The 57671-nt window shown below is 56.0% G+C and carries 42 protein-coding genes and 5 tRNA genes (2 of these 47 cut by a window edge); 14 read left to right on the top strand and 33 right to left on the bottom strand.

What is annotated here, in order from left to right; translation table 11 throughout:
- Window positions 1-349 carry the 3' portion of a hypothetical protein gene (locus Poly51_RS12010; RefSeq protein ID WP_146457772.1) on the top strand. Its footprint begins 116 nt before the window's first position, so only the last 349 of its 465 coding nucleotides appear in the window; the start codon falls outside the window, past its left edge; the stop codon is at window positions 347-349.
- Window positions 350-705: 356 nt separating this feature from the next.
- Here the strand turns inward: Poly51_RS12010 and Poly51_RS12005 are convergent, their stop codons facing one another.
- The 4 genes from Poly51_RS12005 to Poly51_RS11990 form a co-directional block, all read right to left on the bottom strand.
- Window positions 706-1104 carry a hypothetical protein gene (locus Poly51_RS12005; protein ID WP_146457769.1) on the bottom strand — a complete coding sequence of 133 codons (399 nt, stop codon included), beginning with the start codon at window positions 1102-1104 and terminating at the stop codon, window positions 706-708.
- A 112-nt stretch (window positions 1105-1216) separates the two neighbouring features.
- Complete coding sequence (locus tag Poly51_RS12000; RefSeq protein WP_146457767.1) at window positions 1217-1594, bottom strand: hypothetical protein; 378 nt, start codon at window positions 1592-1594, stop codon at window positions 1217-1219.
- A gap of 40 nt (window positions 1595-1634) precedes the next feature.
- On the bottom strand, window positions 1635-2264 hold the full coding sequence (locus Poly51_RS31250) for a hypothetical protein (RefSeq protein WP_246114437.1): 630 nt from the start codon (window positions 2262-2264) through the stop codon (window positions 1635-1637).
- A gap of 74 nt (window positions 2265-2338) precedes the next feature.
- On the bottom strand, window positions 2339-2623 hold the full coding sequence (locus Poly51_RS11990) for a hypothetical protein (protein ID WP_146457765.1): 285 nt from the start codon (window positions 2621-2623) through the stop codon (window positions 2339-2341).
- Window positions 2624-2636: 13 nt separating this feature from the next.
- Between Poly51_RS11990 and Poly51_RS11985 the strand changes: the two genes are divergently transcribed.
- Both Poly51_RS11985 and Poly51_RS11980 read left to right on the top strand, forming a co-directional pair.
- On the top strand, window positions 2637-5069 hold the full coding sequence (locus Poly51_RS11985; protein ID WP_146457763.1) for a DNA gyrase/topoisomerase IV subunit A: 2433 nt from the start codon (window positions 2637-2639) through the stop codon (window positions 5067-5069).
- A gap of 8 nt (window positions 5070-5077) precedes the next feature.
- Window positions 5078-6997, top strand: a complete 1920-nt coding sequence (locus tag Poly51_RS11980; RefSeq protein WP_146457761.1) for a DNA gyrase/topoisomerase IV subunit B — start codon at window positions 5078-5080, stop codon at window positions 6995-6997.
- Between the two features lie 2 nt (window positions 6998-6999).
- Here the strand turns inward: Poly51_RS11980 and Poly51_RS11975 are convergent, their stop codons facing one another.
- Together Poly51_RS11975 and Poly51_RS11970 are read right to left on the bottom strand one after the other, a co-directional pair.
- Window positions 7000-9348 carry a peroxiredoxin family protein gene (locus Poly51_RS11975; RefSeq protein ID WP_246114503.1) on the bottom strand — a complete coding sequence of 783 codons (2349 nt, stop codon included), beginning with the start codon at window positions 9346-9348 and terminating at the stop codon, window positions 7000-7002.
- Between the two features lie 99 nt (window positions 9349-9447).
- Window positions 9448-9741, bottom strand: a complete 294-nt coding sequence (locus Poly51_RS11970) for a hypothetical protein (protein WP_146457757.1) — start codon at window positions 9739-9741, stop codon at window positions 9448-9450.
- A 218-nt stretch (window positions 9742-9959) separates the two neighbouring features.
- On the opposite strand from Poly51_RS11970, the gene Poly51_RS11965 reads away from it, so the two are divergent.
- Window positions 9960-11096: a hypothetical protein gene (locus tag Poly51_RS11965; RefSeq protein WP_146457755.1), complete on the top strand. Its 1137-nt coding sequence runs from the start codon at window positions 9960-9962 to the stop codon at window positions 11094-11096.
- Between the two features lie 55 nt (window positions 11097-11151).
- Here Poly51_RS11965 and Poly51_RS11960 read toward each other — a convergent pair whose 3' ends face one another.
- From Poly51_RS11960 to modA, 3 genes are read right to left on the bottom strand one after another with little or no spacing between them, the layout of a single operon-like run.
- Window positions 11152-11799, bottom strand: coding sequence for an ATP-binding cassette domain-containing protein (locus tag Poly51_RS11960; protein ID WP_146457753.1), 648 nt, complete (start codon window positions 11797-11799; stop codon window positions 11152-11154).
- On the bottom strand, window positions 11796-12605 hold the full coding sequence (locus Poly51_RS11955; RefSeq protein WP_146457751.1) for an ABC transporter permease: 810 nt from the start codon (window positions 12603-12605) through the stop codon (window positions 11796-11798). Before Poly51_RS11955 ends, Poly51_RS11960 begins: the two co-directional genes overlap by 4 nt.
- Entirely contained in the window at window positions 12602-13390 is a 789-nt protein-coding gene (gene modA, locus Poly51_RS11950) for a molybdate ABC transporter substrate-binding protein (RefSeq protein ID WP_186775499.1), read from the bottom strand. The genes Poly51_RS11955 and modA overlap by 4 nt, the downstream gene beginning before the upstream one ends.
- A 211-nt stretch (window positions 13391-13601) precedes the next feature.
- Here modA and Poly51_RS11945 point away from each other — a divergent pair, with 211 nt between their 5' ends.
- The gene (locus Poly51_RS11945; RefSeq protein ID WP_146457747.1) at window positions 13602-15035 is read left to right on the top strand and encodes a DUF389 domain-containing protein; all 1434 of its coding nucleotides are present in this window, start codon (window positions 13602-13604) and stop codon (window positions 15033-15035) included.
- Between the two features lie 14 nt (window positions 15036-15049).
- Here the strand turns inward: Poly51_RS11945 and Poly51_RS11940 are convergent, their stop codons facing one another.
- From Poly51_RS11940 to Poly51_RS11930, 3 genes are all read right to left on the bottom strand, one after another.
- A complete protein-coding gene (locus Poly51_RS11940; protein WP_146457745.1) occupies window positions 15050-16312 on the bottom strand; it encodes an HD domain-containing phosphohydrolase in 1263 nt (420 codons plus the stop codon).
- Between the two features lie 97 nt (window positions 16313-16409).
- Window positions 16410-18911, bottom strand: coding sequence for a response regulator (locus tag Poly51_RS11935; RefSeq protein ID WP_146457743.1), 2502 nt, complete (start codon window positions 18909-18911; stop codon window positions 16410-16412).
- Window positions 18912-18980: 69 nt separating this feature from the next.
- A complete protein-coding gene (locus Poly51_RS11930) occupies window positions 18981-27302 on the bottom strand; it encodes a DUF2341 domain-containing protein (protein ID WP_146457741.1) in 8322 nt (2773 codons plus the stop codon).
- Window positions 27303-27798: 496 nt separating this feature from the next.
- Between Poly51_RS11930 and Poly51_RS11925 the strand changes: the two genes are divergently transcribed.
- The 5 genes from Poly51_RS11925 to Poly51_RS11905 are packed head-to-tail and all read left to right on the top strand — an operon-like array spanning window position 27799 to window position 36121.
- Window positions 27799-29502, top strand: coding sequence for a TolC family protein (locus Poly51_RS11925; protein ID WP_246114436.1), 1704 nt, complete (start codon window positions 27799-27801; stop codon window positions 29500-29502).
- A complete protein-coding gene (locus Poly51_RS11920; protein WP_146457739.1) occupies window positions 29499-31490 on the top strand; it encodes a preprotein translocase subunit SecA in 1992 nt (663 codons plus the stop codon). The genes Poly51_RS11925 and Poly51_RS11920 overlap by 4 nt, the downstream gene beginning before the upstream one ends.
- A gap of 17 nt (window positions 31491-31507) precedes the next feature.
- Window positions 31508-32419: an efflux RND transporter periplasmic adaptor subunit gene (locus Poly51_RS11915; protein WP_246114435.1), complete on the top strand. Its 912-nt coding sequence runs from the start codon at window positions 31508-31510 to the stop codon at window positions 32417-32419.
- A gap of 12 nt (window positions 32420-32431) precedes the next feature.
- Complete coding sequence (locus Poly51_RS11910) at window positions 32432-33931, top strand: efflux RND transporter periplasmic adaptor subunit (protein ID WP_146457737.1); 1500 nt, start codon at window positions 32432-32434, stop codon at window positions 33929-33931.
- Window positions 33932-33934: 3 nt separating this feature from the next.
- Window positions 33935-36121 (top strand): efflux RND transporter periplasmic adaptor subunit, encoded by a 2187-nt coding sequence (locus Poly51_RS11905; protein ID WP_146457735.1) that lies wholly within the window; start codon window positions 33935-33937, stop codon window positions 36119-36121.
- Window positions 36122-36134: 13 nt separating this feature from the next.
- Here Poly51_RS11905 and Poly51_RS11900 read toward each other — a convergent pair whose 3' ends face one another.
- From Poly51_RS11900 to Poly51_RS11810, 20 genes are all read right to left on the bottom strand, one after another.
- Entirely contained in the window at window positions 36135-38294 is a 2160-nt protein-coding gene (locus tag Poly51_RS11900) for a type II secretion system protein GspD (protein ID WP_146457733.1), read from the bottom strand.
- Window positions 38295-38356: 62 nt separating this feature from the next.
- Entirely contained in the window at window positions 38357-39067 is a 711-nt protein-coding gene (locus Poly51_RS11895; RefSeq protein ID WP_146457731.1) for a hypothetical protein, read from the bottom strand.
- The gene (locus Poly51_RS11890) at window positions 39060-40685 is read right to left on the bottom strand and encodes a hypothetical protein (protein WP_146457729.1); all 1626 of its coding nucleotides are present in this window, start codon (window positions 40683-40685) and stop codon (window positions 39060-39062) included. Before Poly51_RS11890 ends, Poly51_RS11895 begins: the two co-directional genes overlap by 8 nt.
- A gap of 114 nt (window positions 40686-40799) precedes the next feature.
- Window positions 40800-41513: a lysophospholipid acyltransferase family protein gene (locus tag Poly51_RS11885; protein ID WP_146457727.1), complete on the bottom strand. Its 714-nt coding sequence runs from the start codon at window positions 41511-41513 to the stop codon at window positions 40800-40802.
- Between the two features lie 266 nt (window positions 41514-41779).
- A complete protein-coding gene (locus tag Poly51_RS11880; RefSeq protein ID WP_146457725.1) occupies window positions 41780-42166 on the bottom strand; it encodes a VOC family protein in 387 nt (128 codons plus the stop codon).
- A gap of 131 nt (window positions 42167-42297) precedes the next feature.
- On the bottom strand, window positions 42298-43623 hold the full coding sequence (locus Poly51_RS11875) for an SAM-dependent methyltransferase (RefSeq protein ID WP_146457723.1): 1326 nt from the start codon (window positions 43621-43623) through the stop codon (window positions 42298-42300).
- Between the two features lie 254 nt (window positions 43624-43877).
- Window positions 43878-44081, bottom strand: coding sequence for a cold-shock protein (locus Poly51_RS11870; RefSeq protein WP_146457721.1), 204 nt, complete (start codon window positions 44079-44081; stop codon window positions 43878-43880).
- A 184-nt stretch (window positions 44082-44265) separates the two neighbouring features.
- The gene (locus tag Poly51_RS30395) at window positions 44266-44421 is read right to left on the bottom strand and encodes a hypothetical protein (protein WP_186775498.1); all 156 of its coding nucleotides are present in this window, start codon (window positions 44419-44421) and stop codon (window positions 44266-44268) included.
- An 86-nt stretch (window positions 44422-44507) separates the two neighbouring features.
- Complete coding sequence (locus Poly51_RS11865) at window positions 44508-45896, bottom strand: DEAD/DEAH box helicase (RefSeq protein WP_246114434.1); 1389 nt, start codon at window positions 45894-45896, stop codon at window positions 44508-44510.
- 582 nt (window positions 45897-46478) lie between these two features.
- The gene (rplK, locus tag Poly51_RS11860) at window positions 46479-46904 is read right to left on the bottom strand and encodes a 50S ribosomal protein L11 (RefSeq protein ID WP_146457717.1); all 426 of its coding nucleotides are present in this window, start codon (window positions 46902-46904) and stop codon (window positions 46479-46481) included.
- A gap of 121 nt (window positions 46905-47025) precedes the next feature.
- Window positions 47026-47685, bottom strand: a complete 660-nt coding sequence (gene nusG / locus Poly51_RS11855) for a transcription termination/antitermination protein NusG (protein ID WP_146458479.1) — start codon at window positions 47683-47685, stop codon at window positions 47026-47028.
- A gap of 130 nt (window positions 47686-47815) precedes the next feature.
- Window positions 47816-48259 carry a preprotein translocase subunit SecE gene (gene secE, locus Poly51_RS11850; protein ID WP_246114433.1) on the bottom strand — a complete coding sequence of 148 codons (444 nt, stop codon included), beginning with the start codon at window positions 48257-48259 and terminating at the stop codon, window positions 47816-47818.
- 87 nt (window positions 48260-48346) lie between these two features.
- Window positions 48347-48419: transfer RNA gene (locus tag Poly51_RS11845), tRNA-Trp, on the bottom strand.
- Between the two features lie 153 nt (window positions 48420-48572).
- The gene (gene tuf, locus Poly51_RS11840) at window positions 48573-49769 is read right to left on the bottom strand and encodes an elongation factor Tu (protein WP_146457713.1); all 1197 of its coding nucleotides are present in this window, start codon (window positions 49767-49769) and stop codon (window positions 48573-48575) included.
- A 354-nt stretch (window positions 49770-50123) separates the two neighbouring features.
- Window positions 50124-50195, bottom strand: a tRNA-Thr gene (locus Poly51_RS11835).
- A gap of 99 nt (window positions 50196-50294) precedes the next feature.
- Window positions 50295-50365 (bottom strand) — tRNA-Gly (locus Poly51_RS11830).
- Window positions 50366-50459: 94 nt separating this feature from the next.
- Window positions 50460-50541: transfer RNA gene (locus tag Poly51_RS11825), tRNA-Tyr, on the bottom strand.
- 73 nt (window positions 50542-50614) lie between these two features.
- Window positions 50615-50687 (bottom strand) — tRNA-Thr (locus tag Poly51_RS11820).
- Window positions 50688-51021: 334 nt separating this feature from the next.
- On the bottom strand, window positions 51022-52053 hold the full coding sequence (locus Poly51_RS11815) for a glutamine synthetase beta-grasp domain-containing protein (RefSeq protein ID WP_146457711.1): 1032 nt from the start codon (window positions 52051-52053) through the stop codon (window positions 51022-51024).
- A 356-nt stretch (window positions 52054-52409) separates the two neighbouring features.
- Window positions 52410-53606, bottom strand: coding sequence for a right-handed parallel beta-helix repeat-containing protein (locus Poly51_RS11810; RefSeq protein WP_186775496.1), 1197 nt, complete (start codon window positions 53604-53606; stop codon window positions 52410-52412).
- Window positions 53607-53839: 233 nt separating this feature from the next.
- Between Poly51_RS11810 and Poly51_RS11805 the strand changes: the two genes are divergently transcribed.
- Genes Poly51_RS11805 through Poly51_RS11790 form a run of 4 tightly spaced genes read left to right on the top strand, consistent with a single transcriptional unit; the run spans window position 53840 to window position 57236 of the window.
- On the top strand, window positions 53840-54373 hold the full coding sequence (locus tag Poly51_RS11805; RefSeq protein WP_186775495.1) for a cytochrome c oxidase assembly factor Coa1 family protein: 534 nt from the start codon (window positions 53840-53842) through the stop codon (window positions 54371-54373).
- A 60-nt stretch (window positions 54374-54433) separates the two neighbouring features.
- Window positions 54434-54865 carry a peptidylprolyl isomerase gene (locus Poly51_RS11800; RefSeq protein ID WP_146457705.1) on the top strand — a complete coding sequence of 144 codons (432 nt, stop codon included), beginning with the start codon at window positions 54434-54436 and terminating at the stop codon, window positions 54863-54865.
- 7 nt (window positions 54866-54872) lie between these two features.
- Window positions 54873-55856, top strand: a complete 984-nt coding sequence (locus Poly51_RS11795) for a hypothetical protein (protein WP_146457703.1) — start codon at window positions 54873-54875, stop codon at window positions 55854-55856.
- A gap of 9 nt (window positions 55857-55865) precedes the next feature.
- On the top strand, window positions 55866-57236 hold the full coding sequence (locus Poly51_RS11790) for an MBOAT family O-acyltransferase (RefSeq protein ID WP_146457700.1): 1371 nt from the start codon (window positions 55866-55868) through the stop codon (window positions 57234-57236).
- Window positions 57237-57257: 21 nt separating this feature from the next.
- Here Poly51_RS11790 and Poly51_RS11785 read toward each other — a convergent pair whose 3' ends face one another.
- Window positions 57258-57671 carry the 3' portion of an ABC transporter permease gene (locus Poly51_RS11785; RefSeq protein ID WP_146457697.1) on the bottom strand. It continues 360 nt past the right edge of the window, so 414 of the gene's 774 nt are visible here — the last part of the coding sequence; its start codon lies beyond the right edge, outside the window — the gene reads right to left on this strand; it ends in the stop codon at window positions 57258-57260.

Genomic DNA, 57671 nt, shown 5'->3' with positions numbered 1-57671 from the left:
GCACGACGAATGGGCGGCCGAACACGCCAAGTGGCGAGCCGACCACATGCGAGCACTTTCGATCATGGCCAAGCTGCAAGCTCGAATTTATGAGCACGAAGCGGAACTGATCGAGCACGACGAAGAAATTCGTGCCCACGACGATCATGCCATGCATCACTCGAACGAGATCGCGACTCACGAAGAACACGGCCATGCTCACGACCATGACGAATTGAAAAAGGAACACGATGACTTCAATTCGAAGCACAAGAAAATGGCGGCCAAGCACGACAAGGTCAAAGCGGGGCACGAGGAATTGCACTCGATGCTGATGAAGTTGTTCGAAGCGATGAAAGAAAAGAAGTAGAACGGCATTTGCCCAGCGAAGATTTCGACGCGTACGGTCATCGTGGCCGTGCGTGTCGTGGTCGTCGTTTCGTGCGTTGATACGTGAAAAGAAAAAGGGCCGACACAAGCCCGAGAGAATAAGTGTAAAAAGGGACGGGTAAGGAGTTCGGCCAGCGCATAGCGTTCAACTCGCTATCGGCGTATACCTGTGAATCTAAGTGATTTAGATCCGCGTCCCGTGTGCTTTTCTCTGTCTCTCTATCTGGAAGAAACGCCGACGCTGATACCAAAAGAGTACATTGCATGAGGTCGCTTGCCGTTCATTGGAGAAACTTGCTTTAGAGAACAGTGCAGGCGTTCGACTTTTGCACGTGTCTATTTCCGGGTGCGGGCGCGGATCATCTGAGCTGCCTCTTTGGATGCAGCCACAATCACGGGCACCTTCGCTTTCTTGGCTTTGGCATTTAGGGCACCCAAAGTGTCAATGTGTTCTTCGGTGCCCTTGGCCCCGAGAATTTGGCAGGCAACCTGCAACACCACTGGGTTGGTCGATTCAAGCAGCCTGACACCTATCGCAACAGGGTCTTCACACTTCGTTGCCAACAGGTCGTACATCGCTTTCTGATGTCGGCGATCGACCAGCGATTCGGCAATCACAACCAACAACTCAGGTGTCACCGATGCACTGACCACCACCGACATGATGTCCAGAAACTCATCATCCGAAAGAGAGTGAAAAAGTGAAAAGGGACAGGCAAAGAGTGCGGTCAGCAATCAGGGTTCATTGCCGACACTTCGACTTCGCAAACGAAAAAAGCCGAGCCATCCTTCGTTGGAAAGATGGCTCGGCTTGCATTCGAGCTACTTGGAGCGTCGCTGGCGATTCTTACCAAGGGCCTCGGACGTAGTACGTACCGAACTGGTCGGTGTGGCTTGGCCAGTTCGGCGTTCCCATGAACTGTCCTTGGCTGGCAGCACCCGGCGAGTTCGCGCTGCGACCGAATTGGTGGTAGATCGGATACGTTTTGTTCTGGCTAACGCCCCACGAATACGTTTGACGCATGTGGGCCGTCGGAGGAACAACCAATGCCAACGGTTGCCCGTAGTTCTGGTTGTAGTAGTTGCCGTGCCAGGGGCGATTCATCGAGTAGTTGTAGTTCCAAACTTGGGCTACTGCTAATGGATCGCTGGCGCTGGCGGTCGAGCCGTCCACGACGATCGCCGAGGCAACCAAGCCGGCGGCAAGAATGATTCGGTTGATCATAGTTTCAGTTCTCGAGGGCTAAGGGGGGGAATGGTTTGTCTTAGCGAGGGATTCGCAAGAAATTCCAATAGATATTACTGGCCGTTTGACGAACCGGCGGGCTGAAATAAGTCGCACGGGTGCGGTTCATGCCTCGGCCGTTGTCATAGTAGTTATGGAACTTGTTCTTGTGCCAATATAGCATTTCTTCGGGATAGAAAGGCTGATAGGTAAAGTGCGTGTGCCCGACGTTCGGTGGCACCGGTAATGGCGACAAGTACATTTGAGCGTTCGCCGCGCTGGCGTTGCCCTGGGTGTAGTAGTTGTAGAACAGGTCGGGCTGGCCATAGGCGCGGCCGATGACTCCGGCCGACATGTCGCCGACGAATGAACCATCTTCGTACACGGTGCCGCCGTCGACCGTTTCGGTCGGGTAAGAGTCGCCGGAGTAAGATTCCGCGGGATACGACTCAGTCGGGTACGAATTGCCCGAGTAGACGTCGCCACCGATATAGCCGCTGTCGACGGGCGACCCCAGAATTGGCGTGCCTTCGATCGGGCTGCCCAGGATCTGTTCGCCAAGGATGTGTTCTTGAGCGTGCAACGCGGTGGTTCCAACCGAGACGCCACAAAGGGTGCTCAGCGCAACCGCCAAAGCGGGAACCACGTTAGGGAAAGATTGGTACTTCATGGCTGGGGTTCCTCCGTGAACCTCATTCCGGGCCGGATCCCATTCGGGGCGGCGCGGTTGGGCTGGACTTGTTTTCAGATGTCGGCCCACGGTCGGGCGACCCTAGGCTTTATTGGTTTCGGCTGTTCGTCCCCGTCGGGATGACGTCCGGCTTCGCCACCGGGCTCCACCAGCACAATCGGCGAGTGTGCGAGAACCCCCAATGCGGTCTCAATCGACTCGTCTGGCGTGATCGGCACAAACTGCCTAACTTCTCTCGTGCGAGGCGCAGGCACGAAGCAAACGCGTTTGATCGCGTCGGCCACGCCCCCGAGTTGGCCCACCGCCGTCTCGCGAAAACCCGTTTCATTCACAGACAAGGAAGAGTTTGGCGTGGCAAAGCGTCGTTCGCGAAATTCAAAAGGCTCCAAAAAGTCCAACGATTCACTCTTCGACGCCGTCGGCGAGAATTTGGTCGGTGTACCCCTGCGCCAAGCGGCCCAGGAGAAGTATCTCAACTATTCGTTGTCGGTCATCACCAGCCGTGCGTTGCCGGACGTGCGGGACGGGCTGAAACCCGTCCAGCGACGGATTCTGTACACGATGGACGGCCAGAATCTGTCCGCGACCAGCAAGCACGTCAAATGTGCCAAGGTCGTCGGTGACGTCATGGGTCGCTTTCACCCGCACGGTGACAGTTCGATCTATGAAGCGATGGTCCGGATGGCCCAGTCGTTCAGTTTGCGAATGCCCCTGGTCGACGGCAGCGGCAACTTCGGCAGCGTCGACGGTGACAACGCCGCCGCGATGCGATACACCGAATGCCGGATGTCACCGATCGCCGCCGAAGTGCTGGCCGACTTGGCAACCCGCACGGTCGCATTCAAACCCAACTACGACGGCAGCCGCGAAGAACCGGTCGTCTTACCCAGTCGGATGCCCAACCTGCTGGTCAACGGTTCCACCGGGATCGCCGTCGGTATGGCGACGAACATCCCGCCGCACAACTTGCGCGAGGTCTGCAACGCGCTGTTGAAGTTGTTGCGAGATCCGGAAGTCAAAGACTATCAATTGGTCGCCAATGATGCGGTCCAGGGTCCGGACTTTCCCACCGGCGGCCAAATCACAAACACCAAAGACGAACTTCGCGAGATCTACGCGACCGGCACGGGCACGGTCAAACTGCGCGGCACCGTCAAGTTGGTCAAGATCGACGGCAATCGAGTCCTGCAAATCGATTCCATCCCGTTTGGCGTCAACAAAGCGTTGATGGTCGAACGGATCGCCGAAATCATCTACAGCGGAAAGCTGCCGTTGGTAACGGAAGTTCGTGACCTTTCGACCGAAGACATTCGCGTCGACTTGGTGCTAAGAAAAGACGCCGACGAAAACAAAGTACTCGCCTATCTGTACAAGCACACGCAACTGCAGAACAATTTCAACGTCAACTTGACGTGTTTGGTGCCGACGGAAAATCCCGAAGTCGGCGCGCCCAACCGTTTGAGTTTGAAAGAGATCCTCTGGCACTTCTTGCACTTCCGATTGGACGTCGTCACCAAGCGATTGGAAAATGAACTGCGAGCGCTGGAACGCCGCATTCATATCCTGAACGGCTTTGCGTTGATTTTCGATGCGCTTGATGAGATCATTCGCATCATTCGCAAAAGCGACGGAAAGGCCGACGCGGCAGCCAAAATCATGAAACGCTTCCCCGCCGATGCCAAAGGCGGCGGACTGGACGAAGAACAAACCGACGCGATCTTGGAATTGCGGCTGTACCGTTTGGCCCGTCTAGAGATCAATATGATCTTGGACGAGCTGAAGAACAAGAACAAACGGGCAAGCGAAATTCGCAAGCTGCTGGCCGAAGATACTGCCGACACAAATGCATCGGGGCGTTGGCAAATCGTTCGTGGTGAGATCGAAAAACTGATCGAAGACTTCGGGAAATCGGAAGCCGGCAAACGTCGATCAACGATCGACACGGTCGAAGAAGAAGAATACACCGCCGAAGACTTCATCGTCGCCGAAGAATGTCACATTCTGGTCACGACCGATGGCTGGGTGAAGCGTCAAAAACAAATCGCCGACCCGTCCAAAAGTCGGCTTCGACAAGGCGACACGGTGTTGGGATGTGTCGCCGGCAGCACGCGAGAAACGATCGGGTTCTTTTCATCGTTGGGCGTTTGCTACACGGCACGAATGATTGACATTCCCGCATCGACCGGGTTTGGCGAACCGATCCAAAAATTGTTCAAGTTGAAGGACGGCGAAAAAATCGTTGCCACAATGTCGTTCGATCCTCGTGTGATCGGTGACATTTCCGAAGATCCCAAGAAGCCCGACTTGTGCCCCGTGACTCACGCCTTGGCGGCAACATCGAACGGATTTGCGTTGCGGTTCGGACTGCAATCGTTTGCCGAACCTTCCACCCGCAGCGGACGCCGCTATGCCCGCGTTGCCGGCGCCGCCAAAGTGATCGACGTCGCCGCGATCCACGGCAGCGAAACGATCTTGGCGGTGTCGCGTGAATGTCGCGCGATGGTTTGCCCGGCCGAAGAAATCAACTATCTGTCGGGGCCCGGAAAAGGGGTCACGCTGATCCGCTTGGCGGCCGATGACCAACTGCTGGGGTTCAAGGCGTCCACGGGTGATCGCGATCTGATGACCGTCGTTACCAACCGTGGCGCAAAGAAAACCATCTCGACGGCCAAGTACCGAATCACGTCACGAGGCGGTCGAGGAAACGAAATCCAGAAGAACGGAAAGATCGACCTGATCCTGTCGCTGCCGCCCGGCGCACCACCCATCCTAGAAGAAGAATAGGTCTGGCCATGTCCACTACCGCAGCGAAACGATACGACGCCGACGATATCACCGTCCTCGAAGGACTCGAGCCCGTTCGCAAACGCCCGGGTATGTACATCGGGGGCGTCGGGATGCAGGGGCTGCATCACTTGATTTGGGAAGTCGTCGACAACAGCGTCGACGAAGCGATGAACGGTCATGCGACCGAGATCACCGTGACGCTTCACAATGACGGACGGACCGTCACGGTCTCGGACAATGGTCGCGGCATTCCGGTCGACCGAAACACCAAGACAAAAAAATCGGCGCTCGAAACCGTGCTGACGGTCCTGCACGCGGGCGGAAAGTTCGACGAAGGCAACTACAAAACGGCCGGCGGTTTGCACGGCGTCGGTGCGTCGGTGGTCAATGCGCTATCCAAAGAGTTGGTCGCGGTCATCAAACGCGACGGTGCTCAGTACCGGATGGCGTTTGCCAAAGGTCAACCGACAAGCAAACTACAAAAACTCAAGGGTGCCGTTCGTGGTACCGGCACCACCATCACGTTCACACCCGACCCGACGATCTTCCCGAAAACCGATTTCGACACCGCTCTAATACGATTGCGATTGGAAACGGCAAGCTTTCTGCACCGTGGCGTGAAAGTCACTTACGTGGACGAGTCCGCCAAGACCAAAAACACGTTCCATCACGAAAACGGCATCGTTGACTATTTGGGCAAAGTGTTGAAGGAACGAAACGCCCGACCGATCCACGAACTGCCCTTCACCCTTCGCAAAGACGATTCCGAAGCACGCGTCGAAGTCGCCGTGCAGTGGACCGAGTCGACGGACGAACACCTGCGCAGCTATGTCAACGGGATTCCCACCGGAAGCGGCGGGACGCACGAAAACGGCTTTCGAAGCGGACTCAATAAAGCCGTTCGCAACTACATCGACACGCATTCGTTGACGCCGCGCGGTGTCAAAATCGCAACCGAGGACATTCGCGAAGGCATGGTCGGCATCTTGTCGGTGTTCATTTCGGAACCCCAATTTCAAGGGCAAACGAAAGACAAACTGAACAACCCCGAAACGCAAACAACCGTCGAAAACACGGTTCGTCCCGCGATGGAACAGTGGATGAACAACAACCGCAGCGTCGCCGATTCGGTGATCGCACGGATCATCGCCGCGGCACGAGCCCGTGAAGCATCGCGAGCGGCATCCAATGCGATCTCTCGCAAAGGCGGCAGCAAGCGAACGATGTTGCCGGGCAAGTTGTCGGACTGTGTCTCGGGCGGTAAAGGCGATTCAGAGCTATTCATCGTCGAAGGTGACTCGGCCGGTGGCAGCGCCAAACAAGGCCGTGATCGGAACCATCAAGCGATCCTGCCTCTGCGCGGGAAAGTGCTCAATACCGAGAGCGCGACGCTGAAGAAAATTCTTGAAAACAAAGAAATTCAAGACCTTGTTGCCGCACTTGGGTGTGGCATCGGTCCCAACATGGATTTGTCGCAGTTGCGATACGATCGAGTCGTCCTGTTGGCCGATGCCGATAGCGACGGACACCACATCACGACGTTGCTGTTGACTTTCTTTTATCGCCACATGCCGTCGTTGATCGCGGCCGGTCGTTTATACATCGCCGTCCCGCCGCTGTACCGAATCGACATCGGCAAAGAAACCTATTGGGCGGCCGACGAACCCGACCGCGAACGGATCATTGCCGACCACGGCGGCCGATCGAAGCCCGAAATCACACGATTCAAAGGTCTCGGCGAGATGATGCCCAAGACGTTGTGGGAAACGACGCTCAATCCAAAGACTCGGCGAATGGTCAAGGTCGAAATCGATGACCACTTGGAAACGGACCGCGTGATCAGCGATCTGATGGGACGCGACGCATCCGCTCGTTTCCGTTTCATCATGGAACGCGCCGAAGACGCCGAAGCGATCGACGTGTAGCGTTATCGTTCCAGCAAACGTTTGGATTCGTTGATCAAAAATTCGATATCCATGAACGGTTCATAACCGATGTCTTGCCAGCGTACGTTGCCGGCCGGATCAATCAAGAACGTGCCGTGCAGTGGTTGCTTCTCGAAATCGTCGTAGCAGCCGAACGACCGAAAAACATGTTGCTTTTCGTCTGATAGCAGTGGGAACGGGATTTCTTTCTCGAAGTTTTCGAGTCCCGTTTTCAGTTCGTCGACCGATTCGGTGCTGATCGCGACGACTTCGATTCCCATGTCTTCGAATTCTTTCATTTTCGGCGTCATTGCGTGCAGTTGTTCCATGCAGTGCAAGCATCCGAAACCGAGATAGAACACGATGATGCGAGGTTTGCCGTCGTACTCATCGCCCGCGACCAAGGTCCCGTCGCTCGCTTTGGCTCCCCACGGTTCGGCGCGATAGGGTTGCCAGCGGAACGGACCCAACTGATCCAGTGGCGGTCGCTCGCCCAAATCCTTGGCCGGTTCACCGACGATCCGCCAGTCTCCCTGAACGTCCGCTGCTCGAGCGACCGGACGAAGCCGGGCCAGCATCGGTGTGTCGATGTCCGCAACGGCGGCAACGCTTCGAAGGTTGGTAAACGACTTCTTCGCGTCCTCGCGATTGCCCTTTTCCCACAACAGATCGACCAGCGCCGCCAAGGGACGCACTTCGCCCGGATGATCTTTGACGGCTTTGCGAGTTCGACCGATCGCTTCGTCCAGATTTCCCGCTCGCGCAAGCCACTGGGACTCCATGACCGGATCCAGCTTTGCAACTTTCGCGTGTTTCTTGAACGCATCCACGTCCTTGCGCCGACTCGCTGCGGCAGCCGAGACACGGGCAATCAGCTTGCGCAGTTCGTCGATGTGCTTCCGGATTTTGTCTCGCGAAGGCGGCGACTTTGTTTCGGTGTCGCTCGCGTCCTTGTCCAATGCCGGTTCGGGTTCCGCCAAGTCGATCAGTTGCCCTTGAAGGGCGAGTCGCCGTCGCTGTAACGATCGTAGCGTCCGAGCACCCTCGGCTGGCTTTCCGAGTCGGGCTTTGAAGTGAGCGACCGCCAACCAGCTCATCCATTCCTCCTGAGCCGCAGCGTCATCGCCCGGTGTCAAAAAGTCGCCGCCTGCTTCCCGCAACAGCTCGTCCCACAAACCATATTGGGTCAGCGTCTGGATCAATCGTTGTCGGCCGAACTTATGACTGCCACCTTTCTCGAGCGTGTTGTACTTAGGGTGTCTCGGTAGCGAAATCAAGTTGCGAGACAGGTCCAAGGCATCGTTGACTCGGCCCACGAACAGGAGATTCCGAACCAGCCACTCGTTGTTGTGAGCAAAGTTATGGATTTGATCGGGCATCAAACGCTTATCAATCATGTGAGCATGATCGACTCGTGCCGAAGCTTCTTGTTGCCAAGCCGCATCGTTGTACCGTTTCAACTTGGAATAGATGTGTCCGGGCATGTGCCACATATGGGCGATGCCGGGGCCGGACGACCCGCACTTGGCCGCCGAAACCAATGCGTTCTGTGGGCGTTTTGAGTCCCACAAATGGATGCGGTAGTGATGCGCGGGATGCATCGGATCGACTTCAAAGATCTGCTCCAGCAAAGCTTCGACGGCGTATCGGCTGTGCAGTTTGACGCCGTCTCGATCGCCCAACCAAAGGGCCAAAACCAAAAAGGCTTTCGCTTCGATGTCGTCGGGATGCTCGTGCAGGATGTCTTCCAAGTCGGCCAAGTATCGCTCGGTGCGTTTACGCTTGGCATCCTTTTTCGCGTCTTTGGAAAGCGTCTCGCCCTCGTTGGCGTTCGGTTCGATCCATCGGTCGAGGGCTTCGATATACATTTTTTCACGCCGCGTCGTTTTCTTACCGCGAAGCTTCACTGCTTCGTCAATCATGCCGCGGGCACGCGATGGATTGTTGACGTTTGCCATTGCCATGCCCCAGTAAGCGATTGCCATCGTTGGATCTTCGGCGACGGCTTGGCGAAAAGAACGTTCCGCTTCTAGGTACCAAAACCCGTGCAGTTGGCCGACGCCTTGTTCGAAGAACGATTGTGCCGTGCCTGACGGGGTAGATGTCGAAAACTGAATTTTGGGGATGCCGGCGATGATCGTTGCGGCTTGCCGGGGGCCTTCGTTGAACGCGTCGCCGTGGAAACTGTGGCCTGGATCGACTTCGTCTTTGTCTTCGTGGTTGGGCGACGACGGATCGACAGAAACGTGGCCTTCGGCGGCGACCGAGGTTTGTAAATGGACAAAGCAAAGGAACGTCAGAAACAGGACGAACAGGTATCGAATCGGCATCGGTGGAACCAAGGCGGGCACGTTCAAGGTGGGAAACCGGCGTGCGGTCCGTAGACCGCCGGCCAATGATTCCGATTGTAGTCTCGAACCCGGATTCTGTTCAGCGATCCCGCGCCGGGATCAAAACCGGCGGTGGATCACGCAAGCGTCACGCCCGACGATACGTCCGAACTCCCAAGCATAGAATTCCGCCGTCGATCGCTTGGGAAAGACGGTCGCAAACCGGGCGTCGCACCATTGTCCGGTACCGATTTGCAGAAAAAATGGCCCCGTCGCACAGAACTGTTCGTCCTTGCCTCGGTCGAGTCGCTGGATCAGAAACCCGCCATCGACGGATTTCCAAGGCCGTTGATCGAAACAAGCGGCATCGTCTTCAGGGCACTCGTCCCAACTCTCTTCGTCAAACTGGTACATCGTGTACTCGCATTTTCGGGGGAAAGGAAAGCTGCGACAACAATGACGAACCGTTTTGACACGTCTGGTCAAAGCGTCGATCGGGCTTGGACGCTCCTGCCGCGGGTGGGTGGCGACAAGTTCGCAAAGGCACGCAACAAATGCAGGGACAGCCGATGAAATAGAATGTGGGCCGCCCCTCGCTCCCCTTATTCCTGTACCAGAAAGTTCGGTCGTCCATGAATCCACCACCGCAGAATGGTTCACCCTTGCTGGTTCGGTTTCTGGCGGCTTTGCTGTTGTTTGGTGTTGCCGACGCAGCGGCGGATGATGTTCCCGTTGATCTGCCTCAGATCCAGTTGGTGCTATTGACACCGGCCGACGTGGAACCGCCACCGGGGTATCGAGAACGCTTGACGCAGATCGCTAACTACACGGACAAGTTCTTTCAGAACTGGATGGCACGACAGGGCTATCCACCGAATCGAAAGAGTCTTTTCACTCACGACGATGATGGCGACGCGAGAGTATTGGTGCTCCGTGGAAAGCAGAACGCGGCAAGCGGAATCTATGATCGCCCGAGTTTGGTTAACGAAGTATTTCAAACGGCCATTCCTCAATACTCGATTCCAAGGCACCTGCATGTTTGGTGGATTCACGTTTACCTGGGGCCGGATCGTGAGTACACCGACTACCGCGGTTCGGGCGACGCGGCCGGTGGTGGCAGCAGCGTCGCGCGCTATTCAACCATGCCCGGCAAAATTGACTTGGCCAAGCCAATGATGGAGGGATTTCACGAAACCTATACGCTCAAAGGTATCATTCACGAACTCGGCCACGCTCTCGGTCTGCCGCACATGGGGCCACGCAAGCAGGACGCCGCCGGTAACACGTTGATGGGGCCGAACCAATTCGAGTGGAAGCGAATTGTTGGGCGACCAGAACCGCGTACGTACCTCAGCCAAGCTTCCGCCGCGATGTTGTGGAGACATCCGCTGTTCAGCGGGTCTACCGAGCAACGTCAACGACGGCCGATGATCGTCGTTGAGAATTTGGAATGCGAATACGATCAAGCGAAGGACAGTGTCTTTGTCCGAGGTCGGCTAAGCAGTGACGTCACCGCTCACTCCGTTGTCGTGATCGATCATTCAGCGAAAACGCCAAGTGAGTATTGGCAACAGCATTACACCGCTCGGTTGCAGCCCGATGGGGCGTTTTCAGTCGAGGTGACCCATCCGATGCCGGCTCCCGGAACGCTCAAGATTATTTTCTGTTTTGACAACGGTGCGGTGTCTGGGACCACAGGAGAGTTAGGGTTCAGTGGCGCAATTGAACGCCCCTATGAGTTTGAGAAAAGCAGAATCGTGTTTCGCTAGAGCAGCGGTAGCGGGACTCCGATCGATCAGCGGGTCTGCTCGTCGCCGTCGTGCACTATGAAGTCGGTTTCGTGTGCAAGTTTCCGTCGTGCAAACGGACGACGAGATCGGCAAGCGTTGTTGCTTCGGCACTGTCGTGGGTGACATGTAGCACCGTTACGCCGGTGTCGCGATTGATGTTTCGCAGCAACGTTTGCAAACTCTTTCGTGTGGTTTCATCCAGAGCACTTAGCGGTTCGTCTAGCAACAACGCCTCCGGCCGAAATGATAAGGCGCGGCCCAAGGCGACTCGTTGTGATTCGCCGCCGCTCAGGTTTACCGGCTTTCGATCCAGCAGGTGCGTGATGTCCAGTTGTTGGGCGATGGCTTCTACTTCGGCGGTAGTCAAAGCGGTGCGGGGACGGCGCATGCGAGGTGCGAAGGTGAGATGTTCTCGGACCGTCATGGTTGGAAACAGTGCCAAGTCCTGCGGTACGTAGCCCGTATTTCTTTCGGCCGGTCGTAGATTCGTGACATCTCGATCCCCGACAATGATGCAGCCTGAGGAAATTTTGCGCAAGCCACAGATCGTTTCCACCAACGTCGTCTTTCCAGCGCCCGTTTGACCCATCATCACCGCGTACTGGCCGGTCGCAATCTGCAAATCAATATGCGAAAGTTGAAATTCGCCTGCCGAAATGGATACATCCCTAAGTTCGATCATCGGGCGATACCCGTGCCGATCCAACGCAGCGTGACCAAAACGACGATGGCGATTCCCACCATCAACAACGACACCGCGACGGCCGATCCGAGTTCGCCGATGCTGAGTTCCAAATAGACGCTGGTGGAGAGCACTTCCGTCTTCATTCGCGTTGCACCGGCGAAGACCAGGATCGGTCCAAACTCGCCGAGCGATCGGGCCCAGGCGATCGTCGTCGCGGCAACCATTCCCGGGCCAGCCTGTGGCAGCGCGACGTGAAAGAATGCTTGGCCGTGATTGCATCCCAGCGTACGGGCGACGTCTTCGGCGCGTCGATCCATTTGTTGGAATGTCCCTCGCATCATCCGAACTGCAAATGCGCAGGCGACACAAAATTGTGCCATCACAATCGCCGGCCAATGGTGGGTCACCGCAATGCCTGTGGTGTCGCGTAGCCACGATTCCAGCGTCCAATCACCAACCGGCAAATGAAATAAGATCAACAAGCTTAGGCCGAGTACCAATGGGGGAAGGACCAGCGGCACATCCACGATCAGATCGACAATCGCTCGTCCCGGAAATCGAAACCGTGTTAGCAAGTAAGCCAGTGGTGTGGCGACCCAGATGGACGATATGGCCGACACCGTACACGTTAGCAACGTCAATCGAATCGACGCTCGGATTTCGGGCTTCGATATTGCGTGGCGAAACTCATGGAACGACGTGAAAGAAATATCGGCCGCGATCAGCATTGCGATCAGGACAACGAAACACGATGACAACCCTGCCATCACGATAAAGAACGGTACGTCCGAGCGAGGTTTCATGTCCCGTTCGCCTCGGCCGGATGAAAACCAAACTGGCGATAGATTGCTTGCCCACCGTCGTCATTCAACAGAAAGCCGACGAACTTGATTGCCCGTTCCCGTTGGTCGCTGGATGATAGGATGCCGATCCCCAACTCCGCCGTCGTGTCAACGAGTTGCTCGATTTGTATCGCATGCAGATCGGGGTAGCTTTTCAGCATCGCATCGAAGATGAATCCCACGTCGGCCGATCCCAACACGACATCGTTGGCGACTTCGGTCACCGAAGTGTGGTAGGTGTCCGTGGCCCGGTCGATTTTTTCCCAATAGCCGATCGACGCGAGTCGGTCGCGAGTCAATCGACCAACGGCTGCAGTATCGGGGTTGGCTTGTGACAATCGAATGTCGCGGCGATCCAGGTCGTCTAACGTGGCGATCGACTTGTGGTTGTCACGCCGCACGACGGCGACAACGTTCATCGACGCGAGGGCGAACGAATCGCTTATCCTGCCTTGGGCTGCGGCGTGCGACAGATAACTGTCGTCGGCTGGTAAAAATAGATCGCCGGCGTTTGTGATTTCGATCGACGAAAGCAGCGTTTGAGATGCGCCGTATTGAACAACGACTTCGTCACCGCATCGTCGATGATATTCGCGACAGCACGCGTCGATGACACCACGGTTGCTGGAGGCACACAAAACCACTAACGGTCTTTGATCCGACACGGATGATGCATTTCGTTGAACACGGTCGGCGCCGCACAACAATCCCAACGCACAACCCCAGATCAGGATGGAGCCGGTCATAGCAGCGATCAATTTCGATCTGCCGGTCATGATGTTGCGTGCTCCTGGTAGGGTGAGGATTCGTCACAGGTCAGCTTGGAAATACCGTATGATCCAGCTTTCAAACATATCTTAGCAACGGGCACACGAAACGGGCACCGACGGTCTCATTTGCGATCTTCGATCTGGAAACCCGTTGAGAACTCGCAAACGATATTGAAAGCTGGACCGGATGAGCGTTGTATTGGTGATCGGTTGCGAGGACGAATTTCGGTTGGCGTTGCCCTGGTGCCAACGACTGGCGCGGCAAAACGAACTGCCCATTCAGATCGTAATTCGCGGCCTTGATCGAAAAGTTCTGACCGAGCAACTTCGGCGATCAGCAGCCGAGCGATTGGAGACCCCGTCGGATCGCGTGACGGTGAGTAATGTCGATGAATCGGTCGACGCGGTGCTAGAAGTCCTTGTCCAATCGAATTGCAAGAAGCTGTTGATTTGTTATCAAACGAACGACCACAGTTGGCAGCAGAATTTGTTCGAGCGCGCTACATGCGACGTGATGTGGATCCATGTTGGAACCGATGATAATTCGAACTCGCTGGGTCGCCTATTCGCAGTCGACGTTGATGCCGGCAGAGACTCGATTCGACTCGGGCGATCGATGTTGGGAATCGTGTCGGACGAGTCTGTCAACTTTATGGGCGATGAATCGAGTGATATTGCGAACGAGGCTGTGGACGGCGATTTAGTCTTGGTGGGTGTTGATCCGCTGAGTGATTCAGATTCGCTTTATCAGTGGGCGCGGAAGCAGATATCGCAACCTTCGGCGTCCCATTTCGCGATTCTGCGAGATGGCGACACGCTGATCGACAATGCAGCCGCTCGAATTCGGAAGTGGTTCGGGACCATCGCTCCGCCAATGGATCGCGAGCAGCGGATGGCGTTGGCACAAGACGTTGAAATCGGATCGAGACCCAATTTGGAATTCTTTGCGTTGATTTCCGCAGCCGCAATGTTGGCGGCCTTCGGATTGGTACAAGACTCGGCCGCGGTCATCATCGGAGCGATGTTGATTGCACCGCTGATGACTCCGATCATGGGCGCCGGTTTGGCACTCGCTCATGGAAATCGACCGTTGTTCGAATCGTCATTGCTGACGATCGTGCTTGGGTTCGTCGGCGCGCTACTCTCGAGCATTCTGATGGGATGGATGGTCGGTCTGTTTCAAGAGTTGGTTGCAACAGACGAGATGTGGGCCCGATGTCGACCGTCGCCACTCGATTTTGGCGTCGGAATGATCGGCGGACTCGCTGCGTCGTACGCCCGTACGCGTTCCCACTTGTCATCGGCGCTGGCCGGTGCTGCGATTGCGGCGGCTCTGGTGCCACCGATCTCCACAGCCGGTTTACAGATTGCGATGGGAAACTGGCATCCAACAGAGAAAGGATTTCCGATCGCCGGGCCGCTGCTTTTGGTCTCGGTCAACGTGCTAACGATCATGATCGGATCGTCGTTTATCTTGTGGGCGCGCGGGATGCGAAGCGAGACGAAGATTGATTCGCGATCGAGGTGGTCGTTGCGAATTCTGGCCAGCTTGTTGGGGATTGTGCTGTTGGCACTGATTTGGCTGCTTCGCTGGTCCGCCGCCGAAGTGTCAATCGGTTAGGGATCCGTCGCAGTTTACTCAGGTAGCGAAACATCGCTGGCATCGACGAAACTTTGACGAATGGAGATGGCATCCTCTTTGCGTTTCAAAAACGCATCAAGAACCGTCGGATCGAAGTGCGTTCCACGACCATCGATAAGGATTTCAAAGCACTTGTCGATTGGAAAAGCTGCTTTGTAGGGTCGTTGTGATCCCAACGCGTCAAACACGTCGGCGACGGCGACGATGCGACCTTCGATAGGAATGTTCTTGCCCGCCAGCCCGTTGGGGTATCCTGAACCGTCCCACTTTTCGTGGTGCGTCGCGGCAATCACCGACGCTAGTTTCAGAACCGGTGACGTCGTCGAACTCATGATCTGCATGCCTACCGAGGTGTGCTGTTTTAGCCGGATTGATTCTTCGTGGCTAAGCGGGTTGATGATCCTACGTCCGATTCCACAGTGGCCGCGCATGATATCGAATTCGTGTGGATCCAATTTTCCCGGTTTGTGCAGAACCGAATCGGGAACGCCGATCTTGCCGACGTCGTGCAGTTGAGCCGCTTGCTCGATCAAGTCAATCGCGGCACGCGGAAAGCCCAATTCAATCGCGATCAACGCGGCGTAGCGACCCACACGCAAGACGTGTTGCCCGGTGTCGTCGTCGCGGTATTCGCCGGCTCTCGCTAAGCAGTGAATCGCCTCTTGTCGTGAACGAATCAGTTCGCGAGTCCGCAGGCGGACCTGTTTTTCAAGTTGCTCGGAATACTGAGCCAAGTGATCCTGGTACGCCTTGACTGCCAATACGTTTTCGACGCGAAGGATCAGCTCACTCGGGTCGACCGGTTTCGCCAAAAAGTCGGCCGCACCCAAACGAAGGGCTTGCAGCTTGATGTCGGACGAAGTGCTGGCGGTCAGCACGACGGTCGGAATCAGCTTCAGTTCCGGATCGGCTTTCAACGCTTCCAGAATCTGCAAACCAGACACCTTAGGCATGTTGATATCTAGCAGGACGATTTCCGGGCGATGATTCTGAATCAACTCCATCGCGCTGGTCGAATCCGTCGTGGTGATGAACTTCGAAAACCCGTCTTCTTCCAAGTACGCACGAACGATTTCGATGTTGGTGTCTTCGTCATCGACGATCAGTACCTGCGATTCGCGCACCGCTGCGCCGTCACGTTCTAACGACATCGGCGAGAACGTCGTCTCCGATAAGAGAGCGCTTTTCGTTGGGTCGTCGGCAGCAACGCTGAACACGTTGCTCGATGGACCGGCGATGGCGGATGTGTCGTTCATGATCGGTAGCGGTGAGGCCTGTTTACGAAGCTATCTTCGAAAGCGTAGGTTGAAGTCGCGTCTTGCTTGATTCGGGAAAGAAAGCTGGATGCGTATTTTATGACAGCGAATCGGTTGTAACGGATGTTTCGGTTTTCTCGGCTTGGATTGCCTCGGGAACCACAATGCGGCTTCGCATCCGTCTTAGTTCGGACAACGTTTCAATGATCGCATTCCATTCACCGTCCCTTCCAAGCACTTCCAGTTGAGCCGCTTGTTCGGACAAATCAGCGAAACCACAATTGCCGCTCGAGCCTTTCAGGGAGTGACCCATCTCGGTCAGCGCGCTGCGGTCTTCGCTTGCGATCGCTTCTTCGATCGCGTCAAACCGTTGATCCAGTCGATCGACGAATTGCGACACAATCTCGCGAAACCGTTCTTTGTGGATTGGCAGCGTGGAACGAATCGGAGCATCGGTGATCACGGGCGCCGTCAAAGCGAGTAAGTCGTCGCCATCGTGCGCGGTCGGGGTCGTCGCCGGTTCGACTTCGGCAGAAACCTGAATGCCCGCGATCGCGGCTAGCATCGAGATCAGCCTGTCAAAGTCGACGGGCTTCGTCAGAAAACCCGTACATCCGGCGTCTCGGCATTCTTGTTCGGCGTGTTGCATCGCGTGGGCGGTCAAGGCAATGATGGGGACGCTGTAACCCTCGGCACGAAGGTTCCGTGTCGCGGTGTAGCCGTCCATGACCGGCATTTGCATATCCATCAGAATGACGTCCCACTCGGCACTGTGGGCTAATTCCATCGCTTCCAGCCCGTTCTCGGCCGTCGCGTACGTGGCACCCGCTTCTTCCAAGATCACGCTCATCAAGTCCCGGTTTTCTTGGCCGTCGTCGACCAACAGGACTCGCAAGTTTGGCAATCGAATCGCCAAACGGGTTTCGATCTCGGATGCAGATTCCAATTCGTCGATGTTGGGTTGGCGAAGCGTCGCGCCGTCCGCGCATTTTCCGTCGATCGTGACCGTAAAAACGCTACCGTGCCCTGCTCGACTGGCCACCGTGATTCCACCGCCAAGAGCTTCGGCGAACCGCTTGCTGATCGAAAGTCCAAGTCCCGTGCCGCCAAAACGTCGCGTCACACTCGCATCGGCTTGCGAGAACGGATCGAAGATTTTCTTTGCTGCTTCGGGCGACATGCCAATGCCGGAGTCGACAACGTCGAAGATCATTCTCGGTTGCGTGGGATCGTCATCCCAACGTACAACGACTTTAACGCCGCCTTGTTCGGTGAACTTGATGGCGTTACCAACAAGGTTGGTTAATATTTGTCGAATGCGTGCCGGATCGCTCAATACTGCGGTTGGAATGAGACCATCGAATTCGTATTCCAGCGGAATTGATTTCTCTTCGGCGCGAATTCGCATGACCGTGACAACTTCAGCAACGATTCGATCTGCCTCGACCGGAATCGATTCGACTTCCAAGCGATCGGCCTCGATTTTCGACAAGTCCAGGATGTCGTTGATCAGATTGAGGAGGTGAGTGCCGCTGGAGTGAATCGTATTGAGATGTTTGCGACGTTTGCTTTCGTCGTGTTCGATGTTTCGTCGCAAGACTTCGGTGAACCCGAGGATCGCATTCATGGGTGTGCGTATCTCGTGACTCATGTTGGCCAGGAATGCGCTCTTGGATTGGTTCGCCGCTTCCGCAGCGTCACGAGCCTTCGCCAACTCAACTTTGTTCTCCTCTAGCACTGTGATGTCTTCGAGCGTCACCATCGTGCCGCAGCCGATGATGGGCGTGCTGTTCACGTTGAGCGTCCGATGGTGGCCGTCGACTTCGATTCGCATCAGTCGGCCGTTCACCATCGTGCCAGTGCGAAGCGATTCGTCCCAGGGTAATTCGCCCTCGCACACCCAGGGAATCGACGACGTCTTTTTGCCTTCGGTGGCTTTGACATCACGCCGCAGGCATTCCCCAAGCATTTGGTTCATCAAGATGATTCGGTCACGGTCGTCGATCAGCAGCACGCCGACGCCGAGGCGATCAAAGGTGTCGCGGACATGTTTTGGAGCCGCCCCGTGCGGATCGAGGCTCTCGAGCGTCTTCCGAAGAAAGAACGAAAACTGAAGCAAACAGCCCGGGATCAAAACGACTAACAACCAAGCGGGCGCCCAATGGTTGAGGCCCAGAAATCCGCCGCTGGGTTCAAACGAGACCTCGAGCTGGCCGAATCGTTTTCCACTCCGAAAGACGGGCACGGACATGCGGTTGATATCGGCCTCTTGATTGAACGTCCACGTCGAACCGTGTGTTCCCGTTGCCACCAGCATTTCACCCGTTTCGGCTCGAAAGCCAATGCTGATGATCTGTTCGTCACGCGCCACGATCGATTGCAAAATTATGTCCAGCGATTCAATTTTTTCCTCGGCGACCATCGCTGTCGCGCTGATCGCTAAGGTCTCACACAGTTTTGCGCGGCCGCGCAGCAGTTCGCGTTGCTCGTTGGGGAAGAATCCGAATGCGCTTGCGCAAAGGAGCGTGCCAACCATCAACGCGACGAGTCCGATTGAAATTCGAACGCGGACTGGGATGCGAGAGTAAAGACGTTTCATAGTGCGTTAGTAGCGGTGGGACGTAAGCGGTCGTATCAGACGCAAACAGAGGTGGGTGGATGGGGCGGACTAAGTTGGTTCTGCGCTGTCGACGTCTTGTTGGTCGAGCGCCTCGCTTCGACGTGACATCAGTTCTTCGAGAGACTCGTCGTCAGAGTTTTCGCCGCCGCCTTGCATGATCAGCAAGGGGTCAACGGCTCGCCAAGCTGGCATCTGGGCCAACAATCCCGATGCAAGAACGCCGCTGCGAATCGCCCATGCGACGATACCGACGGTCACGCTGGATGCGGCGGCGCCGGTCGCGCCAACGACGATCAGGTCGCCTTGGATTTGCGATTCAATCTTGCCTCGCTGCTCATCCAATTGATCCCACATTGCGCCAGGTTTGGTCATGACCATGTAGTTCAACTGCGCGGCCGTAAAGGATGATGCCACGTTCAGTGCCGAGCCCCGGTTGCCTTGATTGGTGTTTTCGTTGGTTACGGATCGAGAACTCGCGTCGTTGCCATCGCTCGACCCGTCCGCCTCATTCGCCAACAAGGCCACAGCTTCGTCAGCATCTCGCGATTCGAATTCCGCTTCGAGAACATTCGTAGGTGCAACGAACGAACTCAGTACATCATCGCCAGCGTCGTCGTCATCAGATTGTTGGTTTGCCGGGTTGACGCCCCCGACTACGTTAGGCGTCTTTGCCGTATCTGCTTTGGATGATTCGGAACTGGAGTCTTCGTCGCGATCGGAATCTTTCTCGGTGGCGGTTGACGTCGTTGGATCGTCCGTCGACGGTTGGAATGACGGTATGATTACTGTCACCGGGGGAGTCGGTGGATTTGTTGTCGAAGCCGCTGGAGGTTCAACTTGGTCGACGACCTGGACAGTGAACGAAGACTGAGTCGTTTGGCCGCCGTCGTCGGTTGCTGTCACGATGACATCGATGCTTGGTTCGGTTTCGAAGTCGAGCGCAAAGGTCGGTTTCAACCTCAGAACTCCCGACACGACGGTAAACCGAGCGTCATCAACGGAGTACGTGTGGTTGTCACCCAAGTCGGGGTCCGTTGCCAATAGGTTGCCGACGATGGCACCGTTGCTTTCTTCATCGACGAAGACGTCGTCGAGCGTTACCGACGTCGGTGCATCATTGACGGAAACGATCGACAGATTCATGGATTGTGATGTTGGTGAGACCGAGTCGTCGGATGTCACAGTCATGGTGGCGACGGTCGAACTTCCGGGCGCTGACTGGTTCTCGATGGGAACGAACGCCAGTTGTCGGATCGCCGCGGTTGCAGCCGTTTCGGTCGTGCTGAGAAGTCGATATTGGCCGGCCGCGATCTTTGTGAATCCCGATGACGCAAGAGACGTGGATGTGAACTGGCCGTAGATGTCACCGCCTGCCACGGTGATGGTAACGGTCACGTCTTCGCCATCCAGTTCAGAGAAAGTCACCGTCGAGAATGGTTGTACGGTGACTTTGTCCTGAGTCGTTCGGTCAGCGATACCGGTGATCACCGGAGTGTCATTGATTGCGGTAACGTTCAAGCTGACGGTGACGGTATTGGAGGTCGAAAAACCGTCGGTCGTGCTGTAGGTGAACGAATCCCCGCCGACAAAGTTGACGATGGGCGTATAGGTGAACGTGCCGTCGGCATTGAGCGAGAACGAACTGGCAAAACTTGGTCCACTGACCAACGTTGCGACCAACGTATTGTCAGAATCGGCAATGTCGTTTCCGAGCACGCCAGCGGCATCCTGTTCGTATCCGAATCGGACAAACGCACTGTTCGTGGATCGATGGTCGGCAGCGATTCGGTCGGGCGATTGAATGCCGTCTTGAATTCGTACTTCGTCGATGCGTCCTTCGAACGTGCGATTGTTCGCAGCCTGATTTCCGACCAGAAGATTGAACGCGGCATCGTTACCGCTGGTTCCGACGGGCGCCACGTTCTCCGTTACGGTTTGTTGGATACCATTGATATAGATGATCGGATTGTTGGCACTGGACGAACTATCGAACGTTACCGAAACGGACTGCCATTGGTTCAGTTGGATGGAGTTCGGTGTGACTCTCCATCGGCCGATGCCACCAGAGAACCCGTGTTCAAAGATCAGCGACTGATTGGCTGAGTCCAGTGAAAGGTCCCAACCGGACGTCGTCGGTGAGACGGTATTGCTCTTATCGAAAATGCGACCGTAGCCATTTTCACCCCAACCGCTCGGGTTGATCCACGCCGATACGGTGGCCCCGCCCGCGAAAAGGTTGTCAAACGCGGCGGAAGATCCCAAGTTTACGACGTCGTTAACGCCATCAAACGATCGCGATCCCCCAACGATGCCCGTCGCATTCGTCGTGCCCGAATCGACGCCGTGTCGACCGACCGCCGTAGCGTCGTTCGTCGTTGAATCAAAGTGATAGACGCCGGTATAACCGTCGGACCAAACGGTCGCGGTATTTTGGCCGTCGGCGGCGCCTGCGTTTCCGTAGTACATCCAAACAAAGTCTGTGTTTGAACTCTGGTTGACGGTCGGAACTTTCACCCAAACGTACGAACTGCCTGCTTCGTTCCAGGATTCGATTTGGTGGGCTAGCAGTACACCGTCGCCGTCAACAAATCGAAGGTCTTGGCCTGCGTTTTGTGTCTTGGAATAGTCGATCCGCGTCGCGTCGATGCGGATCAAGACCGGCATGTCGGTCAAGTTGCTTGCTTGATTCAGGTTGTCAAACGAAAGCGTCCGTCGATTGGACCAGTTCGCGTCGAACCACTGCGTCGACGAATCAAATGTCGTATCTTCGTCGAAAGTGTATGTATCACTGGTTGCAACGACCGGGTCGGTTTCAATCGTGTCGCCGACGGTCATCGAGTGCAAAGCAGAGTTGTCGGGATTGCCGGGGATGGTCGCGTCGTCGATATTGACGGATACGTCAAGCGAAGCGTTTGTTTCGAAGTCCAAGGATGCCCCGGCGATAAGTCGAAGCTGATTGCCTGCGATTTCGAACATGGCCGCGTCATCGCCCGACAGCGACAGTGTTTCGGTTCCTAGGGCATCGTCGGTTACCGAGATGGTGGCTACGACAATCGCGGACGTGGTGTCGCTGTCCTCGTCAATGTTCGTGATCACTGGCGTCAACGAGACTGATGGAGCTTCGTTTTGGTCGGTAATGCTGACCGTAAGCGTTTCATCATAGATATTGTTTGCCGAGTCGATCACGCGGACGACAACGGAATACGAACCTTGTCGTTCGAAGTCCAACATCCCATCACTTAAGATAAGTTCATTGGACGCGTTGATCGTAAACTTCGTTTCATCAGTGCCGCCGACAATTGCCCAAGTGAACGTCTCGCCGGCGTCCGAATCCGTGGCGGTTAAAGTGCCAAGGTTGACGCCAAGAGTCGAGTCGGTATTCTCGGCAACCGAGAGCGTATTGGGTGCGATGTCGGTTGGTGCTGCGTTAGTGACGGTATAGAAAAGTTGTAGTTCAGGCGGCGATCCGCCGTCGCGACTGGAATACGTATATGAATTTCCGCCACCAGCTTCGCTTCCAATGATTACGCCGTTGTTTACGGTGGATCCCGTGATCCAACTTTGGACGAGCGAGGTGACGTTCCAGGCGTGTTGTCCAGTTGTCGTTGCATCAAAGGTTGCCACGGCGGTCGAATTGAATGTTCCGCCGTTCCACGCGTTCGTGCTCGTGCGATCATCCCAGCTTGGGAAGCCAACTGACCCGTTTTGGTTGCCTTCGACCCAGGCCTCGGTGACTTCATAGACGCCGATTCGGAAAGTTCCCGCACCGGCGTTTGCCTGCATCGTCAACGTGGCGCCGGTGATGGTGGCACCCACCGGGATGCTGCTGAAATCGAATTTCAGCAAGATTCGCGAATCGCCGATGCTGCCGCCCGAGTGATCAACGATCAGCGTTGTGGAAACTCCATAGTTGAAGTCCGGATTGTCTTTATCCAGATAGGTATCGTCCGACGGATTCAGGGTTGTCGTCGGAATCTCAACCACGTCGGTGGTTGTCACGCTATGGCTGGCCGAGTCGTCGGGGAATCCAGCGATCGTGGCGTCGTCGACTTGTACGGTTACGTTAAGCGTCGGATTCGTCTCATAATCCAGGCTCGCGCCAGCCCTCAAACGCAGGTCACTGCCAACGATCTCGAAAAAGGCCGCGTCCAATCCGGCCAGCGAAAGTGTCGCGCTGCCGAGAGCATCATCACTGACTACGATCGTCGCAACCACGATCGCGGAAGTCGTGTCGGTGTCTTCGCTCAACGTCACGACGACGGGCGTCAACGCTACGCTGGGCGCCTCGTTCACGTCAGAGATCGTGATCGTATGTGAGGCAGTGTCATCTGGGGTACCGCCAATGGTCGAGTCATTGACGTTCACGGTGACATCAAGTGCACTGTTCGTTTCGAAGTCTAGCCAGGTTCCCGCGACTAGCCTTAGTTCATAGCCAACAATTTCGAACAGCGACGCATCATCGCCCGAAAGAGTCAGTGTATTGGTACCCAAGGCATCATCCGTCACGGTGATCGACGAAACGACGATGGCGGAAGTTGTATCGGTATCCTCGGCCAAAAGTGTCGTGGCCACGCTTAGCGAAACGGTGGGTGCTTCATTGATGTCGATGACCGAAATGGTTAGCGTTTCGACGAAGGGATTTCCGCTGGAATCGGTGACGCGAACGTCCACTTCATAGGAAGCTTTTGCTTCGTAGTCCAGAACGCCGTCGGTTAGCATCAATTGGTTGTTGGATGCCCCGCCAATTGAGAAGCGAGCTTGATCGGCACCACCGACGACTGCCCAGGTGAATGGAGTACTTGAGTCTGCGTCCGTCGCCGAGAGTACGCCGACACTGAATCCGCTTGCTGTGTTTGTGTTTTCGTTGACCGTCGAATTGGATATCGCAATGTCGGTGGGAGCCTGGTTGACCGGCATGGAAATGGCCAGTGTGGTCGTTGCGATTTCGCTTACCGAAACCCCGTCGCTGGCAACGAACGTGATGGTGCGACTGGTGCCAGTCGCCGGATTATTACTGTTGTTGTAGGTGACCGTGCGAAGCACTTGTTGGTAGTTCGCGGTCGTGTCTGAACCGGATAACGTGAGCGTTCCGGCGGTATAGTTTGCCGTGATCGAAGTACCCGACGTGATGGCCGCAAGCACTTCGCTGGCACCGTTTTGGCGATCCGTGATCCTTATCGTTAGCGATTGCAGATGCGTACTGTCAGAGTCGATGATCGTGGCGTCTGTATCGGCCACCGAGACTGCTCCGCCACCATTGAAGAAGGTTCTCGAAAAATTGATACCGGTGGCGCCCGAACTGTTATTCGAGTCAAGGTCCAAGGTCGGTGCTTCGAGATGGAATTGACGTGCGAATACTCCGCTGGTGTCTGTGTTCCCAGACTGTGTGCCGTTGCCGCTCCATGTCACAACAAAGTTGTCCATGTCTAGCATGGCAACGGATGAAAACTGTTGGTCGCCTGTGGTGCTGATGTTGACCTGCGAAGCAGTGGCGATTGCGCCGGTGTCGGCATCGTATCGACGGAACTTCACCGAGCTTCCGTTTCCGTCTCCGTTATCGTCGCCGTGGTATACGACGATGAAGTCGCCGTTGTCTGCCATCGCAATCGAAGGTTGCGTGTTGTCCGAACTGAACGATTGATTGCTGACTTGGAAGAGTCCCAATCGCTCGGTCCCATCGGCGTGAAAAGCCCGCCCCCAGACACCAGCGCCAAGTCCAGCGAATCCGTTGGTTCGATACAGGACCACGGTGCGACCGAGCGAGTCAATCTCTACGGTTGACCCCATTGCTGCGGCAGCGGTACTGTCAACCAAGATGTCACTGGTCGGTGGAATCGGAGTTCCACCAGCGGTAAATTGACGTAGATAAATTTCGCCTGCGGATTCCCACGTGATTGCGAATTGTCCGCTATCGTTGATAGCGACGCTCGCTTCGTTTTCGTCACCAATATTGTCAAAGTTGGCGCGTACTTCGGTGCCGTCGATCGCTGTTCCGTTCGCATTGAATCGACGGTAGAAAATTCCATCATTGTCACCTACGCCGTTGCCTTCCCAAGCGACGATGAACGTGCCGCTACCGTTGACCGCAATGCTTGAGTTGGATTGGATGCCGCCTGTCGTGGTGTTCACCACAAAATTAGTGCCAATCGCGTCTCCGTTGGCATCAAATCGCCGAGCGTACACGTCTTGCGGCACATCGAGGGCATTGGTCAGCGTCCAAGTCACAACGAAGCTGCCGTCATCAGCCGTCCCGACACGCGCCCATTTTTGATTGTTTGCTGGTAGATCGGCGACGGTGATGTCGCCTGTTAACGCCGTTCCGGATGAATCAAAACGTTTTGCGAAGACGCCCCAACCGTCGCCGTCCTGATTCAAACTTGACCAAACGACGACATAGCTGCCGTCGTCTGCCACCGCGACCGATTGTTGGCTTCCGCGATCTTGGCCGCTTGTCTCTTGGACCGATCCGGTTGTCGTGTTGACGCGAAATTCAGAGGTTGCACTCATTTCGCGTCGTTCGAATGCACCGATATCGACAAGAGAGGTGCGTTCGACGCCGCGTTGGTCGGTGGCAGGTGCGCCCGTTGCGGTTCCCGCGTTATAGGCAAGGCTGGAAGTCGTGATCGCGTGAGTTTTCCCGAAACCACCGTTGTCGGCGAGCAGGCCCAAATTCGCACTCGAGCCCACCACGTCGGTCCCACCGAATCCGCTGCCTCCGGTAACGTCCAGGATTAAGTTGTTCCCAAGGCTGCTAAAAGATCCCTGAACGTCGGCGTTTGCCGAAGTCACAGTGTTGTCTGAGATGATCGTGTTGACGATGCTGACGGATCCAGCTTGCCGGCGAATGCCGCCGGCATTACCAGCGTTGTTGAAGGCGAGCGTCGAATTTGTGATCGTTGTCGTACCGGTGCTGTAGACACCGCCACCCGACGAGCTGGCACTGTTGTTGCTGAGCGTCGCGTTGGTCAGATCCAGCGTTCCGGTCGTGTAGATCCCTCCGCCCGAACCGGCTTGGTTTCCGCTGAATGTCACTCTCAGCAAATTCGCTGTTCCGGCCGATTCAATTCCACCGCCTCGCGTGGTTCCGCCGTCGCCATTGTTTTGGATGATGACGTCGGTAAGGTTCAGTGTCGCACTGCTGTTGACATAAATTCCGGCGCCGAAAGCACCACGATTGCCCTGGATGACCACACGATCCAGCGTCGCAGTGCCGCCCTCGATGTAAACGCCGCCACCGTTGCCGGTTGTGAATCCGTTTTGGATTGTTACGTCCGAGAACGCAACGATCGCGGAGGCGTTATCGATATGGAAAACCCGATCGAGGGCACCGCCATCGATGATCGTATTGCCAGCCCCGTTTCCGGAAATAGTGAGACTCTTGTTGATGTCGAAGTCGCCGGTTAACGAGTTGTTCTCGCCGGTGCCTAAAATTGAAACGGTATACGTTCCGGTCCCCAGGATGATCGTATCGCCGCTGCTTGCTGCAATGATCGCCTCTCGAAGCGACGTTAATCCGTCACCCGCATTGATGATGTCGTTGTAGGTTGTGACCGTAATCGTACTGAGTTTTCCGAGCCACTCTTGTTGAAGTTGGGCACTGGTCGCGATCTCTGTCTCGATGGATCCGGTTGTGAATTCGAGGTTCCAATTACCGCCAAAGGACGAATGACCCGTGTCGTCATCGCTGGCGGCGACGTCGGCTTCGGTCAACGAACCGATCGCTTCAATCAAATATCGCCCGTTATCGGTTGCTGCCAAATCGCAACCGTAAATCAGAATGTCGGCGCCCGTGTTCAGCGAGGATTGCCATGAAGCAATTTGCGACGCATAACCCGAGAGATTCGTCGCACCCAGGTTGGCGGACCCGAGACGTACGTTTCCATTTTCGGCGTGCGAAAATAAATGCACCGCGGCGACTTCGCTTCGCGAATCAAGTATTTCCGTGATCTGGTCAATCCCGTCGCGATCGGCGCCCAAGACGAAAACTTCAAAGTTTCGATCGGAGGCGGCAAAGTCGTCGAGTACTTGGTTGAGGTCGGTGACGCTGGAATCCACGAAAATCAATTCGTAGGGCTTTGCCGTTTGGGGCGAGGCCAATTGGTCGATCGTTGTTGATTGCGACTGAGATACTTCGGCGTCGATCGACTGCGGTTGAAGCTCCATCACCATGGCGGTGTCGGCGCCGATTCCCATGGATGCCACATCGATCGGCGTAGCGCTGAAGAGAATACGCGGTTCCAAGCGTCCTAGATTTGTTGATGGACGTGCGTTCCGCCCGGCGTCACCCGATCCGATCAGACGACGCGCCTGGGTGATCCATCGGTCGATGGTCATCCGGCGTCGCTGCCAGTCGTTTCGGTTGTTTGACATGTCGGTCTGGTGGGCAGCGGATACTTGAAACGAAGTTGGCCCCCCGCGAGCCAGACTTGATCGTCCGAAGGAAATCTAGGAGACGCAAAGCCACACGACGGAATGTTTCACGCAAAAGTGGAGGAATGAACGTCGCCAACGGCGATGGCTAGTGACTTTTTCGATTGAACCGGTCGTGATGGCAAGTTTTGCGGATATTCGGATTGAAGACGCTGAGGTGAGTTTGCCGATTGAAACGACTGTGCACTCGGCGACTCAACACTTGTGCGCAGTGTTGACCGCTACTTTCGATTGGGAAACGTACGTGAAACCGCGGCTTCATCATCAGTTGATTCTCGGACTGACCGCTATTGCATCCATCTCGGGTGCAACGAATGCAGCTGCGCAAACACTCGATAGTTCCGGACGACTTTCGACTTCAACACCGTCGGCGATTTCCGAACAAGTCTGGCAGCACGCGCTTCCGAATGCCCCGCTGACGGATGTTCAAAATAGGATGCCACCTTCCGGTTTGGCGGTTTCTGGCGTTCCGCTCGCCGATATTCCACCCGCCGTTTCGCCGGGGCCCTTTCGAGGGCAATTGAATTCATACCTTGCCCGAGCGGACGGATTGCCCGATGCGCCCGACGCAACGATACCGTTTGAGTCCATCGCCCCATCGGAATTCGTGCATCTGGATGCATGGTGGGATGCGTTACTGACACAGCCCCTTGGCTTTTCGCCGGAATGCCTTGCCGTGGACGTGGCGACACTGGCACAAACCGCAATCTCTTCGTCACCCTATGTGCGAGGCATCTTGACCGATCCAGGGATCCGACGAAGAGATCTGGTGATTGCGGACGCCAACTTCGACTCGCTCGCATTCGTGGAAGGAAAATTCGCGGATACGAACGAACCGATCGGAAGTCTGTTGACCACGGGGTCGGCGTTCGGACGTTTTCGAGACGAGAAGTTCTCGTCGTCGGCCGGTTTGCGAAAGAAGAATCGGTCCGGCGCAGAATGGGAACTTGTTCAGCGTGGCGGCTTTCAAGACAACAACTCGACGTTCCTTGTCCCAAATCCACAAGGGACGACGCGGATGGAGTTGAACGTAACTCAGCCGTTGATGAAAGATCGCGGCCGCGCGGTCAACAACATTCGCGTGCTGTTGGCGGACATTGATGTCAAGTTGGCTACCACCGAAACACGCAGCGATCTAGAAGACCACCTGGTCGATGTCGCGCGGGCCTATTGGAACTTGTATCAAGCGCGTGCGAATTGGTTGCAACGTAGTCGGTTGCTCGATAGCGCGGCCGAGTTGGCGACGATTCTTCGTGCTCGTGGCGAAGTGGACTCCTTTCAACGCCAGATTCTAAGGGCGGAAGCCGCAGTGGCGTCACGTCGATCGGATCTGGTTCGAAGCGAAACTGCGATTCGAAATGCGCAGGCCGAATTAAGATTGCTGACCGGTGATCCGCGACTGATTCAATCGGCGCGATGGGAAGTTCTGCCCGCCGAACGACCGTTGGCCGAAGCCGTTGCTTTGTCGACACGCCAGGCCACACTGACGGCCCTCGACAACCGTTCGGACATTGCCGGCGCGATTCGGAAGGTCCAGGCGACGTCGGCTGGGGTGGGTGTCGCGAAGAATCAAGTTTTGCCGCGACTCGATTTGATCCTTAGCACCTATGTTGCCGGGTTGGATACCAACAACGACGCTTTCGGGGCTTTCGTCAATCAGTTCTCCGACGGCAGACCAAGCTATGCGGCTGGTCTGTTGTTTGAACGACCGGTCGGGAATCGAGCCGCGGAAGCAAGGCTCGATCGCAATCGACTGGAACTGACTCGATCGGTATTCGAGTTTCAACAGGTTGCCGAAGAAGCGTTCACCGAAGTGGAAGTCGCCGTTCGCGAAACACGAACTTCATTTCAAGAAATGATTGCTAAGAAGCAAGCGATCGACGCGGCTGGACGGGAGGTGGCGTACCTGAAAGAACGTTGGAAGTGGTTGCCCGATCCGAACGAGTCGGCGGTTTTGTTGATCGAGGATTTGTTGGACGCACAGCAGCGTCTTGCAAATGAAGAAGGTGGATTCGTCGCAGCGCAGACTTCGTATGCGATGTCGTGGGTCCAGTTGCGGCACACGATGGGAGTCCTGCTTCGAGTCGAAGACTCGTTGCCTGTGGCTAGCACAAAATCCGATCAGGGGCCGCTACCATGATCGGGTTCTTGCAGAACTTCGTTGAAACAAAATCCGTGAAGGATCACTTGGTTGCTGCGCATCAGAAACAACGTCAATTGGATTCGCCCGATCGTATCGCGTCCTTGCTGAGTCAAGTCAAGGATGTATCGCGAACGCTTCGCGGTGTGTCGGCGGCCGATCTGTTGGACCACGGCCACCGGTTGCGCCGCATGTCGGTGACGGCCGAGCGGACATCGAAGCAAGCATCGGCAAACGATCAACGCGATGCATTGTTGGTGTTGGCGTTGGCCGGGATGGTGGAATCCGTTCGTCAGCATCTTTCGTTGGAGATGTTCGATACGCAAGTTTCTGGCGCAATCTGCGTCGCCCAAGGTGCCGTTGTCGAAATGCAAACGGGCGAGGGAAAGACGTTGTCGGCCGCGGCCGCCGCGTTCGCAAAGTCGATTGACGGACAGGGGGTCCACGTTGCAACGCCGAGCGCCTACCTGGCGAACCGCGACCAGAGCCGAATGGAAAGAGTCTTCGCCGCTTTGGGCGCGACGGTATCGGTGATCAACGATGCTGATGCCGCCGCGGATCGTCGCGACGCGTACGCCGCGGATATCACCTATGCGGCCGGACACGTGTTCGGTTTCGACTATCTGCGTGACCAAGTGGCGTTGGGAGATGCGGTGCATCTTGAACTGGGTGACCGCACACTGGCTCGATTGAGCGGACACGACGGAAGCGAAAGCCGGTTGCAAAGGGGATTGAGTGTTGCCATCGTCGACGAGATCGACCAAGTGTTGATTGATGACGCGGTGTCACCGCTCTTACTTAGCAGTAGCGAAACGGGCGAGGCTTCGGACGCGTGCATTCATGCCGAAGCGATGCGCTGGTCCGATCGGCTCTTGAACGGGCGTGATTTCACCGTTTCCAACGGGAATGCGATCGACCTTACCGATGTGGGCTATCACGATGCCTACGAAAATACCGCGGCGGTGGTCCATCCGAAGTTGAAGCGACCATGGCACGACTATGTGGTCCTCGCGCTGCGGGCAAAATATTGTTACCGATCCAATGTCCATTACATTGTTCGTGACGGCCAGTTGCACCTTTTGGATTCGTCAACGGGGCGGATTCATCCCGATCGTTCTTGGTCGGGAGGTTTGCATCAAGCGATTCAGATGCGTGAGGGGTTAACGGTCGAGCCCGAGTCGCAACCCATTGCCAGAATCACACGTCAGCGATTCTTCCGAAACTATGCATTCGTGGGTGGAATGACGGGCACGGCGGATGGGTGCCGGCACGAGCTTGGTTCCGTCTACGGTTTGCCCGTCGTTTGCTTGCCCACGCGAACCGCGACGAAGCGGACGATACTTCCGACGCACCTGTCGAAGACTCGATCGGAGAAGTGCAACGCGATTGCCCACGACGCGATCAAGTTGGCCGATCAAGGACGCGCCGTTTTGATCGGGACGCTCAGTATTTCCGCAAGTTGGGAAGTCGCCGCCGCGATCGTCGAGCGAGGGTCCGTGTGTCAGGTTCTTAACGGCGTTCAAGACGAGGACGAAGCCTCGGTCATAGCGAAGGCCGGTCGCCGCGGATGCATCACGGTTGCAACGAACATGGCAGGCCGTGGAACGGACATCCTGGTGGATCCTGCCGTCGTCGCAATCGGTGGTTTGCACGTCATCGTCGTCGAACACCATTCGCTGGCTCGGGTCGACCGCCAACTGATTGGACGCGGGGCACGGTGCGGAGACCCGGGGACGGCAAGATTCTATGTTTCGGCCGACGATGACTTGATCGTCAATGACGCTCCCTGGATCGCGCGATCGATCCAGCGATACGCTCACCGTGAACGACAAGATCGACAAGCCATTGACGAAGCGATTCGCCAGGCTCAACACCAATTCCAACGACGTCAAACGAGTCAGCGAATGCGTCTGCTGCGCGCCGACCACGACGACGAAAAGCTATGGAATGTCGATGCGAGCTCACCTCGCGGATGCATCCAACTTTGACCTTCAGGATTTCTAGAATGAGAATCACGACGAAAAACGAATTCAAGCCAACCTTTGCAACCGAAATGCAGTTGGTCGGTCTGGGCTTCGTTGCCGCCCTGCTCTTGACGGTTGGGAACGCTTCAGGATCCGAAATCGAAGCGTTCACGGAACCCCTTCGTGTTGTCGACGTGCCTGCGGCAGAAGTAGGTGTGATCGAGAAAATTCACGTTCGCGAGGGAGACGACGTTTCGCAGCGACAATGGCTGGCCCAATTGGAAGACCATGTCTTGCAAGCGTCGTTGGAACTCGCCCGCGCCGCGAAAGACGCCACCGGTTCAAAAATGGCGGCCGAAACGGACTTGGCTGTCCGTCGAAAGCAACTCGAAAGCTATCGTGAACTTAATTCGCAGGGAAACGCATCGCAGCGAGAGCTCGATCGATCGGAAGGCGACTTCAATCAAGCCGCCGCTCGAATGCAAAACGTGCAAGAAGAGTTGGAGGTTCGGCGGTTGGAGTTTGAACGCGTCAAAACGCAAATCAATCAACGACGGATCGAATCTCCCATCGACGGTGTCGTGGTCGAGATCAACAAAGAAATCGGTGAATTCGTTTCGCCGCATGATCCCGTCGTGATGCGGATCGTCGAACTCGATTCACTGAAAGCAACCTTTTCCGTGCCCATGGCCAACATTGGCGGCATTCGCGCAGGTCAAGAAGTATCGCTTCGCTTTTCTAGTGATGAACAAACATGCGATGGAATCATCGAATTTGTTTCGCCGGTGGCTGATCCCGAAAGTGCGTCCGTACCGGTGAAGGTGCGAATCCCCAACCGAGACCGAAAGGTCCCCAGCGGTGTCGTTTGTCGTTGGGATTTGACGGTTCGCGAGCCCGCCAACCGATCGGCGCGTTCGATGCCGGTCGTTTCGCCTGAACCATCGACTCGATAATTCGGGTATTTCATGTCAGTTCCTGCGGCATCTCGTGACGGTATGTCAGATCCGAATCACGCGACCTTTCCGACGACGTCCGTCGGTGATCGTGTCCCGGGTGCCGCACGCCGTGATAGCGATTCCACGATCGATTCGATTCAGAGGCGGTTGCAAACGCTAGCAGCGGCCGTTGAGATTCAGTCCGAATTGGATCGCGCGGACGACTTTGATACGGCAACGGTAGGACTCGCCACGCAGATCGCCGTCCACTTGAAGTTGGATCACGTTTGGATCGCCTGGACGAATCAACCCGGCAGCGAGGCGTTTCGTGTGGTGGGTCAGTCCGCCAATGACGACGGTGTAACGATCGCCGATCTTCGGCGCAGTGATCGCGGTCGTATGTTGGAGGCAGTCGCCGAAGAAGTTGCGACTCGAGAAAGCATCGCGAATTGGCCGGCGCAGCGGACGGAAGATCGGCACGCATTGTTGACCCTCCGTCAACTAGCATCGTCGGAGGCGTTTGCTTCGGTCATTGCGGTTCCGCTGACCAATTTCGACGGACTCGTCTGCGGGGTTCTGGTCGCGTCAAAACAAGACGTCGACAGCATCGCCCAAAATCGTTCTTTCTTTCATACGATCGGTCCTCTCGTTGGTGCAAAGTTATCGGCTCTGCATCGATGCATGCCCTCGCCCGTCGAGCGACGGGTGCGGACATTGATCGATACGTTCAGGCGGTCACGCAAGACGGTAGTCGTTTGTGCGATCGCTGCGTTATTGATGATAATGTTGTTTCCGACGCACTATCGCATCCACGTCGGCCTCGAGTTGCAACCGGTGCTTCGGCGGTTCGTTGCGGTGGGTTTTGACGGACTCCTGAAATCGTCGAGTGTTCGACCGGGTGATCAGGTCAACGAAGGCGATTTGCTTGCCACCATTGACCCGCGCGAGATTGATTATGAGCTCGCAAGTGTTCAAGCCGAACTGCACCAAGCGGCTCAGGAGCGAAAAGGATTGATGGTCGAACATGACTTTGCAGGCAGCAAGATCGCAGCGTTGGAAGTCGAGCGACTTCAACTGCAAAAAGATCTTCTAGAACACAAGCGGTCACACTTGGAAGTGCGGAGCCCGACGACGGGAATCGTTGTGACCGGCGATTGGAAAGAGTCGGAAGGCATGCCCATGACGCGAGGAGAAACGTTGTTCGAGATCGCGCCACTGGGCAAGATGCGAGTTGAGCTGGCGGTACCCGAATCCGACTACTCGTTGGTTCGCCGTGAGATGCCGGTGCAGTTTTATGTTCACTCGCTTCCGAATCGACGGTTTGATGGATCGATCGCAATGGTTCATCCGCGAGCGGAACTTCGCGATCAAGACAATGTCTTTGTCGCCGAAGTGATGGTCGACGACCCGGAACACTTGCTGCGTCCGGGGATGCGAGGGCGTGCTGTAATCCTGAGTGATCGGCATGCGTTGGGGTGGAATCTATTTCACAAGTCGTTCTTCGCCATTCGCCGCGCGACGGGGTGGTGATCGTTGGAAATTCGAGACCCCAACACGATCGATTTGGCTGAGCAAAAAGTGCGGCTGGCGGACGATATTCGGTTCTGGCCGGTGCGTGAACGCGGGCAACGTGTCTATCGAATCGAGATTCCGTCGCTACACCGGTTCTTTCGGATCGGCCACGAAGAGTACGTTTTCGTATCGTTGATCGATGGCGATACGACGATCGCACAAGCGTGCGGACTGGCGGCGTCAATGCTTGGCAAACAAGCGTTGTCGTTAGAACAATCGACGGCAATCGTTCGATGGTTGATCGCGAACGAATTGGCCCGTTTGCCATCTCAATCGCACGTCACCACTCGCGATTTTTCTCCGCGGCGCAAGACGACCGAGGCTTCGTCGTGGGCACGGTGGAACCCGTTCTGGATCAAAGTCCCCATTCGACACAGCGAACGCGTATTGACGTGGATCGCATCCGTGCTTGGTCCGCTTGCGTCACCCGCATGGGTGGTGTCATCCATCTTATTCATCGCACTCGCATGGGTTGTCTTATTCACTCGGTGGAGTGAGTTCGTCCAAACATCGTCCGAAGTGTTTTCGCCATCGAGTTGGCTTTGGATGCTGATCGTATGGGTCGCGTTAAAAGTGATCCACGAAGTCGCCCATGCGGTAGCTTGCCATCGCCAAGGTGGCGAAGTCGGCGAATCGGGATTGGTGTTCGTCCTGTTCGCTCCGTTGGCTTACGTGGATGTATCGAGTTGTTGGCGTATGAACTCGCGACGCAGTCGTATTCTGGTCGCCGCCGCGGGGATGTACGTCGAGTGGGTGGTCGCGGCGTTGGCAGTGATGGTATGGGCATTTGTTTCCGATTCGATACAGACACGATCGATGATGTCGCAGATCGTCGTCATGGCAGGCGTCTCGACTATCGTTTTCAACGCAAACGTTTTGATGCGTTTCGATGGTTACTTCATTTTCGCTGATTTGATCGACGTACCGAATCTTGCGATGGAGGGTTCGGAGTCGCTCGCTCGCGTGGCCAACCGATTGATTTGGGGTGAACGAACGGTTCAGGGCGGTCTTCGCGGATGGCGCCGCGGGGTCGTTTTTGTGTACGGCGCATTGGCGATGGTCTGGCGCGTGGTCGTTTGTGTGTCGCTTTCGATCGTCGCCTCATCGATGTTCGCCGGCGCGGGTGTTGTGTTGGCGGTCATCGCCGTTTTGTTGGCCATCCTGACGCCGCTGAAGCGATGGTGGAATCACGCGGCGCGGTGGCAGCGAGTCGATCCGATTCGATGTGTGCGGGGATGCGTGATCGGATCACTCCTGGGCATCACCCTATTGGCGACCGTTCTTGTGGTGCCGATTCCTACATCGAATTTCGCCGCCGCCGTTGTGCGGTATCGACCCGAAACAATGATTCGGACGCGAAGCGAAGGCTTGGTCGCAAAGATTCACGTCAGGGACGGAGAGGATGTTCGTCGAGGCGACATCATGATCGAGCTAGAGAACCGTGATTTAGTTCATCGTTGGTCGGCACTGAAGCTGACGATGGAGCAGAACGCGATTCGTATTCGCCAGGCCATTGAATCGCGAGACGACGGGGCTCGCATCATCCTGGAACAACGGAACCATTCCCTGGCGGATCAAGTCGCCAATTTCAAGACACAGGTCGACGCGTTGACGATCGTGGCGAGTCGATCGGGTCGCGTTGTTGCGCCCCATTTAGATGAACGTGTTGGCACGCATGTGAAGTCCGGCGATCTGGTGGCCGTCATCGCCGGTGGCGACGACAAAGAAGTCATTGCGATGGTCCCCCAACAGATGGTTGACGATGTTCGGCCGCTGATCGCCACACACGTATCGTTGATCGCGGCTGACAACCAGCAGATCGGCGCCACGCTGGATCGCATCGAGCCGCGGGCAAGCGATCAGTTGGCTGACCCCGCGTTAGCGGCAACGATGGGCGGCCCGATGGCCGTTCATCGCGATCGTTTTTCCGATAAGGACGAAGACCGCAACTCTGCGAGACTGCTTGAACCCTACTTTCGTGCGCGTCTTGGCGTCGACGTTGGCCCGACCCGTTCCAACGAATCGCTTGCCGTGGGTTCACGGGTATGGGCATCATTCGGCTATCGAGATGACACCGCCTACGAACGTCTTAGCCTCATGATTCGATCGCTCTGGAATCAGGTGACCGACAACAGTCAGCCGAACTGATCGTCCGCTCGTTTTAGTTCATCATTCGCGGATCGACGATCACAGGCGGGTAAAAGTCCTCAGTCGATACGGCGTGCGGAGTTACCGGGGACGGAAGCACTTCGGCCGGCGTTTCGATGTGAAGTGTGTTGGACGTTTCGAGCGTCGTGTCTTGGAAGACCTCTTCATTGAATCCGCTGCCTCCAATCATCATTGGTAGACCCATGCTACCCCCATTGATGCGTGGGCGTGGGTGGTGATTGGGGCAATGAGGATCCTTACAGCACGGCGTTTGCGGACAAACATCGGCGTGCGGAATGAGGTCGAGTTGTGTATTGGCGACGCACGCTGCCATCTGTTGACGGGGCGATCCTTTGTCGTACGGTGTGATGATCTCTGGTTTTAGAAAGACGATCAGTTCGCTTTCGCGGACTTCGGTATCGTGGCTCCGGAATAGGCCGCCGATGTACTTGATATCGCGAAGGTACGGGACACCTCGTTGTGATTCGACGATTGACTTTTGACGAAGTCCGCCGAGCACGAACGTTTGACCGTCGCCAACGCGTACATAGGTTTCTGCTGTGCGGCTGTCGATCACCGGACCGGTGCTGGTGATTTCCGCAACGACGCTGTATTCCGGCTGAACCTTCAGCTCGATCGTTCCGTCGCGGCTGATTCGTGGCTCGACATTCAAAATCACGCCGGCCTCTTCGAACTCCGTCTGCGTGAATACCGCGTTGGAACCATTAACGGGGTTGGCGCCGACAATCGGAATTTTTCGGACGATACGAATCGACGCCTGTCGTCGATCGCCGACGGTGATCGATGGGTCGGCCAGCAGTTTGGCTTCGGAACTGCTATCCAAAGCCTCCAGAAAAACGTTCGCTTCGAGGTTCCCGGTAATGGTACGGATACCCAGACTGGTCGCACCCGTCGTCGTCAGATCCGACGTGAACTTGTAGAACTCGTTGACGGGAGTCGTCACGCCTTCGAGCAACTCGTTCGCACCATTGGCCAACGCACGAACATCACGCGACCAGTTAACGCCTAGTTTTTCAAGTTCGGTCAAACCGACGTCATAGATCATCGCTGTGATGCGGACCTGTTGCCTCGGTTTGTCAAGCTGAGCGATGATTTCTGAAGCCATTTGCAGTTCGGAGGGCGAACCCTTCACCATGATCCGGTTTTCTTGCGGATACACGGACACATTCACGGATGTCCCAAGAGTGATCTGAAGCGGTACCGCCATTTCGGACGCTTCGGTGAACTGTGGCGTGAAGTACGCGATGCCGGCCAGATTGACCGCTGATTGTGGGGCACTGGTCGAAATACGTGTGGTGTCTGGATTCGTCGCCGCGTTACCCAGCGGGTTACCACTGGAAAGGCTAAGAAACAAATCACGGATCCGCTGGATTCGTTCGGGACGGTCGATCACAAGGATCAGATCCGCGCCGATTTTCTTCAATTGTCCTCGCTCGCTGAGCATCAACTGTGCCGCTTCGATGGTCGACTCGTCGTCGCGCAGCGACGGTGGCAACGAAAGAGTTTCCGATACGAAGGACGGGTCGTTCACGCCGATTTGGTCGGCCGGCAATACAACCAAACTGCTGCCGGTTTTTCGGTAGCTATAGCCCGATGATGTCAGCGCCGCGGCGAGTACTTCGGAAAGCGGGGCGTCGTGGAATGAACCGCTGACTTCGCCGCTGACGTCAGCGCCGGCAACGATATTGATGCGCCAAAGATCGCTTAACAGAAAAACCACTTCCGATAGCGGTGTTTTTCGGAACGTGATCGAACCGCGGGTCTGCAGCGCGTCTTCCACGGTGCGAAGTGATGTCGCGTCTGATGTCGTGTTTTGCGTCGACGCGCTTTCAGTCGTCTCATCAACGGGGTTCCACGCTCCCGGTTGTGGATCCGATTGGCGAGCCGAATCCGTACTGGCTCCGGTTAGGGTTGCCGTGAACGGAGAATCCTTTCCCGACACCAAACGAGCCGGCGGACGCACGAGTTTCGTCGTCGCGGGGACGGGCCATTCGGCCTGGTAGATCGGTCGCGCTGAAGGCGTCGGGTCCATCGGCAATGGCGATTGTGCGAACGTGATCGTCGCGAACGAAGACGCAGCGACAAGGTGCGCGCACCATGCGGCAACGTTGCGGAACCGTTTCGATGAATTTTGGTTGTCGTTGCCGTCCATGGCAAGTCTTCTTTCAAACGTCGAGCGTGAATGGGGCGAGGCGTTGTTTCCAGCGTGTCAGGTCAGCGCACGACGCCCCCAACGGGCAGGCGAGCGAACTCATTGGGAACCTGCGAATCCCCGGAATCGGGGTCCACGGCGATCGGCTTCAATCCATAGATCACAAAGCGAATTTCCAATTTCATGGGCGATTCACGAGCCCCAGTGGGCGCTATGGACAAATTTTTTGTTGTCATCATCCATCCGTTGTTCGCGACTTCGGTCAAGATTTTTTCAACGCCTTTCAGGGGGCCGTCCGCCTGAAGTTCGATGGTGTGCATATGCAATGCGAATTGCGAATCCTCGGCGTAGATGGGTTTCGCTTCCAACCGTGCGTCATCCGACTCGATCGCCCAAGGGCGAGAATCGCCCGGCGAAATTTCGAGTCGCCGGATTCGGGCTTCTGCCGAACGGACAATTTGGATCAGTCTTTCCCGTACCGTTTCAATGTTCGTTGGCGAGATGTTGACGTCGACGAAGTGGCTTAGATCGGATGTGAGTTGCTCTTCGACGCGCTCAAGCAAGTCTTGTCGTTCGCGGGTTTGGGCGAGCTTTGTTTCCAAGTCGATCATTTCCGCCGCATCACGCTGCAGGTCGAAGTACTCGTTGGTCCACGGAATCGCAAAAGTGACAACCGTGATCAAACTGACCGCTGCGACCAACGCACGTACGACGCGATCATGATGAGTGGCGCGCCGCACACGTGGTGAGTGGCGCGTTTTCGAACTACTCATCGCCGGCTCCCGTCGTTGTCGATTTTGGGGCGGATTTTGTTGTCAAGCTGATGGAGAAGCGAGTCGATTGACTGTCGCGTTCCGGTGTGGTTCCACGCAGAGCAACCTGCGTCACCGATGGCAGACGTCGAAGCGTGTTGACGACTTCGTAGACCACGGTTTCCTCCATCACGGTTCCATCCATTGAAATTTGGTCGCTGGACTCGACGCGAAACTCGTTTAACTTTGCCGAGCTGGGAAGGCTCTTGGTGATGTGCGTCAGCATTTCGGACCAATTCGGTTCCCACGTTTGTTGACGGATGGCCCGAAAGTGATTGAACAATTCGCGCTGGCTGGCCAGGTGGGTGAACTTGATGTTGCTGGCAACGATTTCGGATTCCAGCGATGCGCGTCCGTCGGTTGAACCTGCGTGACGACGCCGTTCTTTGGTCACCAGGCCGTAGGGCACAATCAGAACCAAAGCCGCGATGGCGACGGGCCAGAATTGTCGGATGATTTGTTGAGGCCACGAAAGGTCGGGAGCCCGCCGGACCTGAACTAGCAAGTCGGGAACGTCCGCCGCTGACACGCCCGTTAGCAACGGGTAAACTGTCGCCACAGCGGGCACACATTGTGATCGTCGATCATGATCGGCGATCTCGTACAGTTCGGGCAGCAGGGGAACCTGAAGTACGTTGGGCTTCAAACCCAAGTTGTCGCCGATCGCAGCTAGTGCTCGGGCAGGTTTGTTTCCGTTTCCACAAATCAGCATCGAATCAAGTTCGCTGGAATTTCCACGCAGTTGCTTGTGGCAAAACCGTTTCAGTCGCGCGATGTGTCCGTCGAGTGCTCTGGTTAGGCCCTGTTCGCTATCGGCGTTGGCGGGACGATAGTCCAGCAGCAGACGACCGGAACATGCGATGCCCACGTCCCATCGTTTTCCGGTACCGTCTGCGATCATGATCGGTTGATCGCCCCATAGCGTCGGCTGTCCGATCAAGCGAGCCAGACCAACTAACGACGGTTCGACCCATGTGACTTCGATGTCGGCCAAGCGTAACGAGTCGTAGATCAATTGAATGAGCGATCGGTTGACGACACCTGTGACGGCATAGTCCGTCGTCGCATCGATTTTACGACGCGTACTTCCGGTGACTTTTTCGCCGGGACCGAGTTGCAGGTATCGTGGGATCCGTTGGGCCAGCGTCGACAATTCGCGATTGACATCGTCAACCGTGCCGGTCGTGATTCGCGTGACACAGAAGTCGCCGTCTAACGAAACCGCGACCGGATGTCGGTGCATATTGTGGCGGTCGACCAAGTCGATCAAGGCCTCAACGAAGTTCTCTTGCTCGCCCGTTTCGAGCCAGCCCGTCGTTGACTTACTCTCAATTTCGTCGATCTCGATTTGGAAACGCTGATCGTCGATCGGCGTCGCAATTGCAACCTGCAAGAGATGGCTTTCGATCCGCAATCCAAAACAACGCGAATGCGGCGCATCAGCTGGACGCGCCGGTCGGTTGTGCGGAGTACGAATCGGGTCGATCATGGTCACAAGTGTTCCGGCTGATCCCTTCAAGTCGTGATCGTTGATCACGTCGGTTGATGAGGGTGCAGCCAACGCCGCAAAACCCTTCAAGGGTCAAGTCGGTTGGAACAGTTGTTCGGATCGACGCAATTTCGCCGCGCACGACAAGCAAGGGCCGTTCGGGGGGCGGGCCGTTCCAGACGTAACGGTTGTGCCGAATGGCCGCTACGCAGCGCGACGTGGGAACGTATCCGATTTGATAGCATTCAGATCGATTTGCGTCGTGAACTCCGGGGTGGGAGCAACGGGGCGTTCCGCGGAATCGTGCGTGAACTCCAATTCATGAAGCGAGGTGCCCACCCGGGTAGCGATCGCTTCGGTGTCGTCATCTTGGCCAACGAAGATCGGTTCGCCGAAATAGATGTCGACGGTCGAGAAGGGTTTGGGAATCTGCATGCGATCCCATGTTCGGTTGAGGACCCATCGGCGGGTGGGGATTGCGATCACCGGCAGCACCGGAGCCGTTGTTTTCTGGGCCAAGAATCCAGCGCCGGGCCGGGCCAACCCGCGAGGGCCACGGGGTCCGTCGACCGCAATCACGGCGGGGAATCCCTTTTCGATGTGACGGACCAACGCGTGCAACGCAGTGGCTCCGCCCTTCTGTGATTTGCCGCTGCTGCCGCGGACGGGCGTTTTTCCGAGCAACCGAAGCGCCGGGACGATCATTTCGGCATCGGCAGATCGCGAAACCATCGCACCGGTGCCGACATCGCCAAACATGCCCGCCGCGACTTGGTGGGCATGCAGTTGAGCGAAGACGTAGCAGAGTCCCGATTGGCGACGGATTCGACCGCGAGGGTCATTGTGAATCCGAACCCGGCAAGTCATCCGAATACCGTAGATCGCAAATCCGACCAACCAAGGAATGAGCCGTTTCATCGAGGTGAAAATTCCGAAGGTGGGTCGCGGAAACAAAAGGTTGTCTTGGGATATACAAACTTTCCGCGGATCGGCAAACGCCAACCCCTGCGGATTCGGCGATTGGGTGCTTGGGAGGGATTGCAAGTTGCTCCCCAAATATCCCCGAGAGGCGTCCGTTTCACACGCCCGACGGATCGCCCCGTTCCGCTAGAACTGGAAGAAACTTAAGGACAGCTCCTGAGCTTCGGTTTCTAAGGGTATGCAACCCATGCGGTGAGAATTGGTTAGCCAGAAACGGGTTCGTTGAAGTAATAGCAAAGCCCGTCCGGCGCCACGACAAAAAACACATTGAAACGCTCGCCGTCACGTTCATCGACACGTGTGTTCGCGACACCGATACCATTGGCTTCAAGCTCAGCCTTGATGCCGTTGATGTCATGAACTCGAATGGCCGCGCCGTCCTGTGACGGGTCACCGCCGTTGATCGCGAAACCAATTCGGACGCCATCGCGTTCAAGAATAACCGCGGAATTTGGCGCGTCCGCGCGTTCGATTTCCGTCATGCCGAAGTGTTTGCAGTACCAATCCGATGCGGAATCGAGGTCCGTGACTGGCAGTGCGAGAACATCGGCGTTAAAGGGTGCCGCTGATTGGAAGACTGGTTTAGACATTTTGATGATTGCTATGCGAGAGTGCATCGCCCGCTGGCTGTCGGATCCAGGCCTGCAGCCGCGCTGGGAAAACCGGAGGGCTTGTACCCTGCCGCTAGAATCTTAATTCGGAATCGGTTTTGGGTCAGACCCTACGCGGCGCGGTACAGATGCTCGCGTGTTGGTGGCATCCCCGACAAACCTTTGCCGGCACGCTTGGTCGCGACGACTTGGTACAACTTGATCGAACCGTTGGTGAAACCGCCCGAGGCACCTGCCAAATACGCTACCCACAAGCGATACCGTTCGGCACCGACCAATCGAATCGCTTCGTCTTGATTCGCGGATAAGCGTTGGCACCAAAATTTGGTGGTCAGCGCGTAGTGTTCTCGCCATGATTCGACGTCGTGAATCTCGAAGCCGCTGTTTTCCAAAAAATCGGTAGTCATTCCGACTGGCGTCAGCTCGGAACCCGGGAAGATGTATTTCAACAGGAACTTTCGTTCCGGCCGAATGCGACTGGCGGCTCGCTTGGAACTCTTTGCCCGACGTGCGATCGCATGGTTCAACATGACGCCACGATCTCGCAACATCGAGTTGATCTTGTTGAAGTATCGCGGGTAGTTTGCGACGCCGATGTGTTCCGACATGCCGATGCTTGAAATCTTATCGTACGTTCCTACGTGATCGGCATAGTCACAAATTTCGACGCTGACTTGGTCGCCCAATCCGAGTCGTTCGATTTTCGCTTTCGCGAAATCATGTTGTGCTTGCGACAGGGTGATGCCGTGCGACTTGACGCCATAGTGACGCGCCGCGTGACAGATCAGTCCGCCCCAACCGCAACCGATGTCCAACATCCGCTCGCCCGGTTCAAGCCGCAGCTTGCGGCAAATCATATCCAACTTGTCTTGCTGGGCCTGTTCAAGCGAGTTGTTCCAGTTCGTGAAGTAGCCGCAGGTGTATTGCATCTCGGGATCGAGAAACAGCTGATAGAACTCGTTGCCAACGTCGTAGTGGAACTGAATGTATTCGGTGTTGTCGCGTTTGGTTTCGTTGCGGCCGATGATGTCTTCGTTGTAACCATGTTGTAGGTCCGTGTCCGAAGTTTTCGCGAACATGAACGGAAGGGTACGCGAAATCAACATCCGCTTGCTGATTTCTTTCAGCCGTTTTCGGTTAGATCGCTTGGTGCGAAGAGCTTCCGAAAACTCGATCAAGTCGCCGCCTTCGAACGAGACGTGACCGGTGGCGTAAAGGCGAACCAGTGTTTCGAGAGTCGGCTTGCGCATCAGTGAACCGACCACGCCGGGGCCCGAGAGGCCAATGATGTGTTTGCCGTCTGCTTCACTTCCTAGCGGCACGACTTCGCCGTTCCACAATCGAACCGAGACGTTCAGGTCCAATGGGTCTGCAACCGTTGTGAGAATTTGTTTGATCGAATTGATTTGCGTCTGAGCAGAAAAAGGCAGTCCCATCCGTGGATTCCTCGGCGTGTGGTTGGCTCGTATCGGGCTGACCATAGCAATCTAGGCCGTCGAGAATCAGATCAATTTTCGAGCAAGTTTCAAATGCATCGCCGTCGGCGCATAAAAAAACGCCGCCGAATCGAAATGAATCGATACGGCGGCGTTTGTGGTTCAAAGAGATGGCAAGCATCGGCTTTGATTTGTTTATCTTGGTGTGGTCGCGACGGGCACGTTGTCCATCAACCGATCACAGAAGGTTATTTCTAACCTTCAATCAAACGTACGTTCTCAGCGCGGGGACCCTTGGGGCCTTGTCCGACACTGTATTCAACGCGTTGTCCTTCGCGGAGGTCGTCATAAGCGACGCCCTCAAGCGAGGAACTGTGGAAAAACATATCCGTCCCAGATTCGTTCTCGATGAATCCAAAACCTTTGTCAGTGATACGTTTGATTTTACCTTCAGCCATCTCTTCTCTTCCAATACTCTTCAAAACAGTTGCACAATCAACGCCGAACGAAACGTTCGTACGACACTCAATTGCACAGGGTCTACGGTTATCAGCGGGCGGGAGGGTCGAAATCGAACCTCCTTAATTACGCCGCTTTCTTAGTTTAGCTAGTTGGGACGACATCATCGTACCACAATTCTTGTTATCTGTCGTCATCCATCGGATCATCCTCATTCGTTTCATCGTCCATCATCGAGGGATCGGTCGATCGACCCGCCTCGAAGGTTCCGTTCTCGACCGCTATTTTACGCTCTGCCCGCTTGGCAAGCTTGTCTTTGGCCTTGAACTTCTTCTCCATCTCGCGCTGTCGTTTGGCGAATGTATTTTGATTTTTTGCGATGGGATGTCTCCGTCAGAGGAATGAACTGAGCGTTTTTCTCGGAATCAGATTTGGCGGGCACGCGGTTTTCGCCCTGAACCTTTGGGCCTTGGTCCGCGAGCAGGTTTCGAATCGGCTTCCAAAATCCCGGCACCAAATCCAGATTTTTGCTTCGATTGGTATACCGAATTGGTCGCTGGAGCGGTCGAAACGGTGTTTCCCTTGGATTTCGGCTTGCCGGTGCGGGTTTGGCGTCCGCGGGGCTGAGATCTTGGGGTCTGGGATCGTGGGGGCCGTGGTTCTTCGGGTGATCCGGCTGGCGATGGTTTGGGTTGGTTGGGGGCCAGTGGCACCTTTTTCCCGATCAATTGCTCGATCGCACGCAAATCATCTCGCTCGGCGGACGTACAGAACGAAATCGCGATCCCGGTGGCTTCGGCGCGGCCGGTTCGTCCGATTCGATGCACATAGCTTTCCGGTTCGTTCGGCAGATCGTAATTGATGACGTGTGTCACGCCGTCGATATCGATACCACGTGCTGCCACGTCGGTGGCAACCAGGACGTGGATTTTGCTTTTACGGAAGGCGTCGAGCGTACGTTGACGAGCGTTTTGGGATTTGTTGCCGTGAATCGCTGCCGAAGAAATGCCGGCCTTTTCCAGTTTGTCGGCAACCGTATTGGCTCCGCGTTTGGTGCGGGTGAAGACGATCACGCGCTGGGCGTCGTCGCCACGAACAATGTCTTTCAACAGATTCGGCTTGTCGGCTCGTTCGCAAAAGACGATTTGCTGTTCGATCAGTTGTGCCGTCGAACGCTTGGGCTTGACCGTCACCGTGACGGGGTTTAGCAGCAATCGTTGTGAAAGCTCGACAATCTTGGGCGGCATCGTTGCCGAAAAGAACAGTGATTGGCGTGCATCGGGCAGTTCTTTGATGATCCTTTTCAGGTCGGGCAAGAATCCCATGTCCAGCATGCGGTCAGCCTCGTCCAAGACGAAGACTTCCAATCGGCTGAGGTCGATATGTCCTTGGTTCATCAAATCCAACAGACGGCCTGGCGTCGCAACCAGGACGTGGACGCCTCGGTCCATCGCTCGGATTTGGTTGTTTTGGTTGACACCGCCGTAGACCAGCGCGGTCTTCAATCGTAGGTGCCGGCCATAGGTGTCAAAACTATCACCAATTTGTACGGCTAGTTCTCGCGTGGGAGCCAGAATCAATGCGGCCGGGCGGTTGGGGATGGGTTTGCGGTCTTGCTTGCCCAATCGGTTCAAGATTGGCAATGCAAAGGCGGCCGTCTTGCCCGTTCCGGTCTGGGCGCAACCCAGAACGTCGCAACCGGTCAGTGCCGCTGGGATGGTTTGTGCTTGGATGGGGGTCGGTGTTTCGTAATTCTCTTCGGCCAAAGCCCGTTTGATGGGTTTGATCAGATCGAGTTCTTCAAAGTTGTTCAACAGCGTGTTCCTGAAAGGATGTATTTGGTCCCCGGTGGATCGATACCGATCGGGCGTCATCGGAATCCAATTGACACTGGTGGTACTGAAACAACTTCAGCCACTCGACTGCAAAGGTGGATTCGCGCGACGCGGGGATTGGCGTTTGATACGCCGAAAGTTCTTTTAGCTCTGGACAAACAAGAAAGTCACAGAATCCGGGGCGCCACTCAGGGGACGCGGGCAACTTTTCCAGAGCGGTTTACACAACCGGTGGTCAGCAGCTTGGGTGTGGCGAACGTGCCAGCACCGTTGGAACCAAGTTTTGAGAGAATCCAAACTCGTTTGACAACTTGGTTCGATCAGAAAACGCGACTCAAAACCTCAAGTCACGCTACTCGCTTATTTCCGATCATACTTTCGATTCAACGGCTCGCCGCTGAATACCCCCGCAGTTTAGTCGTGGACCGACAATATGCCAAGAGCCAATCGTCGGCCGAGACCGCGGATTGCAATTAGGGTGGCTCAGTTACCCTAAAGGGTTCGCCAACGTTGACGGTTGGCGAATCCAGAGTTCCAAGGGGCGAAGTTCTTCGACCCGAATCAGCCTTCGACGTCGATGCCCATGCTGCGGGCGGTGCCCTCGATCATCAACACAGCGTGACTGATGTCGCGTGCGTTCAGGTCGGCCATTTTCGTTTCTGCGATGGCTTCACACTGGGCGCGGGTGACTTTGGCGACCTTCGTCTTGTTCGGAACACCACTGCCCTTTGCGATCCCGGCGGCTTGCTTCAAAAGCGATGCTGCAGGTGGGGTCTTGGTGACAAACTCGAAACTACGGTCGTTGTAAACGGTCACGATGACCGGAATGGGCGTGCCGTTGTATTCCTTCGTCCGGTCATTGAACGCTTGGACGAATTGTCCAAGGTTGACGCCGAACTTACCGAGCGATGTACCAACCGGCGGTGCCGGAGTGGCTTGACCACCAGGAACTTGGAACTTTGCGACGCCAGAAACTTGCTTTGCCATGGGAGGACAGGTGTTAGGTAGAAGGGTTTAGGTGTTAGGAAAATGGATACGTGGGAGTGGTGCTTCGACCTTGGTTTTGTCTGTGAAATAAAACCCTTTCGCTAACACCTAATCCCTATCCCTACAGTGGTTCAACTTGCCAGTGATCGAGTTCCATCGGCACACTGCGCCCGAAGATATTGATGATCACGGTAATTCGACCATTGGCTTCGTCGACCGTGTCGACATCGCCTTCTTGGTTTTCGAAATTGCCTTCCTTGACGCGAACACGATCGCCGACTTTGAACGGGATGCCAATCTTGATTGGTGCTTCTTCTTCGTCATCGATCTCGGGCTTGTTGATGAAGCGTTCGATGTCGGTGGCTTCCATGGGCATCGGCTTGCCTGCGGCACCGGTGAAGTCGCTGATGCCACCGGTTTCGCGAACCAAGAACCAGGTGTCGTCGTTGATTCGCATGTAGACCATGATGTAACCGGGCAGCAGCTTTCGCTTGGTGACCCGGCGTTTGCCATCACGATTGAACGTTGCCACATCTTCGCTGGGGACGACGATTTCACCGAAGTGCTCGCTCATATCCTCCATCTTGACGCGTTTTCGCAGCGCATCGGCAATGGAGTCTTCACGGTTGAACGCGACCTTCAAGATGTACCAATTCATCGGCACATCGCCGTCGGCTTCGACGGCCGGCGGCGCATTGGGATCAACCGGAGCAGGCGGCGGCGGAGCGGGCTTGGAAGCATCGGCCGATTCGGACCCGTCGTTGGCGGAGTCAATCACCAACGCCTCATCGGGCTCGGGAATTTGGGAATCGTCAGATGTGTCGGCTTGGTTCACGAAAACACCGCTTAAGGGCAATGGTATCAGTAATGATTGGGTTAAAGATGGATGGCGGCGAACCGCTCGGTCATCTCTAGCTGGTCACGCCCAGGAAATTGAAAATAGCTTGCCACAACACGTCGAATAGGAACAGGGCGACAGCAAGCAGGAAAATGGTCAGGATGACGACGATCGAAGCGCGGATCAGTTCATCCTTGCTGGGCCAAGTCACCTTGTTCATCTCGGCCTCGACGGCGATCAAGAAGTCGGCGAACTTCGGCCAATTGACAACGCGGTAACCGAACCAAAGTCCAGCCGCCAGCAGGATCGATGGGATCGCCGGAATCAAGTACGACCCGGAATCCAGGCCGCCTCGCAGCGATCCATAAAGCGACCAGCATCCAAGGCTGACGACGACCCAAATCGCCAACGCCGTCAATTGGCGAACGATTCGGCCTTGGTTCGGCTTGTAAACGGAGTTCTTGAACAGTTCGCTCGTCAGAGGAACACTGTTCGTTCCAGCTATGTCTCGGGACACCCGTCGGCTCCTACAGTAGGTAGTTTGTTTCGCATCGACCATCGATCCATCATGGTCGCTGGCAACTTCTTTGCATATTCATCAAAACAGGAGTGGAGGGACTCGAACCCCCAGCCGCTGGTTTTGGAAACCAGAGCTCTGCCAATTGAGCTACACTCCTAAAAAAAGAGACAACCGAATCGGGGCACCAGGTAACTGCGTTAATGGCTGAAACCTCAGGCGAACGCAGGTGCGTCGCCTGAGGCTCCAGATTTTTCTGCAGGTTCAGCAATCCGCCAAACCTAATGCCTAAATCCTATTCTCTCTTCTCGATTTACTCGAGAATCTTGGTAACAACGCCTGAACCAACGGTGCGTCCGCCTTCGCGAATTGCGAAGCGAACACCGTCATCGATTGCGATCGGCTTGTGCAGTTCGACGGTCACTTTGACGTTGTCGCCGGGCATGCACATTTCAGCACCGACCAAGTTCGCGGTTCCGGTCACGTCGGTGGTGCGGAAGTAGAACTGGGGACGGTATCCGCTGAAGAACGGCGTGTGACGGCCGCCTTCGTCCTTGCTCAAGCAATAAACTTCGGCTTCGAACTTGGTGTGCGGCATGATGCTCTTTGGTTTCGCCAAAACTTGGCCACGCTGGATATCTTCACGCTTTACACCGCGAAGCAGGCAGCCCACGTTGTCACCAGCACGACCTTCGGTCATTTCCTTGCGGAACATTTCGACGCCGGTGCAGATCGTCTTAACGGGAGCTTCCGACAGTCCGATGATTTCGACTTCTTCGCCGACCTTCACAACGCCACGCTCGATACGTCCGGTTGCCACGGTTCCGCGACCTTCGATCGAGAACACATCTTCGATCGCCATCAGGAATGGCTTGTCGTCTTCACGAGTGGGCTCAGGAATAGCCGAGTCCAGCGCTTCCATCAGGTCAGTGATGCACTGGCTGGCGGCAGGGTCGGCGGGGTTGTTGTAGGCCGGCAGCGACGAACCACGGACGACAGGCACATCGTCACCGGGGAAGTCGTACTTGGAAAGCAATTCACGAGCTTCCAATTCGACCAATTCCAGCAACTCTTCGTCGTCGACGAGGTCACACTTGTTCAAGTAAACCACGATGTAAGGCACGCCGACCTGGCGAGCCAAAAGCACGTGTTCTTTGGTTTGTGGCATCGGGCCGTCGGCGGCCGATACAACCAAAATCGCACCGTCCATCTGGGCGGCACCGGTGATCATGTTCTTGATAAAGTCAGCGTGGCCCGGGCAATCGATGTGGGCGTAGTGACGGTTCGCGGTTTCGTATTCAACGTGAGCCACCGAGATGGTCACCGTCTTGGTCGCGTCACGGACGGTACCGCCCTTCGCGATATCGGCGTAGCCCTTTGTCTTCGCCAAGCCCTTGGCGGCTTGAACCGCAAGAATCGCTGCTGTGGTGGTGGTTTTGCCGTGATCGATGTGGCCGATGGTCCCAACGTTGACGTGGGGCTTGGTCCGATTGAAAGCTTCTTTAGCCATTTTTCTAATTCACCTGCACCCGGCTTTGCCACTACTGGACGGAGATACGCCCCGACCAGCCCAAATTCATGACGACCGCGTTCACACCCACGGGGCTTCGTCATCAACTCGGCCGCATTCGCCAAGCTCGTTCAACAAGGTATCAAAACGAATTTCAAACAATTCGCGGCCCACCATGGACCGCGTTCAAACATATATGGGATCCCAGCCCATTCACCGAATGGCCAACACGTTCGGATCCATGAATCCGGGCTGGCCGGTTCCGCGAGACCGGGCTGGGTCAGTCTCTCGGCACCATTTGCTCAATCACTGTTGTCGCGGAATCCGCCGCTTTTTGCAATCGCCTGTCCGGCAAGCTGCTGATGGGACTTGAACCCATGACCTCTTCCTTACCAAGGAAGTGCTCTACCACTGAGCTACAGCAGCGGGGAGTAGGCGACAGGGAACAGGTGGCAGGGAGCAAGGAAACGTTACGTCAGCCTTTTTCCTGCTCCCTGTCACCTGTTCCCTGCTACCTACTCAAAAAGCGGGTGAAGGGAATCGAACCCTCGTATTCAGCTTGGAAGGCTGCTGCACTACCATTGTGCTACACCCGCAGGGGGGAAGGCGATAGGTGCTAGGGATCAGGTTTTGGGAGCAAATCGCTTTGACTTCCTAAAACCTGATCCCTAACGCCTAAAACCTTCTTCATGGGGGCTACAGGATTCGAACCTGTGTAAGCAAAGCTAGCGGATTTACAGTCCGCCCCCTTTAACCACTCGGGCAAACCCCCTCGATTCGGTCGTCGATTGTCTTTGTTTCTTTCTTTTTTGCCTTTGACGTTCTTGGCGTTATCAAATCAATGAAGCCAGCGGAGGGATTCGAACCCGCGACCGGCTGATTACAAATCAGCTGCTCTACCAACTGAGCTACGCTGGCCGTTGAAAGCTCGCTGGTTTCGGTTTCCCGTTACCTGCGACCCGTCATTCCTGACACTCCAAACGCGACGATGGGTTCGCCCCGACTGGAAGGGCAGAGTGTACCGATCCGACCATTTCGGGCAAGACGGAATCAGCCGGTTTCCGCGTCAAAGTGCCAGGATTTTGAATTTTTGCGACCAAATGCTGCCTCGAGCCACCATTGAAAGTTCTTTCGCAACGGCGTTGCACTCACATCGAAACGAAAAAACCCGGTTGCGAACGGCTCGCAACCGGGTCTTGTTATGTTTCACTCGCTTCGGCGATATGTGTCCGAGTGCGTGTGGCTCCGGTAGTTAGCTTGCGGCGCCGGCTGGCAACTTCGCCCGCTTGACGGTCGCGATGATCGCGCTGGCCACCATGTACGGGTCCGCGTTGGACGCTGGGCGACGATCTTCGAGCCAGCCCTTCCAGCCGTGTTCAACGGTGAAAATTGGAATCCGGATCGAAGCGCCACGGTCGGAAATGCCGTAGCTGAAACGGTCGATCGACTGGGTTTCGTGCAGGCCGGTCAATCGTTGATTATTGTCCGCGCCGTAAACGTCGATGTGTTCCTTGATCCGAGGTTCGAACGCTTGGCAAACCGCTTCGTAAATTTCTTTGCTACCGCATGTGCGAAGCAAATTGTTTGAGAAGTTGGCGTGCATCCCGCTGCCGTTCCAGTCGCCCTTGACTGGTTTACAGTGATAATTGATCTGGATGCCGTACTTTTCGCCACAGCGGTCAAGCATGTAACGAGCCAGCCAGATTTGGTCGCCGGCTTCTTTGGCACCTTTGGCGAAAATCTGAAATTCCCACTGGCCCTTCATCACTTCGGCGTTGATGCCTTCCAGATTCAAGCCCGCTTCCAAACACATTTCCATGTGTTCTTCGATCAATTCACGTCCGACGGCGCGGCCGGTTCCGACGCTGCAGTAATACGGGCCTTGCGGCGCGGGGAAACCATCGGTGGGGAAACCCAGCGGCTTTTGTGTTTCGGGATCCCACAGCGTGTATTCCTGCTCGAAACCGAACCAAAAATCGCCGTCGTCGTCGTGGATCGTTGAGCGACCGTTGGACTTGTGAGGCGTGTTGTCGGGATTGAGGACTTCGCACATCACCAAGAATCCCGTGCCGATGCGGCCCGGATCTGGGATGACTTTGACGGGCTTGAGCAACAGGTCGCTCTTGCCGCCGGTGGCCTGTTCCGTCGACGAACCGTCGAACGACCAGACTTTGGCGTCTTCAACCTTGCCGCTAAAATCGTCTTCGATCTTGGTCTTGCTTCGCAGGGTCTGGGTGGGCTGATAGCCGTCGAGCCAGATGTACTCCAACTTGCACTTGGTCATAAGATTGATTCCCCCTAAGTGAATCGAAATTGAGTTGACCGCAACGAATGAGAGCCGACCGCGGCCCAGGACAAGGCCTTTGAGGACGTCGAACTCACTCGTCGAAAAAAATACACGCGTAACTACTCAGGTCTACCACCACCCGGCGAGCCGGTCGGCGCTTGCCCAGTGCCATCCGCTGGAGGGCACCATGCATTCGACGGCCGAATCGCATTGTGAAGCGCGCGTTGGATCGCTTCACTCCCTTAAAATAACTGAAATTTCAGCCAGCGAAAGTTGACGTCGCAAAAGTGCCTGACACCAAGGCGTTTGCGGTGCCTTTATGGTCCGTTTACGGCGTGGATTTGCGGGGGAACCTACGGAGTTTCCAGGGCGCCGCGGTTGATCGAGCCGGAAAAGCGACTGCGTCCGTAAACGTCCAAGAAAAAGTGGTCGCCCGCGTCGATCCCTGTGTTAAAGCCCGGGCTGTAGTACTCCAGCTCAAAACTGCCAGGCCGGAATCCAGGGTCGCCGTAGTGATTCGACGGATCGTAGGGGACTTCGCGAACGTCGCCGTCGATGATGTTGAACCCGAACCAAAAGTTTTGCGAATCGTACTGCAAGGCCGCCCGTTTGCCGGGATTTGCCTTCAAAATGTTGTTGTAGACATAGACGCGTTCGCTTTCGGATACGCTGACTTCGCCACCAAAGTCGAACGAACCGACGTTCCCGACACAGGTGTTGTTGCGGACGCGAATGTTCTGGCTGCGGAAACAGTGGACCCCGTTGCCGCCGTTATCAAAACACAGGTTGTTTTCCACAACGCTCATTCGATTGTAGCGGACGCCGTTTCCGCCCCCTTGAGAGTTGTAGAAATCGTCCAGCACGATCCCGTTTCCGTCACTCGGACGGCCCAGCGCGGCGTTGTTGACGTAGTTGCGATTCGCGAACGACGTATTGTTGCGAATGGTGATTCCGTAGGTCCGCGAGTCGTTGCCGCGGTATTGAGGCTGGTACACGGAAATGCCGCTGTGTTGGTTCGGGTCGTTGTACGCGTTGTTGTGAGTGATGTTCCACTCGGCCAGGATCCAGTCGGATTGATCGAACGAGATTCCGCCACCCCAGCATTCACGGACACGGCAATCGCGGACGGTGATGTGATGGCATCGTGTGAACGAGACGCCTTTGGTCAGCCCGGTACTGGAGTAGTTGCTGACGTCGAAGCCGTCGATCCTCAGAAAGCTCTGGTCGGTCGCCGAGATCAAACCCACGACGCGGGCCCCTTCACGATTCTCAGATCGCAACACAAGTTCGCCATCGGCGTAACCGGATCGGTTGATGTACACCTGCTCGTAATAGGTCCCGTCCAGCACGACCACCTCGTCGCCGCCGCCGACTTGATTGACGGCATGCCGAATCGTTTGCCAAGGCGTCGACCGATTCTGGGCCTCGGAAGAGGTGCGCGAGTTCGAGCCGCCCAGGCCGACGTAAAAACGAGCCGCCAAACAGTTCTGTGTCGCCATCGCAAGTGAGAAGGCGGTAGCCAGCGCAAAAGGAATCGGAATCTTGATCATGGAATAGCTCTTGGACGTGAAGAGAAGAGAAGACAGGGGATCGCATACCTCCATGAGCGAAGCTGCGCAGGCATCCTAGCCGGCCCAGATGTGTGTCGAAACCAGTCGTGTGGTCGGAACGATGACACCCGTCCGGGTCGGTCTCAGGCGACTATGACGATTCGCAGATCGCCGTTCTAATGCTTCTTGGACCCCCGTTAACTGACACCTGTCCTTGGACAAGGATGATTTCCATGTCGATGAACCCAAACAATCCGTTCGACGCAAACCCCAATGCGCCGGGCAACAGTGCTGCCTACGGGCAAACGCCACCGAAGAAGAGCAACGCCAAATTTTGGCTGCTCGGCTGTGGTCTCACTGGCCTGATCGGCATGCTGGTTTGCTGTGGAGGCGGCTTGTTCGTCACCCAGATGGGCATGTCCATGATGGCGGGCGAATTTCAAAAGCAATTGGATGGAAACCCGGTCATTGTTGAACACATCGGTGACATCAACTCGATGAGCATGAGCTTTTCGGACACCATCACTGCCGCCCAAAACGCGGACGGTGGCTCGGAAGAGTTGGCCTTCACGATCGAGGGCACGAAGGGGTCGGGTGTCGTCATGATTCAGCAGGACAAATCCGGCGACGGAATGACCATGAGCTCGGCGACCCTAGTCATGGCGGACGGTCAACGGTATCCGATCGAATTGGCTCAATCCTCGGGCGAAGAATTCAACATGGACGAGATGTTCGACGCCGGTGAGCTTCCAGTTCAGGTCGAGTGAGCTGCACGGGCGGTCACTGTTACTACTTAGATACGCTAACTCCTGTACGAGAAACGATTGATGAAAGTTGCAACCTTTGAAACGAACAAAGGCACCATCAAGGTCGAACTGTTCGACGACAAGACGCCCAAAACCGTCGAGAATTTTGAAACGCTGTGCGGTAAGAATTACTACGACGGCTTGAAGTTTCACCGCGTCATCGCGGACTTCATGATCCAAGGCGGTTGCCCGCAAGGCACCGGTACCGGCGGTCCCGGTTACAAGTTCGAAGACGAATTTCACCCCGACCTCAAGCACGACGGACCCGGCGTGTTGTCGATGGCCAATGCCGGCCCGAATACCAACGGATCCCAGTTCTTCATCACTCACGTCGCCACCCCGCACCTCAATGGCAAGCACAGCGTGTTTGGCAAAGTCATCGAAGGCCAAGACATCGTTGATGCGATTGCGATGGGCGACGTGATGACCAAGGTGACGGTCACCGAAGAGTGATCGTGCGATGTGGCTTCGCTGGATCTCCGGTGTACTCACGGGTACGTTGATCGTCGCGGTCACGTCGCCTCTTTTTGTTCGCAGCTATCTGCCTCGGCACCCCAGTCGGATCACGTCTGAGGGTGCGGTTTGGACATTGCCCGCCGGTGGCGAATACCGTTGGCGGGCCGAAGGCTATGCGACGACCGCGATCGGGCCCCACGGGATGCCCGGCAAGGTCACAGTGCCCGGCGAAGTCACCATGCCCGGGCGCGACGCGAGCGTCCGCCGAATCGCTTTGTGGGGCGATTCTCAGGCCGAAGGCGTTTGCGTGGATGATGCTGAGAAAATATTTTCGCAAACCCAGCGAGGCAATGGCGGCCTTTGCGTTTTTCCGCTCGCCCAAAGTGGCGACAGCGTCAACGAATGGGTACGTCAGTTCGAGTGGGCGGAAACCGAACTCGGAGTGACCGAACATGTCATCCTGCTTGTCGAGCTATCGGATTTGATTCTCGGCGGCGAGTCGGCGCCGGATCCATCGCGGGCTTCCCTGTGGGTGTCCGCGAACTTACCGGCGTTTCTGATCGCGTCGATCCGCAACCTGGCCACCGACGCGTCGGGTGAACTGCGCAGCCTGCGATTTCGACCGGGTCCGATCCCGACGGTGAGCCCTGTCGGTTCGTCGCAGCAGCAAATCGATTTTGATGCGGCACTGCGTCGGATCCAACAAGAAGCCGGCGCGACGGTGACGATCGTTTACGCTCCCAAGTTGCCGCGTATTCAAGGCGACCAGATCGTGACCAGCGACGATGACGACCACTTGTTGGATTCGCTTAAGCGAATCGCAGTGGCACGAAAGATCAATATGATTGACCTTCGGCCTGAATTGATTGCCGCGGGACGCAGCGGTCACTGGCCACACGGATTTCACAACGGCCAATTCGGCAGCGGACACCTCAACGCAACCGGAAACGCGATCGTCGCCAAAGCGATCGCACGGCATTTCCGCTAGGGCCGCATCATGGTTTTCACGCAGGCTGAATTCGTCATCTTTTTCGTCATCGTCCTAGTGGCTGCATGGGCTTGTCGTGAACGGGTCGCTCGAAATACCGTGCTGTTGGCGGCCAGCTATTACTTCTATGCGTACTGGGACATCCGGTTTTGTGGCTTGTTGTTGCTTTCAACGTTCGTCGACGATACGGTTGCCCGGAAAATCGAATCCAACGATGACCAAGCGATTCGAAAACGATGGTTAGTGGTCAGTCTTGTTTTCAATCTGGGGATCCTGGGTTTCTTCAAGTACTGCAACTTCTTTATCGATTCTGCCTCGGCGGTGATCGAACCGTGGGGGTGGTCGACGTCGACGCTGCCGATCATTCTGCCCGTCGGCATTTCGTTTTACACGTTCCAAACGATGTCCTATACGATCGACGTTTATCGGCGACGACTCCACGCGTCGAACCGGCCGCTCGATTTCGCATTGTACGTTGCCTTCTTTCCCCAATTGGTCGCCGGGCCGATTGTCCGCGCCAGCGAACTGTTGCCTCAGTTGGCATCCGTACCGACTTGGTCGGGGCGACGGTTCTATGGCGGTTTCCAGCAACTGCTGCGGGGCGCCGTGAAGAAGGTGTTGATCGCCGATCGTATGGGCGAAATGGTCGACGTCGTTTTCGCCGGGCCTGACTTGTACTCGGGTGCAACGCTTTGCGTGGCAATTGTCGCCTACACCGGCCAGATTTACTACGATTTTTCTGGCTACACGGACATGGCGATCGGCGCGGCAAAGATGCTGGGCTATCGGTTTCCGAACAATTTTCGGCACCCATATCTGGCGACGTCGATTTCCGATTTTTGGCGGCGCTGGCACATGACGCTGTCCCGTTGGCTGCGAGACTACGTGTACATCCCGCTGGGCGGCAGCCGATTTGGATCGGTGATGACGTATCGAAACCTGATGCTGACCATGGGACTGGGTGGGTTGTGGCACGGGGCCGCTTGGACCTTTGTGCTTTGGGGACTGTGGCACGGCGGGTCGCTGGCGGTGCATCGTGCATTTCGCTTCCCCGTTCCGCGGTGCGTCGGGTGGGTCTTGACGATGGGCGTCGTCATGATCGGATGGATTCTGTTTCGCAGTCCCGATTTGGCCGCAGCCGATCAATTCATGTTCGGAATCGTCCGCCAGAGAGCGGGCATCGACTGGTTTCCACCGCTGGTGATCGCTGCGATCACATGCATGGTGCTTGAACACGCCGCATGGACCACTCGGTTGCGATTGGCGATGCGATTGCCGGCCGACGCGTGGTACTCGCCGATCGCAACGACCGTGATGTTATGGGCGTTGGTGTTGTACTCGCCGCGAGGTTTTCAGCCGTTTGTCTATTTCCAGTTCTGAAAGTGCGTCGGACGAGATTCGTCAAACGTCCAATTGATGGTCTTTCGTCGTCACTTTTCGATACGACAGTAATAACGCCGCGATCACGCCCATCGCGATGGCGGCCGCGATCACGAACATGATCATCACTTGATACTTCACCGCTTCGACCGGTGGGGCGCCGGCCAACAGTTGTCCCGTCATCATTCCAGGGATGCTGACGATACCGGCGACGGACATCGTGTTGAGAATCGGGATCATGGCGGTTCGGGCGGCCGTGGCCAGCGCGGCGCTGGTCGCTTCCCAGCGCGTGGCACCCAAGGACAATCGCATCTCGATTTCGGCGCGGCGTGATTTCAGTTCACCGATGTAGCGATCGACTCCAAGCGAAATTCCCGTCAACGAATTGCCTAGCACCATCCCTAGCAGTGGGATCACCACCGACGGCGCGTACCA

Origin of the sequence: Rubripirellula tenax, assembly GCF_007860125.1 — a bacterium.
In the GTDB taxonomy this organism is placed as follows: Bacteria; Planctomycetota; Planctomycetia; order Pirellulales; family Pirellulaceae; genus Rubripirellula; species Rubripirellula tenax.
Note: the sequence above shows the minus strand (reverse complement) of the source record. Positions and strands in the feature narration are given on the sequence as shown.

Excerpts from the sequence above, each read along its gene's own strand:
- Poly51_RS12000 (WP_146457767.1), bottom strand. The coding sequence starts at position 1,594 with ATGATCAACCGAATCATTCTTGCCGCCGGCTTGGTTGCCTCGGCGATC.
- Poly51_RS31250 (WP_246114437.1), bottom strand. The coding sequence starts at position 2,264 with ATGAAGTACCAATCTTTCCCTAACGTGGTTCCCGCTTTGGCGGTTGCG.
- Poly51_RS11980 (WP_146457761.1), top strand. The coding sequence starts at position 5,078 with ATGTCCACTACCGCAGCGAAACGATACGACGCCGACGATATCACCGTC.
- Poly51_RS11970 (WP_146457757.1), bottom strand. The coding sequence starts at position 9,741 with ATGTACCAGTTTGACGAAGAGAGTTGGGACGAGTGCCCTGAAGACGAT.
- Poly51_RS11965 (WP_146457755.1), top strand. The coding sequence starts at position 9,960 with ATGAATCCACCACCGCAGAATGGTTCACCCTTGCTGGTTCGGTTTCTG.
- Poly51_RS11960 (WP_146457753.1), bottom strand. The coding sequence starts at position 11,799 with ATGATCGAACTTAGGGATGTATCCATTTCGGCAGGCGAATTTCAACTT.
- Poly51_RS11955 (WP_146457751.1), bottom strand. The coding sequence starts at position 12,605 with ATGAAACCTCGCTCGGACGTACCGTTCTTTATCGTGATGGCAGGGTTG.
- modA (WP_186775499.1), bottom strand. The coding sequence starts at position 13,390 with ATGACCGGCTCCATCCTGATCTGGGGTTGTGCGTTGGGATTGTTGTGC.
- Poly51_RS11945 (WP_146457747.1), top strand. The coding sequence starts at position 13,602 with ATGAGCGTTGTATTGGTGATCGGTTGCGAGGACGAATTTCGGTTGGCG.
- Poly51_RS11940 (WP_146457745.1), bottom strand. The coding sequence starts at position 16,312 with ATGAACGACACATCCGCCATCGCCGGTCCATCGAGCAACGTGTTCAGC.
- Poly51_RS11935 (WP_146457743.1), bottom strand. The coding sequence starts at position 18,911 with ATGAAACGTCTTTACTCTCGCATCCCAGTCCGCGTTCGAATTTCAATC.
- Poly51_RS11930 (WP_146457741.1), bottom strand. The coding sequence starts at position 27,302 with ATGTCAAACAACCGAAACGACTGGCAGCGACGCCGGATGACCATCGAC.
- Poly51_RS11925 (WP_246114436.1), top strand. The coding sequence starts at position 27,799 with ATGCCACCTTCCGGTTTGGCGGTTTCTGGCGTTCCGCTCGCCGATATT.
- Poly51_RS11920 (WP_146457739.1), top strand. The coding sequence starts at position 29,499 with ATGATCGGGTTCTTGCAGAACTTCGTTGAAACAAAATCCGTGAAGGAT.
- Poly51_RS11915 (WP_246114435.1), top strand. The coding sequence starts at position 31,508 with ATGAGAATCACGACGAAAAACGAATTCAAGCCAACCTTTGCAACCGAA.
- Poly51_RS11910 (WP_146457737.1), top strand. The coding sequence starts at position 32,432 with ATGTCAGTTCCTGCGGCATCTCGTGACGGTATGTCAGATCCGAATCAC.
- Poly51_RS11900 (WP_146457733.1), bottom strand. The coding sequence starts at position 38,294 with ATGGACGGCAACGACAACCAAAATTCATCGAAACGGTTCCGCAACGTT.
- Poly51_RS11895 (WP_146457731.1), bottom strand. The coding sequence starts at position 39,067 with ATGAGTAGTTCGAAAACGCGCCACTCACCACGTGTGCGGCGCGCCACT.
- Poly51_RS11885 (WP_146457727.1), bottom strand. The coding sequence starts at position 41,513 with ATGAAACGGCTCATTCCTTGGTTGGTCGGATTTGCGATCTACGGTATT.
- Poly51_RS11880 (WP_146457725.1), bottom strand. The coding sequence starts at position 42,166 with ATGTCTAAACCAGTCTTCCAATCAGCGGCACCCTTTAACGCCGATGTT.
- Poly51_RS11875 (WP_146457723.1), bottom strand. The coding sequence starts at position 43,623 with ATGGGACTGCCTTTTTCTGCTCAGACGCAAATCAATTCGATCAAACAA.
- Poly51_RS11870 (WP_146457721.1), bottom strand. The coding sequence starts at position 44,081 with ATGGCTGAAGGTAAAATCAAACGTATCACTGACAAAGGTTTTGGATTC.
- Poly51_RS30395 (WP_186775498.1), bottom strand. The coding sequence starts at position 44,421 with ATGGAGAAGAAGTTCAAGGCCAAAGACAAGCTTGCCAAGCGGGCAGAG.
- rplK (WP_146457717.1), bottom strand. The coding sequence starts at position 46,904 with ATGGCAAAGCAAGTTTCTGGCGTCGCAAAGTTCCAAGTTCCTGGTGGT.
- tuf (WP_146457713.1), bottom strand. The coding sequence starts at position 49,769 with ATGGCTAAAGAAGCTTTCAATCGGACCAAGCCCCACGTCAACGTTGGG.
- Poly51_RS11815 (WP_146457711.1), bottom strand. The coding sequence starts at position 52,053 with ATGACCAAGTGCAAGTTGGAGTACATCTGGCTCGACGGCTATCAGCCC.
- Poly51_RS11810 (WP_186775496.1), bottom strand. The coding sequence starts at position 53,606 with ATGATCAAGATTCCGATTCCTTTTGCGCTGGCTACCGCCTTCTCACTT.
- Poly51_RS11805 (WP_186775495.1), top strand. The coding sequence starts at position 53,840 with ATGTCGATGAACCCAAACAATCCGTTCGACGCAAACCCCAATGCGCCG.
- Poly51_RS11800 (WP_146457705.1), top strand. The coding sequence starts at position 54,434 with ATGAAAGTTGCAACCTTTGAAACGAACAAAGGCACCATCAAGGTCGAA.
- Poly51_RS11795 (WP_146457703.1), top strand. The coding sequence starts at position 54,873 with ATGTGGCTTCGCTGGATCTCCGGTGTACTCACGGGTACGTTGATCGTC.
- Poly51_RS11790 (WP_146457700.1), top strand. The coding sequence starts at position 55,866 with ATGGTTTTCACGCAGGCTGAATTCGTCATCTTTTTCGTCATCGTCCTA.